Raw genomic sequence first — 57,671 nt, 5'->3', positions numbered from 1 at the left:
CCTTTGCGGGATTGAATATGAATAGCTGCTGTTTGCTGACCTGTGTTGTCTAGAAAGGGGACAAACATGGTCATTTGTGTGAACATGGCATTCTTGTCATTCGTCAGCATAAGCTGCTGCCCCGTTATTTGACTGACCGCTTGCTGTGCCGCTTCTTTCAGCGGCGCTGGTGTATCGTCAGATGCTGTGAGTTGAAGTAAAAGGCTTTTTAACGTTTCGGTGGCTGGCTTCGCGCTATCAACTTGTTGATCATCAAAAGTGTTGGTGTGAATTGGCGAAAAGGAGTTATCCGTCGCTTGTTGGCGCACTGGCACAGGATTGCCGCGCTCGTCCAGCTTGGCGGCCACATGTGATTCATGCTCAACGCCAACGGCTTTGAGCATCTTGCTGATCCAGTTGGTCTCTGGATCAGCCTTCGGCGTCTCTTGAGGCGCACTAACTTGCGCCTCTCTAGGGGCAAGCCCTCCCTCCTGCTTCGCAGGCGGGGCTTGCACGGGCGCTGGCGAACTCGCTTGCAGCGGTTCGCCTTGCCGTACAGGCTCAGCGCTGCGCGCCTGAGCCACGTGCACGTCGGCCGCCGGCTTCGCCGAGGCGGCCAATATCCCCGCGCCAGCAGCTCGCGGCGCGGAAGGGGCTTCGCCCGCTTCTGCCGCGGCGGGCGGGGCTGCAAGGGCAGTGGCCGTAGGCTCGCTGCCACGCGGCGCAGCCGCGGTAGTGCCACCAGCCTGCGCAGCAGCTGGTGCATTCGCCTGCGGAGGCGCAGCCGCAGGCGCGTCCGCAGCGGAGGCTGGCGCAGCCGGCTCCGCAGGCCTTACAGCTGCAGCGGTAGCACGCAGCTCCTTGAGCAGCGACACAACCTGCTTGGCGGTATCCGCCGCAGGGTGTGTCGGGTCTTGCTCAAGCAGCGCGTTCGCCTGCTGCTCGAGCTTCTCTAACACCTGGCCTGCCGGAGGGCCGGTTGTCACTTGCTTTAAGGCATCTACTGTCGCAGGTGTTAGCGGCAGCCCCCTTTTCGAGGCTAATACAGCCGCTTGCAGCCACTCTTCCTTACCCACCCCCTGTGGCATCTCACGTATCACAGACTCAAATGCCTTTACATTTTCCTTGGACACGGGAATGCCTTCTTGCTGGATCTGCTGAACCATTTGACGATTGCTTGCCGTATCTTTTATTTCAAAAGCCTTCAAAAGTTCACCAAGTGAATCATCCGCGATCAGCACGTCGGAAGCAACAAGCGGCTTCAAAATAATTTGACCGCCCTTAGATTCCGGTTGAACCTGCAGCATGGTAACATCCCCTTGCTTAAGAGGGGTTTCCAGCTTTGCACGTACTTGCGTGCCACCTATATTCACTAGCGCTTCTTGATCACTCAGGAGTTGAAGCACTACACCTTTGACAATTTGCCCTACCTTTAATTCGAGCGTTTTCGGATCAGCTGCCGTTAAATCCCCGACTAAGTTACGAATTAATCCACTAATATTTATACAGCTCACCTCAAATCTGATTACACGTATGTATAATATCGGCGTCTGATGCCATTTTCGTTACATCTTCATATTAAATGAGGTCGAATAAGAGCTGTTCCGTTTGCGAATCATTTTCTTGCGCTTCGAGCTGAGCCATAATTTTACGAATAAATAATTTCCTATGTAGCAACGTAGGTCCGTATCTCAATAGCATCTCTCGATGGTGCTTTGTTGCATATCCTTTATGTACCGCAATTCCGTATTCTGGATAGAGCTCGTCCCATTCCGCACACATACGATCTCTCGTCACTTTAGCGATGATGGAAGCAGCAGCAATAGACTGACTTAACGCATCCCCATGAATGATGGCTGATTGAGGAAGATCCATGTCCACATTTTCAGCATCAACGAGTAGATAATCTGGTACCTGATCTAGTTTCTCTACCGCTTGTTTCATCGCTAGTCTTGATGCTTGTTTGATATTTAATACTTCTATGTCATCCACGCTAACAATGCCAACACCAACCGATATAGCCTCATTCATTATCTGATCAAAAAGCAGTTCGCGCTTCTTTTCTGACAGCTTCTTAGAATCATTAACGCCTTCAAGCACATGTCCCCTCGGAAGAATAACCGCAGCAGCCACAACATCCCCAAATAAGCACCCGCGACCAACCTCATCAATACCTGCTATCGCCGTGAAACCTTGCTTCCATATGTCTTTTTCATGTTCTAGCACGTGGTATGCCCCTTTCCTATGCCTTCATTATATAGGATCGTCACTTCGTCAAGCCACACCCATTTTTTTCAACTTTATCTCCACAAAAAAAGAAAAACCCAAGGCTCAGCCCCAGGTTCTTCCTGATTCATCATCATTAAAATGGTCGTTCCAATGAAATACGGCCCATTTTCCCAGCCCTCAGATCACGAATAATAATGAGGGAAGCTTTGTCCAAATCGACTTTCCCCCCGCTCACAATAGCGCCGCGCTTACGCCCAATCGCTTCCATGACCTTCACCATTTCTTGAATGTTATCCATATCTTCCGGTAGTTCCTGAACACCAAAGCGTTCCTGGATACCAGCACCATAATGCTGAACCATATATTTAATGGTAAACAAAGCTACGTCATCTAAATGCAGAAGCTCTTCCTTGATGGCCCCAGTTGCAGCCAAACGCATGCCAACCATCTGGTCTTCAAATTTAGGCCACAAAATCCCCGGTGTATCCAGCAGATCCATCTCGGTGCCAACCTTGATCCATTGCTGACCTTTGGTCACACCTGGCTTATCGCCGGTCGCAGCAATCTTCTTACCTGCCAACTGATTAATAAGTGTGGACTTACCGACATTCGGAATCCCAACAATGAGCGCTCTAATCGCACGGGGATTAATCCCTTTACGCAGCATCGTTTCTATTTTATGAGCCCATAGCTGTTTGACGCGAGGCAGAATCTCCTTGACATGCGTTCCGTTCGCAGCGTCAATTGGCAAGGCGGGTAACCCTTGCTCTGCAAAATATTTCACCCATTCTGCCGTTACTTGTGGGTCAGCCAGATCGTTCTTGTTGAGCAATACGAGACGTGGCTTGCCTTTTAAAATCTCATCAACCATTGGGTTCCGGCTGGAAAGCGGGATTCGGGCATCCAAGAGCTCAATCACGACGTCAATTAGTTTAAGCTTTTCCTCGATCTGTCTGCGAGCTTTGGTCATGTGACCGGGAAACCATTGAATGGTCATTTCTCTTCACCTCAAAAATGTATGAAACTAATTTTCTTCACCGGCCAGAAAATCACTTCTGCACGGCCTACGATTTTATTGTAAGGCACAAAGCCAACACTTTTCGTACGACTATCTTTGGAATTCGGACGATTATCACCCATGGCAAAAATCTCGCCTTCCGGCACTTTCGTTTCCGGGAAATCCAGTAATGTATTGTAAGGATGGCCTTCTTTAACCGCTTGATCAATGGCAGCTTGAATAAAAGGTTGGGCCAGTTCTTCACCGTTAATGTACACCTTATCCCCAACTACCTTCACGGTTTCTCCAGGTAGGGCGATGACACGCTTAATATAATCTTTGCCTTCAGGTGCGTGGAAAACGATGACTTCGCCTCGCTTTGGATCACGAATATCGTACACAATTTTATTGACGATCAATCGCTCTCCCGTGAAGAAATTCGGATGCATTGAATCTCCATCAACAATAAATGGGGAGAAGAGGAACCAACGAATAATAATAACAAGCACACCTGCGATTACTAACGCTTTAATCCATTCCCACGTTTCACTTTTTGTTTGCACGGTCTTTGCTGGAGTAGCACTGATCGGCTGATTGGGTTGCATTTGATCGTTATGTTCCATCACTGACGGCCTCTCTTCCAGTTTTGGTATGATCTCTATTATGTCCTATTATGTACAGAAAAAATGAAAAGGAGACTTGACTGAACAAGCCCCCCATTTTACTATCGAATTTCTTTAATTCTTGCTGCTTTACCACGAAGACCACGCAGATAATAAAGTTTCGCACGACGAACTTTACCACGGCGAGCCACTTCAATCTTGTCAATCTTCGGAGAATGGAATGGGAAAGTTCTTTCCACACCCACACCGTAAGAAATTTTACGAACTGTAAACGTTTCGCTGATTCCACCGCCGTGGCGTTTAATAACAACACCTTCGAACAGCTGAATACGCTCACGTGTACCCTCGATAACTTTTACGTGTACTTTAAGTGTGTCTCCTGGACGGAAATTAGGAATATCCGTACGGAGTTGCTCTTTCGTAATCTCTTGAATAAGATTCATAGTTGACTCCCTCCTTCCACACAGGTGTTCATTCCGCTAATAGTTAGTAAAATCTAAGTTGTTATGCGTAGAGGACCACCAGACTCGAACTGTTGAAAAAATCACAACAGAATATATAATATCATAGTCCCAAGATTAATTCAATAGAGAAGATTCCGAGGACTATATATTTTGTTATTGTTATTGTTATTGCTTTTGCTTCTTCCATTCCGCCACCCATAGTTTTTCCTCTTTGGTCAATACTCTGCCCTCAAGTAAATCAGGCCGGCGTTCTAAAGTCCGGATGAGTGACTCTTTGTTCCGCCATTTTTTCACATTGGCATGATGCCCAGATAAAAGCATCTCAGGAACTTCCCAATCTCTGAATTTGGCAGGGCGTGTATAATGAGGATACTCCAGAAGTCCTGTCGAGAAAGAATCCGTCACAGCAGACATCTCATTCCCTAGCACCCCAGGTAGAAGCCTCACTACGCTGTCTATAATGACCATAGCGGGTATTTCACCACCGGTTAGTACATAATCACCAACAGACAGCTCGTCCGTCACCAGGTACTGCCTAATCCTTTCATCATATCCCTCGTAGTGACCACAAATAAACACAAGATGCTCTTCACCAGCTAGCTCTTCCGCTTTCTTTTGGGTGAAAGTCTCCCCTTGCGGACATAGCAGGATGACCCGCGGCTTTATAGCTACTCCTTCAGCTGTTTGATGCGTTGGCAAATCTTCGACAGCACCAAAAATCGGTTCTGGCTTCAGCACCATGCCCCCACCACCGCCATAAGGGTAATCGTCAACTGTATTATGCTTGTTCGTGGAATAATCCCGAAAATTAACCGTGCTGAGCGAAACGATTCCTTTATCACGCGCTTTCCCTAAAATACTGGAAGCGAACACGCCTTCAAACATTTCTGGGAATAAAGTTAAGACATCAACTCTCATTCCAATAACCCTTCCATCAGATGGATCCGAATTATTTTGTTCGGAATATCAACTTTTAGAATGACATCATCTATAACGGGAAGTAACAGCTGCTTGCCTTTAGGTAAAGAAACAACCCAGACATCATTTGCACCTGGTGTTAGTATTTCAGAGATCAGTCCCAGCTCTTGCTCATCTTCTGTAACGACTTTACAGCCGATGATTTCGTGATAATAATACTCTCCCTCTTCCAGCGGCTTTTGATCCTTAGCCTCAATCTTAAGCAGGGAGCCTTTAAATTTCTCAACTTCATTAATATTCGAGAATTGACTGAACAAGACAATGAATACGTTTTTATGTAAGCGGGACGTTTTCACTGTCACCGGCGTTTGCTTATTTTGAGAGTCTACAATGATTAATGAATTTCCCACATCGAACCGTTCTGGAAAATCTGTTTCAGGCACGATTTTTAACTCTCCACGTATCCCGTGGCTATTCACGACTTTACCAACCGTCACTAATTTCTCCGTCATATGTGCTTGCCCAACCTCCACATTAAATTACCTTCTTTTCATATGCGAAAAAAGGCTAGGAATTGAATCCTAACCTCATTTCTTATGAAACGATTTCTACGGCTACCCGCTTCGTTTCTTTCACAGCTGCCGACGTGACGACTGTACGGAGCGATTTCGCAATCTTGCCTTGCTTGCCAATCACTTTACCGACATCGTCGGGATGAACAGAAAGCCTGTACTCGATCTTGTCCTCTTTCTCCACCACAGCGACACGTACCTCTTCCGGATGATCGACAAGAGCCTTAGCAATAACGGTGATAAGATCCTTCATGAACCCACCCTCCGAAAGATAACAGATTACTTCTGTAATTTCAGCTCGTGAAACTTAGTCATCAAACCTGCTTTTGAGAACAGGCTGCGAACTGTATCGGACGGTTGAGCGCCAGTTTGAAGCCATTTAAGCGCTTTTTCCTCATCAAGAACCACAGCTGCTGGTTCAGCAATTGGATTATAAGTACCGATTTCTTCGATAAAACGACCATCACGCGGGGAACGGGAATCCGAAACCACGACACGGTAGAAAGGAGCTTTATGAGCGCCTACACGTTTAAGACGAATACGTACTGCCATTGAAAAATCACCTCCTACTTAGAATAAACACCATTATTTAAAAGGGAAATTTGAATCCCTTGCCTAACTTCTTCATGCCTTTGGCACCTTTCGGTCCCATCATACCTGAGAATTGCTTCATCATCTTACGCATATCATCGAACTGCTTGATGAAACGATTGACTTCCTGCACCGTATTCCCACTCCCTGCTGCAATCCGCTTACGACGATTTGCATTCAGCAGCTCAGGCTTACGCTTCTCTTCGGTTGTCATCGACTTCACAATAGCTTCAACGCGAGCCATTTGCTTCTCGTCAACCTTCATATCTTTCATGCCTTTAATCTTGTTCGCTCCAGGCAGCATATCAAGAATTTGGTCAAGTGGCCCCATCTTCTTCACTTGCTCCATCTGCTCAATGAAGTCCTCGAAGGTAAATTCGGCGTTGCGCATTTTGCGCTCCATCTCTTTCGCCTTATCCATATCGATACCAGCTTGCGCCTTCTCAATTAAGGAAAGCATATCGCCCATACCGAGAATTCTTGATGCCATTCGGTCAGGATAAAATGGTTCTAATGCATCCATTTTCTCGCCGCTCGCAACGAACTTAATCGGACAACCAGTTACTGCCTTGACGGATAACGCAGCACCACCTCGCGTATCTCCATCTAGTTTGGTTAACACCACACCGGATAATTCAAGCTGTTGATGGAAGCTTTCTGCAACATTGACCGCATCTTGCCCTGTCATCGCATCGACAACCAGCAAAATCTCATCTGGACTCGTAGCTTCACGTACATTTTTAAGCTCGTCCATGAGGTTTTCATCAATGTGCAAGCGACCTGCTGTATCGATAATCACGTAGTCATTACCGTTATCCCTCGCGTGTTGAAGACCCGCTTTGGCAATCTCGACAGGGCTCACTTTATCACCTAGTGAGAAAACCGGAACCTTCAGTTGTTCACCCAGTACTTCCAACTGCTTAATCGCCGCGGGACGATAAATGTCACACGCAACAAGAAGCGGTCTGTGATTCTGTTTCATCAACATTTTAGCCAATTTACCTGAGGTCGTTGTTTTACCAGCCCCTTGCAAACCAGCCATCATAATAACCGTCGGCGGTCGATTCGAACGCGCTAGCTTACTTTGTGTACCACCCATAAGGGCTGTAAGCTCTTTGTTTACGATATCGATAACCACCATGCCCGGCGTGAAAGATTTCAGAACTTCTTGTCCGATCGCTTGCTCTTTCACCTTCGCAATAAAGTCTTTCACAACTTTAAAGTTAACGTCCGCTTCAAGCAGTGCCAATCGTACCTCGCGAAGCGCTTCGCCCACATCTTCTTCCGTCAGCTTACCTTTGCTTCTCAGCTTGCCGAACACATTCTGCAATCGGTTTGCTAATCCTTCAAATGCCATGCGCTTCACCTCCTGCTTCTAACTAAGGTTTCAATCCATGCCTACTATTGTATCAAAAAGCTCTGTCACTTTCCTCTTTAGCGCCGGATCACACTCACTCAATCCAGTAACTAAATCTTGACGCAGCTTCATGCGTTGTTCGTGCTTATGTAACAACTTTAACTTACTCTCATATTCCTGCAGTGTCAATTCCGCACGTTTGATATGCTCATAGACCGCTTGGCGGCTGATCGTAAAGTTCTCAGCAATCTCCCCGAGGGAGTAATCATCATGGAAGTACAGTTCAAGAAATGTTCGCTGCTTATCGGTCAACAATGGCTCATAGAAATCAAACAGCAGGTTAATGCGATTCGTTTTCTCCAACATAGGATCGACAGTCATAATCTACCTCCGTAAAGGTTGCACACTTGACAGCAGCACAACAGAACCTATCATACTGAATTCCAAGATGATTGTCAAGCATTATACCTTGTCAGTATTTTCGCCTATCCATTTACCAAAAAGCGCATGCACGAACTGCTCGGAATCGAACGCTTGAAGATCATCCATTTTCTCACCAAGCCCTACAAATTTAACCGGCAGTGAGAGTTCTTGACGGATCGCCACGACGATTCCCCCCTTCGCCGTTCCATCTAATTTGGACAAAACCAAACCTGTCAGACCTGTTTTATCACCGAATAGCTTAGCTTGGCTAAGTGCATTTTGACCAGTCGTTGCATCCAGAACAAGAATAACTTCATGGGGAGCATCAGGCACTTCGCGTTGGATCACACGATAAATTTTGTTAAGCTCCTCCATCAAATTCACTTTGTTTTGCAAACGCCCCGCCGTATCGCATAAAAGAATGTCTACACCGCGTGTTTTGGCTGCTTGTACAGCATCGTACATAACCGCGGCAGGATCTGCACCAGATTGTTGCTTAATCACATCAACACCTACGCGCTCACCCCAGGTTTCAAGCTGCTCAATGGCGCCTGCACGGAACGTATCACCAGCGGCCATTAACACTTTCTTCCCTTGCGATTTGAACATGTGAGCCATTTTGCCAATCGTCGTCGTCTTACCTACACCATTAACGCCAACGAACAGGATTACTGTTAAGCCATTGGGATTAATGTTCAGCCCCGCATCCGCGTCCCCTTTTAGCAATTCAATCAGTTTTTCCGAAAGGATCGGTTGAAGTTCCGCTGGATCTTCAATTTTACGTTTTTTAACTTCAGCACGAAGCTCATCAATCAACTTCAGAACCGTATTCACACCAACGTCCGCGCCAATTAGAATTTCTTCCAGTTCTTCATAGAAATCTTCATCAATCTTCTTACGTCGACTAAATAAATCATCGACACGGTTCACGAACGCATCACGCGTTTTCGTTAAACCTTCCTTAAATTTATTGGTTACCGCCTCAGCCTTACCCGAAATACTTTCCTTCAATCGTTTAAAAAAACTCATAGTTCCTCCTAAATATATCCCCTATTTCTATTCTTATGACGCCGTCATCGTAGCTTCCTCGTCTTCTAGTCGAACCGATACAAGCTTAGAGACGCCGCCTTCTTGCATGGTGACGCCATATAACACATCTGCTTCTTCCATCGTTCCTTTACGGTGTGTAACAACGATAAATTGCGTCATTTCCGAAAACTCTCGTAAATACTCGGCAAAACGAGATACGTTCGCCTCGTCTAACGCGGCTTCTACCTCATCCAGTACACAGAATGGCACTGGTTTTACACGAATAATGGAGAACAAGAGCGCAATAGCAGTCAATGCACGCTCGCCACCTGATAGCAATTGTAGGTTTTGCAGCTTTTTGCCTGGCGGCTGAGCCACAATCTCAATGCCCGTGTCGAGCATGTTCTCAGGCTCCGACAGAATCAAATCTGCGCGACCACCGCCGAATAGCTTCGCAAATACGACTCCAAAATGGGATCGAATCGCATCGAATGTCGTTTTAAAGCGTTTAGACATCTCTAGATCCATTTCACGAATGACTTGATACAAGGTTGTTTTTGCTTCGATCAAATCATCTTTCTGCGAACTCAAGAACTCGAAGCGTTCAGATACACGCGCGTATTCTTCAATCGCACCGAGGTTCACATCACCTAGTGAAGCTATTTCCCGTTTCAACTCACGCACTTTACTCTGTGTACCCTGAATATCCTCAGGTACGGGGTAACGCATTTTCGCCAGCTCGTAGCTAAGTTCGTATTCTTCAGCAAGCTTTTTGAGCAAGTTCTCAAGCTCCACATCAAGACGCGTTACACGAACTTCGGTTTGATGGAGATTTTCTTCCACTTGCTTCAACTGGACACGCTGTGTACGCGTCTCATTTTCCCCATGCTCAAGCTTCTGTAACCAGTCCATACGCTCTGCACGCTTGAACTCGATACTTTCAGAACATTGCTGCTTCTTAAGCTTCAAATCATTTAAGAGCTCAATTTGTAGAACAGTTTCTTGTTCAAGTGTTGCCATATCGCTTTCTAACTGAGTTAATAGACCGCGATTGACTTCAATCTCACGTTCCACATCACTTAGATCCTGTTGCAAGCGCCTTTGTTGATCTTGAAGGGATTGCTTCTCTTGTGAAGTTGATGCCACTTTCACTTTCAAATCTGTCAATTGGCTTTGCAGCTCTTCTTTTTCTGATTCACTTGCTTTACGTGAGCTTTCGGCATCACGAATCGCTTGTTGAAGAGAAGCTTCCTCTTCTTGAAGCTGTGCGAGGGTAGCTTCACTTTCGACTTTTTTACGGCCGAAATCAGTTCGTTCACCCATTAGCGCGTTTCTGTCTTGGCTATCCAGCGTCAGCTGCTCTTCAACTGTGCGGCTTTCAGATTCCAACGGATTCAATTCCGCGCGAATTTGCTGCTCTGTTATGCGCTGCTGTTCACCCAATTGTCGAAGCTGTTCGACCTTCAGCATTTCATCGGTAATTTCTCGCTTCAATGAGCTGGATTGACTTCGAAGACCACTAAGCTGCCCCTCCGATGTTGCGATCTCAGCATCCAGTTCTTCGATTTGACGTTGACGCCCCAACAAATTCGTCGATTTCTTTTGCAAGCTTCCGCCCGTCATGGAACCACCTGGATTAACAACGTCTCCTTCGAGCGTCACGACACGGTAGCGATATTGCGCTTTGGCAGCGATATGATTGGCATCTTCTAGACTCTCAGCTACAACGACATTCCCTAATAAACTGGAGAATATATTCGTATACGTCGAATCGAAAGAAACGAGGTCAACCGCAATCCCGACAAAACCCTTCGACGCTTTCAACGTCTGACTCTCATGATCAGATATCGAGCGTCCACGAATGACATTCATCGGCAAGAAAGTAGCTCGTCCCATTTGACGACGCTTCAAGAAGGCAATTGCCTCACGACCATCTGCTTCTGTCTCTACGATAATATTTTGCAGCGCACCACCTAGTGCTGTTTCAATGGCAACTTCCACATTAGCAGGCACTTTGACAAGTTCAGCCACCGCACCTCGAATACCGCGCAGATCTTTGCGTGTTTTTGCTTTAAGTACTTCCTTAACACCTTGTTGGAAGCCATCATAATCATTGGCCATTTCTTTCATGGTGTCGCGGCGGGAAATTAACGCATCCAGTTTTTGCTCCCATTTCCGCACCATTGTCTGGGCTTCATCCAGCAACCCTTGCTTACTCTTCAAGGCTTGGGTAAATTGGACATAATCTTGCCTAGCTTTTTCTATGTCCCCTACTGTTTCTTGCAGTTTAGTTGAAAGCTCCTGCTTTCGACGCGATATACTCTCACGCTGATCTGCCCACTTCTGACGTTCTTCATCAAGTCTTTCCAACCGGCGCCCGATGCTTTCAATTTGCTGCTCGGCGTAGCGAATTTCATTGCGTGACTGTGCCATACGGTTGAGCGTTTCCAACAATTCACCCTTCAACTGATCTTCAGGCGATGAACTGATGCCTCCGCTTACCCCTTGTAAGCGCTGCTCTTCCGCGGTTAGTTTGGCTTGGAATTCGAAAAGTTGCGCACCGATTTGGATGATTTTATCACGTTGTTCGCTCAAATCTGCTTCTTTATCTAATTTACGTTGCTCTTGCATAGCGATTGTTGTGCTGAGTTGCTGATGATTCGTCACATAGTTCTTCTTCCGTTCTTTGAGAACCTCACCGTGACCCTCACACTTCTCGAATTCTTCACTCAATCCTAACAGACTCTCTTGTAGTGTTTCTAATTCCTCTTCCAGTCTGCGCGTTTCCCAACGATGCTTTTCCAAATGCGCATCATGTTGGTTCACAATTGTAGACAGCTCTGTTTGCTCTTTCGTTAACTTCTCCAGCAGCTGCGTAGCATCATTCCAAGCTACATAGATCTGATCGATCTGATGGACATACATCGAGATCTCACTGCTCTTGAGCGTTTCCTTCAATTCTTTAAAACGAATCGCTTTCTCAGCCTGATCACGAAGTGGCTCAACTTGATCCTCGAGCTCTGAAACTAAATCATGAATCCGCAGCAAATTCTGCTCGGTATCGTTTAATTTCTTCTCCGCTTCTCGCTTGCGTGATTTATATTTAACAATCCCCGAAGCTTCTTCAAAGATGCCTCGACGATCTTCAGATTTCGTACTCAAAATTTCTTCAATTCGCCCTTGTCCAATAATGGAATACGCTTCTTTCCCGATACCGGTGTCCATGAACAACTCCGTGATATCCTTCAAGCGACAAGGTTGTTTATTGATCAAATATTCACTATCGCCATTACGATGTACTCTACGCGTCACCGTCACTTCGTTAAAGTCCAGCGGAAGCGATTGCGAAGAATTATCCAGTGTGAGCGAGACTTCCCCATAATTCACTGCACGACGTGCATCACTGCCAGCGAAAATGACATCTTCCATTTTACCGCCACGCAAAGATTTCGCGCTCTGTTCTCCTAACACCCAACGGATCCCGTCCGAGATATTACTCTTCCCACTCCCGTTAGGACCTACAACCGCGGTTATGCCTCGTACAAATTCGAGTTCCGTCCGATCCGCGAATGATTTAAATCCGGATAATTCGATCCGTTTCAAAAACATGGTCTCACCTCAAAAAGTATTGTAACATATCGCCTATCAAAATAAGAGAAAAAAACAAAAAAGGCAGCAGCTGCCGCCTCTTCTGGATATTCCACTATCGTAGTACGGTTACGTTTAATTTGGACAGTGCACCAGCAGCAGCCTGCTGTTCCGCCTCTTTCTTAGAACGACCTGCACCGGTTCCCAGAAGCTCGCCATCCATGTGCACTTCTGCAACGAACTCTCGCTCATGTGCAGGCCCACGTTCATTCACAATCCGGTATTCCAAGGAACCCATATTATGATGTTGGGTATGCTCTTGCAATTGCGTCTTGTAGTCAATCACAAGCAGCTTGCCCTCACTTGAGATTTTGGCGAAAACATGCTTCTGTAGAAACACCTTAACCGTATCCAATCCTTGGTCTAGATATAAAGCGCCAACAAAGGATTCAAACACATCAGCCAACAAGGCAGGCCGAGAGCGTCCTCCCGTCAACTCTTCCCCTTTGCCTAGTAAGACAAAAGATCCAAAATCCAAATCTTCGGCAAATGTCACGAGCGATGGCTCGCAGACTATGGATGCCCTCAGCTTCGTTAATTCACCTTCTGAACGCCCAGGATAAGATTCATATAAAAATTCCGAAACTGTTAATTCTAGTACGGCATCTCCAAGAAACTCAAGCCGTTCGTTATCTTTATGTCCAGCAATCCGGTGCTCATTCACATAGGAAGAGTGTGTGAAAGCTTGTTTCAACAACTCCATTTTGCGAAAAGAAACACCTAACTGCTTCTGTAAATCTTTAATTTCACGGTTCACGTCGTACTTCACCACCCGGAGAGAATGATATTCCGTTATCTTTCGTCGCAGGCATGGTAATTATGCTTGAAATTTTTTCATGATGATCGTTGCATTATGACCACCGAAACCGAAGGAGTTCGACATCGCAATAGCTACGTCCGCTTCACGCGCTTTATTAGGCACATAATCCAGATCACATTCTGGATCTTGATTGTCTAAGTTGATTGTTGGAGCAATAAGGCTATTCGCAATTGTTAATCCACAAATAACAGCTTCCACACCACCAGCAGCGCCAAGTAAATGACCTGTCATGGACTTCGTCGAGCTAACTGCAACCTTGTAGGCATGCTCGCCTAGTGCTTTCTTGATGGCAATCGTCTCTGACTTATCTCCTACAGGTGTTGATGTACCGTGTGCGTTGATGTAAGAAATCGCATCAGGTGTAATCCCTGCGTCCTTAATTGCTTTCACCATACAACGTGCAGCGCCATCTGGATCTGGATCTGTCATATGATAAGCGTCGCCGCTCATGCCGTAGCCGATAACTTCTGCATAGATGCGTGCGCCACGCTTCTGAGCATGCTCGAGTGACTCCAGAATGAGTACACCAGCGCCTTCACCCATAACAAAGCCATCGCGACCTGTATCAAAAGGACGACTTGCCAAATGCGGCTCTTCATTGCGCGTTGACATTGCACGCAGTGCGCAGAAACCTGCTACACCAATCGGCGTAATCGTCGCTTCAGCACCACCACAAATCATCACGTCTGCATCGCCACGTTGTATCATTTTGAAAGAGTCACCAATGGAGTGCGTGCCGGTTGCACAAGCCGTTACAGCTGTGGAGTTCGGCCCTTTCGCACCCGTGACCATCGATACATGACCAGATGCCATGTTCGCAATCATCATCGGGATAAAGAATGGAGAAACACGTTTAGGACCCTTTTCTAACAAAATCCGATGCTGCTCTTCCCATGTATTCAAACCGCCAATGCCTGATCCAACTGAAACACCTACGCGCTCCGGATCCGTATCTTCCTTCACATTCAAATTCGCATCCTTGAGTGCATTTAAAGCACCTGCAACTGCGAATTGAACGAAACGGTCCATCCGGCGAGATTCCTTGCGATCCACATAGTTCTCAATATTGAAATCTTTGATCTCAGCGGCTATCTGTGTTGGGTATTCGCTTACATCAAAATTTTCAATCAAACCTACTCCAGATTTACCTGATGAGAGGTTTCCCCAGAATGTTTCTAGATCTTGACCAAGGGCAGTAACTACGCCCATACCTGTAATTACAACTCTGTTCATTTGTACCACCTTCTATGTAGTCATTCATATTTTTTTTAGTGAGAATGGAGAGAAGTCCCGTCTTTATTAGAAACGGGACTCTGTAGACTATTACGTATGAGATTTTATGTAATTCGTAACTTCTCCTACTGTCGTAATCTTCTCAGCATCTTCATCTGAAATTTCTAAATCGAACTCATCTTCTAATTCCATTACTAATTCAACTACATCGAGAGAATCAGCACCTAGGTCTTCTTTGAAAGATGCTTCGAGGGTGACTTCAGCTTCATCAACCCCTAGACGATCGACTACAATTCGTTTAACACGATCCAATACGTCGGACATCCGGTTCACCTCCTCATTTGGTATTATACGAGAATCTTTGACAGATTGCCAGTAGACAATTTTGAGATTCTCATTTTACAGAAACTTACATGTACATTCCGCCATCTACATGGAGCGTTTGCCCTGTCATGTAAGAGGCATCGTCAGAAGCTAAGAAGCGAACTACCTTCGCAATTTCCTCAGGCTGCCCTAGGCGTTCCAACGGAATTTGCTTCAGCATGTGTTCACGCATCTCAGTAGACAATTTGTCTGTCATATCGGTTTCAATAAAGCCTGGCGCAACGGCGTTCACGGTAATGCCACGCGAGGATAGCTCTCTCGCTGTAGCTTTCGTGAGTCCGATTACACCTGCTTTTGCTGCTACATAGTTGGCTTGACCGGGGTTACCGAGCACACCAACTACAGAAGATATATTGATAATTCGACCGAAACGCTGCTTCATCATCGGACGTGTAACAGCTTTGACACAGTTGAACACGCCTTTGAGATTAGTAGCGATCACTTGATCGAATTCTTCTTCTTTCATTCGCATGATTAAATTGTCTCTTGTTATACCCGCATTATTCACGAGAATATCAATTTTACCAAAAACTTCTAACGTTTGCTTCACAAGATCGTCAGATTCTTGATAGCTGCTCACGTCTGCGCGCAATTTAATTGCTTTGCGACCCATCGCTTCAATCGCAGCTACAACCTCACCAGCAGCGGCTTCACTACCTGCGTAGTTGACCACGACATCAGCCCCATGCTCGGCCAAATGCAAAGCTATTGCCCGCCCAATGCCACGTGAAGCTCCTGTGACTAGCGCCACTTTACCCGTTAACATGATTGAGCACCTCCTGCTTGTACTTGTCCAGCGCTTCCAGGCTGCCGATTGACACGGTTTTCACCGTTTTGTCGACTTTCTTGATTAAGCCGGCAAGCACTGTTCCCGAGCCTAGCTCGATGAACGTATCTACACCTTGGCTAATCAAGTACGTGATCGTGTCTTCCCAAAGTACAGGGGAATACACCTGCTCCACCAGCAAGCCGCGAATATCGCTCGGCTGGGTCACAGGACGAGCCGTTACGTTGGCCACAACGGGCACGGCTGCATCCTTCATCTCGATGGACGCGAGCACCTCTGCGAGGCGCTCTGAGGCTGGCTTCATGAGGGATGAGTGAAACGGCCCGCTCACTTCAAGCGGGATGGCACGCTTCGCGCCAGCTTCCTTGCAGCGCTCAACAACCGCTGCAACGCCTTCCTTACTGCCCGAGACGACAATCTGTCCCGGGCAGTTCACATTGGCGAGCTCCACGACGGAGCCGCCGCTTGTAATTGCCGTGCAAAGCTCCGACAGCGCTCCGCGCTCGGCTCCCAGCACGGCTGCCATGGCACCCAGGCCGCCAGGGACGGCCTGCTCCATGAACTCGCCGCGGGCCCGCACGGTGCGGACCGCGTCTTCGAACGCGAGCACGCCGGCTGCGACGAGCGCGCTGTACTCACCCAGACTATGTCCTGCGACATAGTCCGGGGTGATGCCAGCAGCCTTGAACGCTTCCAGACAAGCGATGCTTGTCGTGAGCAGCGCGGGCTGCGTGTGGTACGTGATCTTCAGCTGGTCCTCTGGACCTTGGAAGATCAGATCAGACAAAGAAAAACCTAGCGCTTCATTCGCGCGGTCGAAATAGTCCTTGGCTGCTGGCAACGCGCCATATAGGTCAGCTCCCATACCAACGGATTGTGAGCCTTGGCCAGGAAATACAAATGCTATTTTACCCATACGAGAAAAGGATCCCCTTCCACGATATATTCAGTCATTTTTTCACATTAAAATAAGTTCATCTAGCTACTTACCATACTAAAGCTGTCGCACCCCAAGTAAGTCCGCCGCCAAATCCAACTAAGATAAGTCGATCACCTTCGTTTAATCTGCCTTGTTCGGAAGCTTCTGCCAATGCAACTGGAATGGAAGCAGCTGACATATTACCGTACTTGTCCAAGTTAATCATACATTTGTCTTCGGACAATTCCAAGCGATTCAGTGAGGATTGAATAATTCTCATATTAGCTTGGTGAGGTACAAGCAGATCAATATCGGTTTTCTCCCAACCCGCTTTGCGAAGAGCTTCATCCGCAGCATTCCCCATAATGCGAACAGCAAACTTGAATACCTCAGCGCCCGCCATGTAGATGTAATGCAAACGTTGGTCAAGAGAGTTCTGTGAAGCCGGATTCCGGGAACCGCCGCCCTCAATTTTCAGAAGAGGACCTCCGGTACCGTCAGCGCCTAATTCGAAGGATTTGAAGCCTCTTTCTTCCGGCACTTCGCCTATGACAACTGCGCCCGCTCCATCTCCAAATAAAATACAAGTATTGCGGTCCGTGTAATCGGTAATTTTGGACAAACAATCTGCGCCAATAACAAGCGCGTATTTATATGTACCTGTAGCGATGAAATTAGCAGCATTCGCTAGTCCATAGACGAAACCTGAACAAGCTGCCGATAAGTCGAACGCCGCTGCTTTCTTCGCTCCCAGTTTCTCTTGAAGAATACATGCTGTTGATGGGAAAGACATATCTGGTGTAATCGTTGCTACAATGATCAAATCGAGTTGATCTGCAGTTATTCCTGCATTAGACAGCGCTACTTGGGAAGCTTCAAAGCAGAGATCAGACGTAGCTTGTCCTTCTGCTGCGATTCTTCTTTCACGGATGCCTGTCCGGGATACGATCCACTCATCATTCGTTTCCACCATGGTCTCTAGCTCTTGATTTGTTAAAATGCGTTCTGGTACATATTTACCCGTTCCGAGTACCCCAACTGGTATTAAGTTCATGTTGTTATATCTCGCTTCCCGCGGCTAATTTCGGCAGATATGGTGCCAACCAAATCATTTTGTAATGCGATTCTTGCTTGACGTACGGCATTCTTAATGGCATTTGCATCGGATGAACCATGACTTTTGAGGACTAGTCCATCAATACCTAGAAAAGGTGCAGCTCCATGCTCATTATAATCCAGCTTCTTACGGAATTGCGACAACCCTGGCTTTAGCACGGCTGCTGCAAGCTTGGTGAATATGGATTTCGTAAATTCCTGCTTTAAAGCTGAGAAAATGGTGGACGCAGCGCCCTCCAATGTTTTCAACATAATATTTCCAGCAAATCCATCGCAAACAATGACGTCACATTGCGCGCGCAGTACCTGCGAAGACTCGACATTACCTACAAAATAAATCGGAGCTTGTTCCAATAAAGGATATGCTGCTTTGGTTAATTCATTCCCTTTGGTCGATTCCGTCCCTACATTCAACAATCCTACACGTGGTTTGTCAACTCCATGTACTTTGGAACGATAAATGCTGCCCATAATCGCATATTGGATCAATTGTTCTGGGGTTGCATCCATATTCGCTCCTAAATCCAAGGCAAGCACGCCATGACCGTCCATCGTCGGGATCATTGGTGCTAATGCTGGTCGTTCAATACCAGGAATTCTTCCGACAACAAGCAATCCAGTTGTCATTAATGCGCCAGTATTGCCTGCAGAAATCATAGCTTCTGCTTCTTTCTCTCGAACTAGTCTTCCTGCCACAACCATGGAAGCGTCTTTCTTCCGACGAACCGCTTTAACCGGCTCATCTTCGGCTTCAATAACTTCTTCCGCGTGACGAATCGTTAGGTTATCCGGCCTCTCTGTGAGGTGAGCTTCTATCGCTGCGCTGTTACCGACTAGAATGATATGTACGTCCTTCCACTCTTTCGCCGCTGCGAGAGCACCCTCAACTACGATCTTAGGCGCATGATCTCCGCCCATTGCATCAATCGCGATCCGCATGGAGCTTGTCCTCCCTATCTAGATGTTGCTCTTTCTTCGAATGAAAGATGACAAAGTTGCCTCGAAACACCGTTTCTTCGCCCACATAAGTGAACACCTCCACACGTGCTTTCCCTTTGGAAACAGATCGCACATAGGCTTTGGCGACACACTTCTCTCCCAGCTTTACTGACCGAACAAATCGAATATCAGCCGAAGCTGTTAATGCGATCGGATCGTCGATGACAGCAACAGCCAATGAGTTGGCTTGTGAGAAAATGTGATGTCCTCTGGCAATTTTGGTTCTGGAAAAAATATGGTCTTCTTTAATTTCAAAAATCGAAATACCGCTCTGATCCAACTGTAAGTCAATGACTTCTCCAATAACTTCATCAATTGGAAGTGAACGTACAGGATCATACGTCTTGACTGCCATATGTTTCATACGTTCCCGTAATTCAGGAATACCGAGCTCTAATCGATCCAAGCGGACAGTTTGGATACTAACCCCAAACGTTCGCATCAATTCCTCATCCGTCATAAATGGGTTCGCTTCAATGGCCTGCAACAGTTGCTGCTGCCTTTGTCGTTTAGGAAGGCGTTCGATGGTAAGCACCACCTTATCTCGTGAGATCTCATCTTATTACCAGATACTAAACTGTAGTATATTAAATTTACAACCAAAAAGAAAGCAAAAAAAATAGCACCTCACCTAGGATGAAGTACTATGTCCAATCTTATGCTTTTACGATCTCTCTGCTTTTGTACGTTCCGCAAGACTTACACACGTGGTGTGCTAGCTTCAGTTCTGCACATTGTTCACATTTCACCATGCCTGGAACTTCCAATTTAAAGTGAGTACGGCGCTTGTCGCGACGAGTTTTGGACGTTCTTCTTTGAGGTACTGCCATCTTCAAAACACCTCCTTCTACGAATTTCGGCGTTGCCTTATTCTTTGTTAAAAAAGTCCGCGAGACCTGCAAGTCTAGGATCAATCTTGTCCTGCTTACAGCCGCAATCACGTTCATTGCGATTTTCTCCGCACACGGGACACAGACCTTTGCACGCTTCGTCACAAAGTGGTATGTACGGTAAACCGACCACTACATTCTCTACAACGTAAGGCTCCAAATCTACTTTATCCCCAACCACCAGATGAATATCCTCGTCTAGCTCTGGATCTTCTTCTTCCGGCTTTTGCATGAAAACTTCCTTGAATGGAAGCTTAATAGTTTGGTTAGTGTGCGTTAAGCATCGAGAACAGCTTAACTCCAAGTCTAGCGTTAACGAACCGTTAACTTTAACTACTCCATCTTCATACTTTGCATGAAGATTCGCATGAACAGGTCCATGGTTAAGTATGTCTTGACGACCTTCGAAAGGCTCCGTCAAATTCATAACTTCGCTCATAGGTACCGATTGCCCTTGCAGAGATAGCTCTCTAAAACGAATTTGCATGATATCACCCCAAACAAACAAAGATTATTATATCCATTATGCATACCTTTTGTCAATTTAAATAATATTATTTAAGCTAGTTATGACTTATTTTGGAGGCAAAGCTGCTAGATATTTCAAGGCATCTTCCATCGTGCCAATCTCGACGATTTTCATCTTCGTATTGATTTGCTTTGCTCTTTTGACCGCATCGGCATAATTCTCGATCTTGGTCCCGTCTTTATAGGTCATATTTTTGGGTGCAAAGAAAATTTCCGCCTTTTCCCGATCCGCAGCAATAATTTTATGTTGAATTCCACCAATCGGTCCTACGGTGCCATCTGCTTCAATTGTTCCCGTTCCTGCAATACGATACCCCTTCGTAATATCTTCAGGTACAAGCTGATTGAATATCTCTAATGAAAACATAAGGCCGGCTGACGGTCCTCCAATATCACCTGCCTTAATCGTCACCTGCTGATCTTCCAGATCGGCTTTTACCGATTGCATCCCCGCTGGAACGACACCAATCCCTGCCCGCTGTGCCGTTTCTCCCTCTTGAAGCGGCAGCGCCCCCAATGTCAGCGTCGTCTGCATTTCTGTTTTCTTCCTAGCATACGTAATGGAGATGGTGTCGCCTGCTTTTTTGCCTGCGAGAGAGTCTAGTAGATCCTGCGCTACTTTCACCTCTTTGTCCCCAGCCTTCAAAAGCACATCACCTGGTTTCAGTACCTTCTCACCCGATAAACCTGGGACTGTTTGAAGAACCATAACACCCTCATGTTCAATATGAAAAGGGATCTTAGCCTCCGTATATGCTGCTTGAATCGCACTGGCTTGTGAGGTTAACATGACGTATTCCTGACGCTGTGAATACTCTTGCTCGGACTCTCCTTGCTTGAGTACAGCCGTTTTGGGCTGGATTTCTTCATACGGATGAACGAGTCCTACCAAATAGTTCACTACATTAGCATCAGCTACGCGCACGGTCGTTAGCATGAGCTTCCCTTTTTCTGGACCAGTGCTCTTGGATATCGACACCATCGGCTTAATGTCTTCTGCAGTTCCCGGCATAAAAACAAAAAAAGGCAACCGCACAAAAAATAACAAATATACAATGATAATCCCTACGAGCGCAGAAACTAGGTAACGTCTCGTCGCCGAGCTTCTCGGATATCGATATGAATCATTCGACCACGTACGAATCGTGCTTTCTTCTTCCTTATCCATACAGGTTCCCCTTTCCTGTTGCTTTCACTTGTTGTTTGGCCTACCTATTCTCGATGAAAGCTTGGTCTAATCGCCTATCTACTTGCGTACAATGAAGCATGTTCGATGGACGAGGTGATGCTATGCCTAATGTAAGATTCCATGCCAAAATCACCACTTTGGTGTTGGGAGCCCTGGCTGGACTGGTCGTTATATCTGTCATTCTATTTCCCGACAAAGCTTTTCAGTCTTCTCTCGAAGGACTGACTATTTGGTGGAAGCTCGTCTTTCCCGCCTTGATGCCTTTCCTTATTATGACCGAGCTGTTGATTGGTTTCGGTGTCATTCAAGGTACAGGCGTGCTCCTAGAACCGCTAATGCGCGTCTTTTTCCGCCTTCCCGGCGTTAGTGGCTGGGCTTTGGCATCAGGCTTTGTTGTAGGATTTCCTGCGGGAGCTAGAATTACTGCATCGCTGCGCGAAAAAAAACTTCTCACACGTACGGAAACAGAGCGGTTAACGGCCCTCTCGCATTTGTGCAGTCCATTATTCCTAATCATGGTTATCGGGATTGGATTCCTTCATAACGCCAAGCTAGGGATCCTACTTGCCATTATTCATTATATTTCTGCTTTTGCAACCGGATTCTTGATGCGGCATAGCAAGCAAGCCATCGCCCCACTTGAAGCCAAAACATTAGTAACGAAACCGAAAGAAACAATTTCTATCGGGAGATCTGCCCTTATAGCCATGCGTCAAGCTTATTGGGAAGATGGGCGTACTTTCGGTAAGCTTCTCGGAGATGCAGTAACCTCCGCTGTACAAACGCTAATGTTGATTGGTGGATACATGATGATATTTTCCGTGCTCATCAACGTCATCTCTATCACTCATTTTGCCGATGCTCTTCGCCCCATCACGCAATTCCTTCTTAGCTTCATGGGTATTTTCACGGACACAACACCGCAATGGATCAAAGGATTAATGGAGATTCATCTTGGTGCCTATGCTTTTAGCCAATCAAAGGAACTCTCACTTCTGCCGCAAATGGCGCTGCTCAGTGCATTCCTCGGTTGGGGAGGTTTGTCCGCCCACGCACAGGTTGCTGGCTTCCATCAGAAAACTGACGCTAGATATGCGTTTTTCTTACAGTCCCGTGCGTTGCATGCTGTACTCGCCCTATTCACTACAATCCTGCTCTGGAAACCATTGCAATTGCTCTTCTTAGACTCAGAGCCCAGCTTTCTTCGATTAGACTTAGCGAGCAATTCAGACGCCGCGGTAGCGTTCCCCTTGAACGGCGAAACGGCATGGGGCCTATGGGGACCAATGCTGATGCAATTCCTTTTCATTTTCACCCTTATGCTGCTCTTTTCGATTGGTCTACGCTTGTTCCAGCGGAAAGTGGTGAATTAACCAAATCGCAACTTAAAATTCCTTTTGATCTAACTTCTAGGTCTGAGGGAATTTTTTGCGTAGTTCCTCTTCCACTTCTGCTGGTACCAAATCCTCGACAGGTCCATGGAATTTGGCGATCTCTTTCACGATGCTTGAACTCAAGTACGAAAACTGTGGTTTTGACGTCATAAAGAACGTTTCCACATCTGGGTTCAGCTTGTGATTGGTCGATGCCATTTGCAATTCATATTCAAAATCAGATACGGCCCGGAGTCCACGAACGATAAGTCTGACATTACGAGCTTTCATATAATTAACCATCAAATCCCGAAAACCATCGATCTCCACATTGGGAAGATCCGCGGTTACTTTGCGAAGCAGTTCCATGCGCTCTTCCAGCGTGAATAACGCATTTTTGGATGTATTGTTCAGCACCGCCACAATTAGTTTATCAAATACTTTTGCTGCTCTATGTATGATATCAAGATGACCGTAGGTAACTGGGTCAAAGCTACCTGGATATACCGCTACTGTAATGCCGTGTTCTTGCCTCATCATGCTGTTCATCTCCTTCAATTACTGAGTCCTATGGACGCGTTGTCGCGTTTAAATATGGTAACCGCCGTATCTCCATAGTCTGCTCTACGTAGCTGCTTGAAGCCACCTATCGTCTCTAGCAGTACATCCTTAGCATCGTGCTCGACTACGATCGTGGCGTCCGATTCCACAATGGCTTGTTCCTCCATCGTCGTCATCAGCTCGGCGATCCCTTTCATCCGGTAAGGTGGATCGAGAAATACAAGTTGGAACTTCTCCGCCCGCTTCGCCAGCACCTTCAACGCTCTCACCGCATCCGTACGGTAAATCTCCACCTGATCCTTCACTTTGGCGACTTCAACATTGTGCCCAATGGTGTCGATGCTTTTCTTCTCGATATCAATAAAAACCGCCTTATCCATCCCACGGCTCAGTGCCTCAATCCCTAGCCCGCCCGTGCCGGCGAACAGATCGAGCACCTGCCCTCCATCGAAATAAGGTCCGATCATACTGAAAATCGCTTCTTTCACTTTATCAGTTGTTGGTCGTGTACTAGTACCTGGTACAGCCTTTAACGACCTGCCTTTGGCCGTGCCTGAAATCACTCTCATCTGTGCGTTTCCCTTCCATGCTGGTTCATTCTTTTGCTATCGTACCACAAGCACTAATCTGACACAAAAAATTTATCCTTGCGATGTATAAATTTACCGTAAAGCGGTCATCCTTGAACTATCGACATCAGAGAATGTCGTAGACAACCGCGGAGAAGGCTTACGTTTCCCCATAAGCTCTTCATCCGGTTTCTCCTCTCCCATGAGACGGCCTTGAAAAAGGCCGTCGTTATTATTTTATAGGACAGTTTTCAGAAACCCTTATTTTATAAGGGTTTCTTCGACTATAACAGTAGCGAAATTACATATAGTACAGTGGTACAATTTTATCTTGGGGACGCTTTGGGGACGAAAATTTTCAAAGTATAAAATAATGCAACAAATGTATTCCTAACATTGCCTACTATAATCGGTTATTAAACTGTACTAAAAAGATCCTACAAATAAACAGGACCTCTTTGTTCAGTTAGTATGGATGAGAAAATACATCTCCTTAAATCCGCCTCTTCAACAAATTTCTTTAATCGAATCTGTTCAAAATCCTCTAAGTTCATCCCTTTGATTTCTCCGATCGCATAAATTTCTTCAATATATATCAGCTAATTCTTCAACATCATCATTCGATGATTATTCTCTTCTAACTCTTCTTGAAGCCCTTAAGCTTTCAATAACTCTTTCAATCAATCCACTTATCTCACCCTCACTTTTCTCTGGTTTTATTTTAGTGAATGAAATACCCAGTTTAAGGCCTTTTGGTAGGTCAACAAAAAAGGACTCCCGAAAATTCAGGAATCCTAAAAAATGGTTCTGATAGTCAATAATGTTGATTTCACCCAAAAGAAAAACTGACTCATGATAAAGCGATTATGAACCCACCCGCTTGAGGATTCAAACATAAAATTCAAATTTGGATCTTATGAGAAACTTACGGAATCCCAGTCAATCTCATCAAAGATTGAACCGACACTTTTGCTCATTTGCTTCATTTACTTCTCATAAGCTTGATTAATCTATCCCATTCCGACCGATCAATCTTTAAATCACGAACTGCCACCCTGAATCCATACTTATTAGCATATTTAACAAACATCTGATCTTCATTCAATATTTCATAGCCAATAATTCCGAATGGTTGTTTTGTCCAAGCTTCTTTTAATAGAACTTTATCCGCCACTCATATCACCAATTAACCCCTCAACGTTAACAAAAATTTTTTCAAACTTTTATATCTGAACCTCATTAATAAATATTTCAAATATGTTTGGGTTACATTGGATTAAAGAGCGACAAATAAATAAGCTCTTCAATGTGAGTGACTCTATTTCTCGTCTTTTACAATCTCAATCGGCCGTTTTACAGATTCAATGAACTTTTCAGCAAAGTCCGGATCTTCGGGGTTGAGGTTATCCATATAGGTCTCGTCAAATCCCCCAATCTCTTGCTCTTGATGTTTCGAAGTCTTCGCCATATAACCACCCCAATTCCTCAATAACGGCCAAAATAACGGCATGCGAAAAGTAAGCCTTTTGCTCTGATATCGACATTGTAGCATACTTAGATGAAGATTTTAACTGTCCGTTTATCTTTACTGCCATTGTTGCCATGACTTCATTAAATACGAGTCTATCAACCGTTTTACCCAACGTAGAAATACTACTAATACCACCATCGTGTCCTACAGCAACAGTATGGGACAGGGATGAGTAAAGTGCTAGGTTGCGCGCATCCTTAATATTGATTCTCGTCCCCTGAGGATGGTTGTGGGTCAAAATAATGGAGTCAGCTGGCGCTTCACGCAGCACAAGATCCATTTCCCGACTGAATTTAGCTTGATTGTCCCTGTTGCGCGACCTAACTTTCCAACGTATCCTCCGGAACCTTCTTAAGATCAATTTGAAAGCTCGCATTTGGGTTAAATCGGCGATTAGGAGTCCCAGGAGATTCCTCCACCTCTCCTACCTACGGCATTTTCGGCAGACTTACCGTAGGCTCAACATGCTTGCTCTCCCAGTCTTTATAAGTCATGTCACCAGGGAGATCATATGTCTTTCCTTGAGAATTGCGGGCTGCCCTCTCTTTTACGTTGTCCTCAAAGTGCGGGATATCGACTGTGCGACTTCTAGCATGAAACAGCGCGCAATTTAGCCCAGCCTGTGCTTCGGAAACTAAGAAGACACTTCCGTCCAAATGAATCGCTTCAATTGGGATGCCGCCTTCTCCAATCGTCATGCGCTTATGTTTTAAGACATCATGGTCTAATCCATAGTACTGCTCTCCAATTAGCATCAGATTCCTGAGCGGCTCTCTCTTCCAATCACTAATCTCCTGTTGAATGATTTCTTCAATCCCCATACCCACACCATTCACCCTATTGCCTATAAACATTAATCCTTCTCAGCAGGTGGTATGACCCGTCATACATCACTACATTCCCGTGTTGATTAACTGCAAAAACGTTAAATGATAGCATCCCTCCAAACGAAAACCCCATATTGGCAAAAGCACTGGCGTCGTACGTATTTGTTTTGGGGAGTTAGAGACCGGTGTTATACGCAGCAATATCTTTCAAACCAACATAAGGCTGGGTTTCACCAGTTGTCTTTACTTCCCAAATCTGTCGTTGCCCTTCGATATAGAAAGTTCCGTTATCCTCGTATACCCTCAGTATCTCTTCCTTTATGTCTATGGGAGCTACGAACCTCAGATTTCCGGATTCTTGCAGTTCAAAAATCGATTGTTTAGTTGCATCTAGAACATACATTTTGCCATCATTCTCAACGGCTGCCAGTTTCACATTGTCCTTATCAGGAGTAAAAGACATGAATACGTTTGCTTGCTGACCCGATTCGCCTGCATATATGTGAGCATGAAGAATATCGCTGAAGTAAAAATGCTGACCATCGGGAGTCACAATAAAGTTACCTGGATGATAAGTCGTTTTCCCGATTGTATATGTCATCATTCGAACATTGGGTGCAATCTCATATATGACGGTAGATACACTGGTATCAGAAGCAAAACTACTGGTAGCCATTAAATAAAGCTTTTCCAATTTAGAATCATATACAAGTTTGCGCGGCGAGAGAATACTGGCGTTAATATGCTGCTCTCCAAACTTCGGATCCATATAGTCAAAATTAAAGCTCTGATCGAAACCGCTGTACATCACTTTCATTTCACCTGTTACTTCATTATAAACACGAAGGATAAAACTCATCTCCGAAGCTGCATTTCGCTCTAAAATGTAGATCAGATCGTGATGATCGGAAGCCATACTGATCACATTCACATTAGGCCGTTCGACAAAAAAATTATTCGTAAAACCCATACTCGAAGCCGTAAGTAAGTTGTCGATACGAATCTCCGCCGCGCTCGGATGAGGCGTTGTAATCATAATGGATTTCGTTGAATCGTTGAAAGCAACTGTCTGATTCAAGTTTTCTGCAATAAAACGCAATGGCACTAGCGTCGTATTATTCATTATGACTGCTGGCTGCTCCAACGTCTTACTTTGATTATCTATACGAACAATTCTGTTATCAATGGACAGTTTTATCGAATGACCCGCATACTTGAGAGTGATTGACAGGTCTTCCGTATTCCATGTCAAATCTGCTTTCAAGGCATCTGCAATAAAACGAAGAGGAACCATTGTCGTATTATTTAACAACACAGGCGGTGTTGAAAGAGTCGTTTTCTGCCCATTTACTGCAGCCGTAACATCGTTTATGGTCAATTGAATCTTTACTCCGACCGAGCTTTTCCCATCATTGGCATAACTCGTTAGGGTATAACTATTAAGCAGTATAGCCGCAAATAACACGAATATCACACAGACCCGATACAACACATTTCTTCCCCCTATAGTCTAGGTACTTGTATTAGAAGATTTAACTTGTAAGAGTTCGTTATTCTTACGTTGCAGTTCATGGATGATGGCATTCGTGTTGTTCAAGTTTTTTTGTGCCGAACGCGTAGCGTTTAGCAGGCTAATCCCAAATTGTTTCTCAAATTCGGGCACGCTGTTTCCAGTAAGTTTAAACACGAGCAAACTCTTCGTTTGTTGAACATTGTTATATGCATCGCTCTCACTCTTAATGATGGATTTAAGATCATCTGAATGACTCACTGTTTCTAAAAGCTTTAGTGCCATTTGGATGGATTCATTATATTGTTTCATTAATTCTTCAAAATCCATATTTAATTGATTCACAAATTCATTACTATTCGTTAAATTGGCATACTGCTGAAGTTGTTGTGAGAAAGTTAGTAAGGCGGTATCCGTATCCTTTAGCCATTGATAGACATTTATCAAGTTTTCTAACTCTTGTTTGGCAGGATTTATTGGGTTGGCTGAGGCTAATTGAGGCATTGTCACGTTCACACTGTACGTAGTAGGATTCCACGTCACGAGAACCCCAAGTTGTCGTAACATGGACAAGGGTATAACGGTGTGATCTTTATATATCATTGCGGGTAGTTCATCGACTTTTAAACTTTGTCCAGCGGATGTTACTTGTACGATAGGATTTCCTTCGAAATCTCCATTTAAAGTGGCAGCTCCCGCTACGCCAACTGGGAGAGATAGTACTAGTAAAGATAGTATAAACCTTTTCATTGTGCACCTCGTTAGGAATTTGTTTGACTGCTACTTACATTCCACATTTACAACATGCTCTCCTTCTGCTAGGATTGATTCTCCCTTCCATTTTATGCTATAATCAAAAACAAGAACATACATTCTCTATATTTCACATTCATCCTACAGTCAGAAAAGAAGGGCAGCCATGAAAGATCAACCTGTATTTGAGAATCTACGTGACAAGTATGCCGATGAAGACCGCGCCAAGCTTGTGATGTTGCAGTTACGAACATTAATGGGACAGAAGCAGAAGAAGAAATGGTATCAGAAATGGAAAACGCCGACAAAGACGAAGCCAACGAATTGGAACAACTAGAACGCCCCTGCCAGCGTATAGATTGGGACAATAAAATAGAGACTCTCCTCCGTAGCTAGCTACGTGGAGAGCCTCTTCACTTTTATCGGTTTCTTTTGCGTGAATAATATAAGACTCCTAAGTAATGAGCCCCTGTGAACAAGGTGAGTATACCGAAGAACAATAAGAAACCGCCGTTACGATCACGGAAAAACAATTGCACAACGAACAACGCAAGGGAGATTTCGCTCCAGAGAAGTGTTCTTTTCTTAAGTTGTGTCAAATCGGCTGTGGATTTGCTTATTTTGCGAAGATTCATGTAAGTCAGGCCAGCGAGTACGATAACACCAATAACGATCACGAGAATATAACTTGAATTGCCTGACATGTGACTCCCCCTAATTCTAGTAGATATTATATCTAAGATACATGGATTAGGACGGAATGTCTATTTGAAAATGTCATTTCAAAGAACGAGATTAGCTTCTCCAGTTGAACAACCGTCTACTAAACTCAGCGAGGTGCCCATTTCATGTCTACTTTAACATTCAAGCCATTAGAGACGTCCGACATTCCTTTTCTGATGGATATTTACAATCATTTTGTTATTCATTCTACTTATTCTTTCCATACAGAGCCTGTTGCATTACCCGAGTTCACAGAAAGTGTCGTTCACACTAATCCCCGTTATCAAACGTATGTCATTCTGCAAAATGAGAAGCTGCAAGGTTATGTTCAAGTTATGCCCCATAAGAAAAAACAAGCCTATGATACAACTGGCGAAGTGACCATCTATCTTCATCCAACATGCGTCGGCAAAGGGATCGGATCTGCCTCTATTCAATATGTAGAAGAGATCGCGAAGGAGCGCGGCTTTCATTCCTTAATTGCAACTGTTTGTGCAGATAATTCAGCTAGCATCCATATGTTCACCCGAAATGGCTACAAACAATGCGCACACTACCGTGAGGTTGGCTTCAAATGGGGTCAATTTTTAGATATTGTTACGTTTCAAAAAATTATTTCTTAGTCCGCCCCACCTGTTATACGACTTATCTCTAGAACAATCTATTTCCGTTATTTGCACGGGATAATTTCGCATCCCCTTACAAAACCTAGAGCATAGTCATATTGCTCGGAGGGGATTGCCATGACCAAACGGCTTTGGTCCTTAAGCATCGTTTGTCTGCTTGTAACTAGCTGCGGTGCGCCTTTAACGAAGCCTTTTCAAGATCAGAGCTCAACCCAACATTCCACTCCACATGTTACTCAGACATCCCTGGAGGCTAGTAGGGACTTCGCGGAGTCCCCGTTCGTTACAGACGCTTCTGATTCCAAGCGATTGAGCATGTTGCCACCCGCGAGCACGCCCTCTGCTTCTGCTTGGCCAACAGCACCTACACGAGCTCCAAGCCCTACATTTGCGCCAAGTCCTACGTCGACGCCCAGCTTGAAGCCTAAGATCAGCCCGAAAAGGTCAGTATCACAATCTGAGGCCTCTAAGCGACCTTCTTTGCCCGTTCAAAAAAATCAAGGCCAAGTAAGAATTTCTCAGAAAAAACTTACACTCTCACAGCTCGTTGTTAAATACCCCGACACGTTCAAGCTCCGCGGCTCCAGCCAGGAGAAGAAAGTGGCCTTAACCTTTGATGATGGACCCGATACACGGTTTACGCCAAAAGTCCTTGATGCCTTAAAAGCAAATCAAGTGAAAGCAACATTTTTCGTACTTGGTGCTATGGCTAACACACATCCCGACGTCATCAAGCGAATCGCGAATGAAGGGCATGTCATCGGCAACCACTCATACAGCCATGAGAATCTACCGAAGCTCTCTGTGGATAAATTTCAAAACCAGATTGAGAGTACAGAAACTATTTTGCAGAACCTCATTGGCTACGCCCCTAGGTTAATCCGTCCTCCTTATGGCGCAATTAATGAAGAACAGGTCAAATGGATTGCGAATCATCACTATTTAATTGTGAACTGGAATGTCGATTCCCTCGACTGGAAATCACTGAATTCCGATCAAGTCCTTCACAATATCATGCAGCAAACGAAGCCGGGGTCCATTATTCTTCAACATTCTGGAGGCGCGGACAGCCAAGACCTGTCAGGCACTGTGCAAGCAATTGGACCGTTAATTGCTAAGCTTAAAGCAGCCGGCTACACGTTCGTCACAGTTCCTGAGCTGCTGCACGTAACCAAAAGCAAATAATGCAAAAAGCAGCCTTACCTGAACTGCACCCCAATTGTTAGACACCATCTAACAATTGGAGGTGCAGTTCACAGCAGACTGCTTTTTTCTTATGCGCATATAACGTCAATTACTCGCCCACCTGAGCGGTAGGCATAGCTGATTTACAATCGGCACAATAGCCAAATATTTCAAACCGATGGCTTTGAATCTCAAAGCTCTCCGGCAAATCCTTTACAAGCTTCATCGGACAGAACTCAAACGTCACAGTCTTCTCACAACTGACACAAATCATGTGATGATGATGATGGGACAAACAGCTCGCTTTGAACTTCAAGCCATCCGCCAAATGAAATTGCTCCAGAACACCCATCTCGCTCAACAATCGGAGATTACGATACACCGTATCGAAGCTTACGCCTGGATATTTCATTTTCATATGCTCATAAACATCCTTCGGCGATAAGTAACTGCCCGATTCTGCGAATAAGGTCGCTAAGCTTCTGCGTTGTTCTGTAATACGCCAGCCCTTCTGCGACATCGCTCTTAGCATCTCATCGATCGTATCCGTATGCGTACTCACTTGCATTACCCCTCTGTGTTGAAATGTTCTCCTATTATAGTGCAGCAAATAGGCCACTTGCGTCAAGTGTAGAACGATGACGGAAATTGTATGCACTGGATTTAGCCAAGAACTTGCCATTAAGCTGTTTATCTTCTATGCATCCGACATCGCTTCTAATTTCAGCAATTCTGTGCGAATGACATCCTTGGCAAAGTTCTCCCCAATGAAGACTGCTACGTCAGGCACATCGCCTTTTGGCGTTATTTTCACAAAATCCATTTCTCTATAGGCGTATTGGAATAAGAACCGACTCGATGTATCCGAGAAGCTAAGAATTCCTTTGGCACGATACACTTCCTGAGGAAGTTGGCTCACGAATTGTTCAAATGCGTTACTATCCACGGCCCGTTCAAAAAAATGGGTATATGCCATTACATGGTTATGCGAATGATGATGCTCGTGGCTATGCGGAGCTGCCTCTTCGTTCGATTCTACCGGCATAGACGACCCGTCAGAACCCTCTGTATGCATGTCTTCAATTAGCTTAATATCGATCTGACTGAACACAGTATAATGCAAATCCGCATAAGGATTCCATTCCCGTACGAGATCATGCACTTCTTGAAGCGCCGACTCCTGCAGCAAGTCCGTCTTATTAAGCAGGAGCAAGTTCGCACAACGAATTTGATCCCGCATAAGCCGGTAGGTTTTGCCGCGACTTGTTCGATTTAATTCAAGCAGCTGTGGGGCATCCACAACCGTGATAATGGCTGAAAGCTCTATTGGAAGTATGAGCGAAGCGTCCGTTATCTCATCAATAATTTCCATAGGGTTCGCAATCCCCGTCGATTCAACGAAAATTATATCTGGCTGCTCCCCTGTCACTAATTCGTTCAATGCTGTGGCAAGATCACCGCGACTCGAACAGCAAATGCATCCGCCAAGCAGTTCCGACATGGGGACTTCATTGGCGATTAACTGTCCATCCAAATTCACTTCGCCTATTTCATTCATGATCACAGCCGGCTTTCGGCCCGCTTCGGTGAAATAATCGATAGCTTTGGTAAGTAAAGTCGTTTTACCGCTCCCCAGAAATCCAGATAACACATAGACATGAACACGTTTGCTGACCATTCGTACTGCTCCCCCTTTGTCGTGAGGCTTATACGCCCACTACTCTGTCTTCACTTCAAATTTCGTAGCCAAGATAGGCCATTTCCCAACGATACCAGCTAAAAAAGGAAATAATTTCGCCCACAATAAACTTGTACTTGGATCTGCTGGTTTCAACGGAAGCTCTATGCGTTCGTACAGGATTTTCGCTGCTTCTTGGACAAGCTCAAGCGCCAAATCTGCTGGAGCCGCCCTGGCTATTGCCTCTAATCTAGGGAGATAATGCTCTACAATCGCTTCCGATAGTCGATGCTCCGCTAAGTTGTCTGAAGCCATCACTTCGCCCATACCCAAGCTGACTAGGCGTGCTGTTTCTTCCTCAAAAGCGTGCGGGATACAGTAAATCTCCAGCGCCAAAGCCGCTATGTAAATGTCTCTTAACAGTTCATCTTCTTTGGCCATCGTTAAGACAGGTTGTGGTAGATAGGCAATGATAGCAGGCTTCAACGTGTCCCAGCTATTTTCTATACTTTTCATCGTAAACTGCATCATCGCTGCCGCCAGCTCCACAGGTGTAATTTGTTTCTTCTCTAACTCTTGCATAGGTGTTACCCCTCTTCTCTATCATTACTTGTAAACTGGAGCGTCAGCTCAATAATTTCCGCTTGGCTGCCCAATCGTATCGGCGGTCCCCATGTACCGAAGCCCGAGGACACCAGCGCATGTAAATTCCCTTTGCGTAAATAGCCCCAATCTAGTTCAAAGATCCGTCTAGTGAACAAATGGTTCGGCGCTATTTGACCACGGTGTGTATGACCTGACAAATTCACATCAACGCCCGCGGCGGCCGCTACATCTAACTGGTACGGTTGATGGTCCATAACGATAATCGGCTGCGTAAGGTCTAGTCCCTCCATCAAGGAGACTAACGATTTACGTCCCCCAGCGGCATGTTCCGCTGATTTATCTTTACGCCCCACTATAAATAAGCGTTCTTGGACATGGATGACTTCATCCATCAGCACACGAATGCCGATTTGTTCCATTTGTTCCACGAAGGCTGGAATATGTCCGCCATAGTATTCATGGTTGCCAAGCACAGCATACACGCCTAACGGTGCCTGCAACTCTCGCATGGTCTGCCCCATTTGATAACGAATAAAAGGTTTAATATCATCATCAATGACATCACCCGGCAGCAGAATCAGATCAGGTTTCATCCCATTCACATGCTTGACAAGCTTGCGCAAATGGCGGTTGCCGACGACGGCACCTAAATGAATATCTGAAGCGACTGCGATCCGAAGCTGTTTCCAGTCCCCCGCTTGCTTAGGAATCGTAATCTCATATTTGCGGATAACCGGTGTTCGCGCCAGATAAGAGCCTGCTAGGAGGAGAATAAGTACAATGGCTATAACGATCCACCCCAGGATAGGCACATAACTAGCTGACGAAACAGACGCACCATTAAGCACACCAATCGCCACATCCGTGACCGGCAAAATAAGAACACCGAATTGGATGAGAGCCAACCAGTAGGAACCCATGATGTTAAGCAGTCGTGTTAACGTTGGAGGCAGCACCTTCGTTCCAAACCGTCCGATGACATAGGAGAACGCAACGATCCAAAACACAGGCCAATACAACCAGGGATGAAATGAAGCACCTAATAGATACGATAAAAAAACCTTCAAGTGCCAGCCTATATAGCCGTTGATCGCCGCTACAATAGCAAGTATAATCGTGACCCTAAGCAACATACCATTTCTCATGTTTCTTGACGCTCCTATTCTCTACTACCCTCTACCGTTTAAAGCAAAAGACTGATCGGCTCTATACATAGCTCATCATCATTCCGCACATTCCCCACGCGGCTAGACACCGGGTACGCCATCATAAGCTCCGAAGGATATGGCTGCAGAAGTGGACGAAGTTGATCCACATTCTTCCTACTGCGATCTAACCAAACAGCTTCCTTCTCCCGGGGCAAAATGACTGGCATACGCTCATGAATATCCTTCATCATCTCGTTCGATTCCGTTGTAATGACCGTACAAGTTGAGATACGCACACCTTCGGGCGATGTCCATGTATCGTAAAGCCCTGCCATACTGAACAGTTCCTTGCTGCGCAACATGATGCGCATGGGCTGCTTATGCTTGCCGCTTCCTTTCCAGTCATAGAAAGAATCTGCTGGGATCAGGCAGCGTTTACGTTCAAATGGCTTGCGGAAGGCAGGCTTGTCCGCCAAGGTTTCGGAGCGCGCATTAAGCATCTGATAGCCAATTTTCTCATCTTTGGCCCATTCTGGAATCAGCCCCCAGCGCAGTTCACCTAGCTTATTTCGCTGCCCGTCATGGACGATCGCCATCACCTGCTGTCCGGGCGCAACATTATATTTAGGGCTATATCTCGGCATAAAAGTATCGTACATATCGTAACGCAGCATCAATTCCTCTAACGTTACAGTGATCGTGTAGCGTCCGCACATAGGTTAACATCCTTCTCCTTCACACCGTTATCCCATTCCCCTTTCTCCATTATGGAAAAAAGATAGGCTTACGTCAATTCGTACAGCCCGAAGAACTGTTCTTCTTCATGCTGTACGAAGGGGCGCTAGCGATATATTCAGGCAGATTCACGATTTCTTCTTCGTTTCCTTCTCTAACACACTCACACGCGGATCCGTTCCATAAATGGTTGTAACCAGACTGTCGGCATATCGACCGATTCGCGCACCAATTTCCGCACGCATATAGTCCCTCGTCATCGTAAATCGATCTTCATGCTCACGGCACCGATACCGGTAACGGATCATCTGATCGTCTTTCTCCTCTTCCGCGACATGCATGTCATTCTCGAGCATATGACGCTTCACTTTGGCTAAATCGGCGTGCATATTCTTGGCCAGCACCTGGGCTACCTTTGAATAGAGTGTCCTTAGCATCTCGGAGGAACGCTCCACTTCACGCGCCCTTCGTACAATAATCGTATGCATGAGCGGCAGAAGCACAGATTCTCGTATAATATTAATGTCATCCGCTGTCGGGCGCTTCGTAGGAACCGGTTTGTCATGACGCTGGCTTTGAGCTGCTTCCCGGTGCTGGGGCAGCATCATGCGGCTTGACTCCCATAAACCGTTATTCTGCAATTTTTTGCTCATTTATAATGACCTCCGATTTTGAGCGAGCGAACCTTCGCTTGGCCAGCTGTCGTCAAGGAGGACGCGCGAACAATCGCCGCATTGCCGAACCGATCCTTAATGCTATCCGTTACCTTCTCCAATTCACGTGCCTTCACCTGATCTTCAAAAAGGGTGAGCTGATACGTTTTATCGTCCACAAACTGGCTTAACATAACACCTGCACGACGAACTGGCATCGTGTCCCAGAATTTATAGAAAAGCTGCTTCACAGCTTGGAAAACAGTGCCAGTATGATTCGTCGGGTCTGGCATCTTCATCTGGCGCGAGAAACCTGTCGGCGCATCAAAGGGACTGCACATACAGCTGACCGTCACGATAGAGGCCATATAGCCTTTGCGCCGGCAATCCCGGCACACCTCCTCCGTCAGCTCCATGAGTATCGTATTCACCTCTGACGATTCTGCATAGTCCCTCGGCAGCGTCATCATATGACCGATCGACTTCGGAGGCGTATCGAACGTGCCCGGCGTGACTGGACTGTCATCCAGTCCGTTTGCCGTTCGCCACATCACCTCGGCGTGAATGTCGGACTGCTTGCCGAAACGCGCGCGAAACTTCTGCTTCAGCTGCGGCAGTGGCGTTCGTGCCACGTCGCCGATCGTATACATGCCCAACTTGGCAAAATGGGCCGTCATCCGCGAACCCACACCGAACATTTTACTGACAGGTTCCTTCCACAAGTGCTCCTCGATAGCGGATGGCAGCAGTGTGAAAATGCCGGTTGCATTCTTTTTGGCCCAAATATCTGTCGCGATTTTCGCTAGGATTTTATTCGAGCTAATTCCCACACGGAGCTTAACCCCCGTTTGTTTGAGCACCTTATACTGCAGACTCATCGCAACCTTCTCCGCGTCTCCAAAGAGCGGCAGGCTCCCTGTGACATCTAAGAACTGCTCATCGATGCTGAAAATTTCAACGAGATCCGTAAATTCCTGATAAATGCTCGTAATCATCAGCGATACATCAATGTAATGCTGCATCCTCGGCCGCATAACAATTAACTCAGGGCACTTCTTGAGCGCTTCACCCAACCGTTCCGCCGTCGATACACCATATCCTTTGGCAACAGGGCAGGCAGCTAAAATAATACCTGATCTTAACGCAGGGTCTCCTGCTACGGCAACCGGCTTATTATCTAGACCTGGATGATCGGCCTTCTCTACACTTGCGTAGAAGCTCTGACAATCAGCCAGGAAGATCGTTCGTTCCCCACCCTTGTTCCCCTTACTCATCGCAATTCCCCCCGCATATTCATCAGCATAGTCATAAGCTCAGCCTTGACCAAACTACGCAGCATCGTGAAATGATGAATGTAACCACGAACTTTGTATTCGACTTGAATCCCTAAAGCATTCATTTCCGTGTGAATCACCTTAATCTCTCGCTGCTTCATCTTACTTTTCAACTGCTGTAATTCTGGATAAATCCCCATCTCAACCTCTCTGAGATAGAAAAGAATATGATTATAAACAATTTTATCTTTATAAACCTTAAGCTCCTCCATATCTCTTGCTAGCATATCAAGCAAAATCGGCAACAGTGTGTATTCCTTAATCATTTGAACATCCTCTTCTGTCTCTACTCTTGATGAACCACTCATGTTCTCACCACCATATGCGAACATATATTCGTTTTTCCATATTATATACCGAACACGTATTCGTTATGCAAGTGGTTTTTTGGATATTTTTTCACCAATAAAAGGATGAACTACAGTTAATTTCAATTACTCTACCTAATTTTTACCTATTTATTGAAATCTTCAGGCAGATGTCCAAGCGTTCAGTGTAAATGAATTTCAGCTTAATATGCTTGTACTCGTGTCTCCCCCCTGGATAAAATGTACCCATATGAAAAAGGACCTTACGGAGTTTACCCAAAAGCCCTTTCGCAGCTATTCGGTTAGATTGTGGTGAGCGTAGCCATTACACCAAATATCACAGCTTTATGCCACTCCCCGCTACGCCCACATCAGCATAGGAAAAACGCCACAAACAGAGCATCTCACGCTCCATATGTGGCGTTTTCATCATCCAGCTATCGAAATATAGACCATAATCGAATCAAGTGAAACGTGTTGTTCGGATCAATCTTTTGCGCGAGGATAAACGTTAAAATCTGATGCGTTTGGTTCCCACTTAGCTTCTCTCCAAAAATGCCCGCAGCGAGACCGATTAGGCGCGTAACCTTCGCCGTGTTTTGTAAATCTGCCTTCGTGACGCCTTGCAGGAGCATTTTGATGCGTTCCTTTACCTCAGGGTTTTTCATCTTGAACTTTACACGCTCCACGAGCGCAGGATCGATGCCATATTGCTGATAACTCATACCCGCACCTCCGATACCCGTCATGCTCCTATCTTATGAGTGAATGTAGGCAAACTTGACTGAGGCGGATGCATATAAGAAAAACCTATGAGGTTAGTTTTAAACGGTACAAGATATTTACAGCAAAATGATCGCTACTCGGGTGCTTTTCCTGCTGTACACGCAGCGCGCGAATCCGGGGCCGCGGTGAGGCACCTAAACATGGTGGCGGTGGTCATATAAAATGGAAAAGGTACAGTTAATTTCGAGCTATTTATCAAAAAATAACAATTAACTGGATTTCATACATGTATTCTGCTCAAATATACGAAGAACTTCTAAAATCATTGATTTTACCTACATAATATCCATCTAATCTTCAATTATGAAAGATTCTCGAGAAAATAGCTGGAGTTTTTCCCGTTAAATTGTTCAGGTGGAGGTGCACGGCAGGCCAGGCGGGGCTTGAGACTCCCGGAGGTTCGGGGATTAGCGGATCTGGGCTCTCGGTTCTGGGTTAACTCTCCCACCAAACATCAAAAAAAACAGCCACCGTTCCCGGCAGCTGTCCCCTTCACTTACATATACATGGCGATGAAAATAACGCAAATGCAATTTAACGCAATGAGCAGCGGAAAGCCCACAACAAACGAAGTATGCTTCGTTTTGTGACGCCACATGCGCATGCCGAGCCAACCGCCTATCCCACCGCCGAGAGCAGCGAGTAGGAACAGGCGTTTTTCCGGTACACGGCGTCCGCCTTTTTTGGCTTGTCCTTTGTCATGTCCCATCTCAATAAACGTAATGATATTCATCAATAATAAATAAATAAGAAAATAAGTCACGGCTGTACACCTTCATTCCCCTAAAATAGTGCAACTACTCCTATCTTAAAAGGGAACTCGCTAGGGGTCAACTTGTGTCGCAGTCCATAATCTACTAATCTAGCACTTCGCTGTCAAAAATATGAGCCCGCTCCAAATACGCCCTCAGCGGCATGAACGAAGCCCCCGTCCAGAAGGACGAGTCGCCGACCAACTCGGCTGCATCATCTCGCGCCTGCTCCATGATTTCGAAATCCGCCATCATATCGGCGATGCGGAACTCCGGCAGCCCGCTCTGCTTCGTGCCGAAGAAATCCCCCGGCCCGCGCAGCTCGAGATCGCGCCGGGCAATCTCGAAGCCGTCGGTAGTCTCCGTCATCGCCTTCATGCGCTCCTTGCCGACCTCCGTCTTCGGGTCGGCGATGAGCACACAGAAAGACTGGTGCTCGCCCCGCCCGACCCGGCCGCGCAGCTGGTGCAGCTGCGACAGCCCGAAGCGGTCAGCGTCGTAGATCACCATGAGCGTGGCGTTCGGCACGTCCACGCCTACCTCGATCACCGTGGTCGACACGAGCGCCTCCACGTTACCTTCCTTAAAGGCGCGCATGATCGCTTCCTTCTCCTGCGCGCTCATACGCCCATGCAGCAAGCCGATCCGCATCTGCGGAAAATGCTGCTGCAACTGAATATGGACGTCGATTGCATTCTGCACGTCCAGCTTGTCCGACTCCTCGATGAGCGGACAAATCACATAAGCTTGCCGGCCTGCGGCCACCTCTCGCTGAATAAAGCCGAGCACACGCTCCAGCATCGCATGCTGAACCGCGTACGTCTTGATCGGCTTACGTCCCTTCGGCAGCTCGCGCAGCGTTGAGACGTCCATGTCTCCGAACGCCGTAATGGCGAGCGTGCGCGGGATCGGCGTCGCCGTCATCGTCAACACGTCTGGATTCATCCCTTTGCGCCGCAGGATGCTGCGCTGGTTCACCCCAAAGCGATGCTGCTCGTCCGTCACAACTAGACCTAGCTGGCGGAAATACACATCCTCTTGAATCAGCGCATGCGTCCCGACCAACACATGGATCAAGCCCATCTGTAAAGAGGCCAGCAGATCCCGTCGCTGGCGGTCTGTTGAGCTTCCGGTCAGCAAAGCGACCTGCAGCCCATAAGGCTCGAACAACGTGCTGAGCGAGCGATTATGCTGCTCAGCGAGAATCTCCGTCGGCACCATCAACGCGCCTTGGTAGCCGGCCTTCACCGTCGCGTACAGCCCGATAGCCGCGACGATCGTCTTCCCCGCACCGACATCGCCCTGCAGCAGTCGGTTCATCGCGTAGGGCTCCTGCATGTCGTGCAGGAGCTCACCAACGACCTTCTTCTGCGACTCCGTCAGCTGGAAGGGGAGCGCGCGCACGAAGGCGCGTACAGCAGGCAGATCGACCTGCTGCTTCAACCCATCCGTGCGGCTGCGCGTCACGGCCCGGTAAGCCTGGAGCTTGAGCTGGAAGAGGAACAGCTCCTCATACACCATGCGCCTGCGCGCCTGCTTGCCCTCCTCCACGCCGCTCGGCGTGTGGATGACAGCCAGCGCCTTGCTGCGCGGCATAAACCCATACCTGCCGGTAATGACCGCCGGCAGCACTTCACTGATCAAAGCGCTGTACTGCGTCAGCGCCTGCCCAATCACTTTACGCATCCATTTCTGCGTAATCGAGCCCGCAACCGAATACACCGGCTGGATCGTGCCGCTATTCGAATCCCCTTGTCCGGGGAACTCCGAATCGGACACACTCATTTGCCGCCGTTTGGCGTCCCACTTGCCAGTCAGGAGTATCTCCTGTTGCGGCCGCAAGCGATCCTTCAGAAAATGGCGGTTAAACCACACCGCCGTCAGCAAGAAATCATCGACCATCACCTTGCAGGATAGGCGAGATTTGCCGCTGTAGCGCTGCAGGACCGGCTCGCCGATGATATAGCCTTTCACAGTGACACGATCGCCATCCTTAACACTAGCTAAATCGCGAACTGTGTAATCCTCGTAACGAAATGGCACATATTCGAGTAAATCCATAACTGTAAAAACGCCCATGGCGTTTAGCTCAAGTGCTTTTTGAGCGCCAACTCCATGGACTTCACGTACTTCAACTTGATTTAAATCCATCTCTTACACCGTACCTACGAAGGCTGCAATGGTACCTGGTCCAGCGTGTGCGCCAATAACAGGACCTAAAGTGATATATTCCACGTGCTCCACAGCGAACCGCTGCACGATGGCCCCTCGCAGCTGCTCCGCACCTTCCAAATTATTAGCATGAGCAATATGCAGCGTGCGGATCGTCTTGTCGGACAAATCCGCAGCTAACAACTCAAGAATGCGTGCAATCGCTTTTTTGTTACCACGAACTTTATCAATAACCGTCACTTCACCTGCATGATCTAAAGAAAGAATCGGCTTAATGTTTAATAAGGAACCGAACAAGGCCGAAGCCTTGCCAATTCTACCGCCTTTCTGAAGAAACTCAAGCGTGTCTACAAGGAAATAAATATAATATTGCGCTCTCATTGTCTCAATAAGCTTTAGGATCTCGTCCACACTTTTCCCAGCTCGAGCCGCTTCGGCAGCAGCTACAACAAGCGCACCTATCCCATACGAGGCCGAACAAGAATCAATGACGTGAACCCTGCCGACTTGATCTCCCTCAAGCATTGAAGCAGCCAATTCAGCCGTCCTGTACGTTCCACTCAACACGGAAGCCAAATGAATCGAGATCACCTCGGCATCAGGTTCCTCCAACAAGCTTTGATAGAAGTTCAGAAACTCACCAGGTGAAGGCGTTGACGTTGTTGGGAAGTGTGAGGATGACGTCAGCTTCGTATAGAAATCCTCAGATTGCAGCGTCACCGCGTCCAAATACTGTTCTTCGCCAAAATTAATTTTGAGCGGCACCATTTCGATGTTCAACGCTTCTCTGACAGCCAATGGAATATCGGCCGTGCTATCCGTTACAATACGAATATTTGTCACAGGGCTCACTCCAATCACGAATTTACACTACCTGCTTGTACGATCCTATTCAACGGAGAAAAGGTAAGCATACAAGGGTTGTCCACCTGGATGAAGCTCAATTTCCATATCCGGATACATCGTCTGGATAAAAGCTTCCAGCTCGCCCGTTCCTTCCTCCGTCGCATCTTCGCCCGTCAGGATCGTTACGATTTCGCTGCCTTCATCGATCATTTCCTCCAGCAGCTTCTTGCAAGCGTCCATCAGACTTGGCTGGGAAGAGACAATTCGCCCATCTTGAATACCGATGAAATGACCCTGTTTAATATCTATCCCATCCATGTTCGTATCACGCACCGCATACGTCACTTGACCGGATTTCACACGTCGCAGTGATTCATTCATCGCGTCCGTATTCGTCTGTGCATCCGCCTTCTCCTGGAAAGCCAGAATAGCTGCTAGTCCTTGCGGAATGGATTTCGATGGGATGACGATCAGTGTTTTGTTATCGACTAGATCAACCGCTTGCTGCGCGGCCAAAATAATATTCGAGTTGTTCGGAAGCACATAAATCGTATCCGCATCAATACTGTTCACTGCGTTCACGATATCCTCTGTACTTGGGTTCATCGTTTGTCCGCCAGACAGCACGACATCCACACCCACACTGGATAAAATGTCCGTAATCCCGTCACCCAGTGCAACTGCAACGAAGCCATACGGCTTATTTGGCACTGTGATTACTGCAACATTAGCAGGACTCACGACAGGAGCCTCGTACCCATGCGTCACGTCTTCTACTATATGTGAATGCTGATCACGCATATTTTCGATTTTGATCCGGCTGAGTGCGCCGTAATTCATCGCTTGATTCATAACCTCGCCTGGGTATTCCGCATGAATATGCACTTTCACGAGCTCTTCATCAGCAACAACAAGGAGCGAATCTCCTAGCTTGCTAAGCTGATCACGGAACGTACCTTCATCGAATGTAAAACCCTTGACCTTGCCTGGAGCAATCGTCAGCATAAATTCCGTGCAATAGCCGAATTCGATATCTTCCGTTGCTAAATGGGCCTGTGCTGGCATGTGAGCATGTACTTCTTTGGCCAAGTTCATGCCAGGAAGAAGCGATACCTCACCTAGATTCGTATCCATCGTTGCAAAGTCCTCGTCGACTTGTACCAAACCGCCGCTTAACGACGTAACGAAACCTTCGTAGACACAGACAAGACCTTGGCCTCCCGCATCAACAACGCCGACCTGTTTAAGAATCGCAAGTTGATCTGGTGTTTTGGCCAGTGCTTCCTTGGCTCTGCCCAAAACCTCGTTCATCAAATCCAATACATCACTGCTGCGGCGGAATTGCACGGCATGTTTAGCAGCTTCTTTGGATACCGTTAAAATTGTGCCCTCAACCGGTTTCACAACAGCCTTATACGCTGTTTCTACGCCTTGCTGCAAGGCAGCTGCGAATTGTTGGCCATTCACACTTTCTAATTCATGCACATATTTCGCGAAACCGCGGAACAATTGTGACAAAATCACACCGGAATTGCCTCTTGCACCCATCAGTAACCCTTTGGACAATGCATCAGCTGCTTTCCCAATATGAGAAGATGGCTTCTTTTTCAGTTCCTCACAGCCTGCTGTGAGTGTTAAATTCATGTTGGTGCCAGTATCTCCATCGGGTACAGGGAATACGTTCAATCCATTAACCTTATCTACATTCCTGCGAAGGTTATCCGCACCCGCCAAGACCATGGCAGTGAAGTCATTTCCATTTATTGAAATAAAGCGCTTACTCAAAGTGATTCCCCTTCCTGGTTATCGGGCTTTTATTTGGCCACTCGCACGCCTTGAACAAAGATGTTCACGTCGTCTACTTGCAGCCCTACAACTTCATTTAAAATATATTTGACTTTCGTTTGGACATTACCTGCCACTACGGATATTTTGGTTCCATAGCTGACAATAATATAAAGATCAATTTCAAGTCGGCCGTTCTCTTTACGAACTTCGACACCACGGCTCAAATTGTCTCGACCTAGCAGCTCAGCTATACCATCCTTCAATTGCTTTCGCGTTGCCATGCCTACAAGTCCATAGCAATCTAATGCAGCAGATCCGGCCAGAGTTGAAATCACTTCATTGGTAATATACACTTTTCCATACTCGGTTGTGAGTTCAATCGGCATTATGTAACAACTCCTTCAAGTTTCGCTTTACCAAGACTAATCTTCATTGTACTATAACATACTTCATAAATAAACGGCAAAAATGCGCTTAATTCGTTGACTAGGCTCCTTTTGCTATGCTATTATGTTTAAGTGTGTTTTTGCTGGTTACGTTCACGTATCACAAGTAAAAATTTGAGGAATACTGTCATGTCAAGCTTAGGCTTGCCACCCAGGCTTCTTTGTATACTGCCGAAGGAGGTGTCAAACATGTCCCGCAAATGTTTCATTACAGGTAAAAGTCCTAGTTCAGGAAATCACGTGTCCCACGCTAACAATAAAAACAAGCGTACTTGGGGAGTTAACGTTCAAAAGGTTCGCATCCTCGTTGATGGTAAACCGAAACGGGTTTACGTAAGTACTCGTGCGTTGAAATCCGGAAAAGTGGCCCGCGTTTAATTCGTAGCTACGGATACTTAACTTACTTATGTGAATGACAAAAAGCACCTTAATCGGTGCTTTTTTTGCATTCCTGGGGAGAATGACGTAAGTATGGGCAAACCCTAGTTTTTACTAAACGTATTAAGTACAGCTTTCACGAATCCTCCCAAAAATCTCGGCAGTTTGATTGTGTAGAATTTCATTCTCTACCCCTCCTTAGAGTTTTCGTCAGAAAACTGGCTTCGAAAGCATCAGCTTAGAATTGTCGTCAGCTCACTGACCTCGTTCAAGCATTCACTTCGCGGCCCGTCAGCCGCCTTATTCACAAGCTTCTGCTTGTTCTAGCGCCAGTTCACTGACCTTCTTGAGCAAACGTTTCACAACGTGCATGACTGCTCCTAAAACATCATTACAACAGTGTATGCCCAGAGCGTAGAAAAAGTGCCTTCTATTTTTACTTCCTCCCACAATTCAGTTGCTTCCAGAAAGCAAAAAAAGCTACAAGAGCGCATCACTCTTGTAACTATATGTATGCGGCTATGGAGCCGTTATGCCCACCTCATTGTACAATGCAACAATTAAACTAAATATGAAATAGAAGAATACCGAGATGACGATAAACCATACGCGGAAGCTGATTTGTTCAAATCGACGGAAGAACCGCATCCCTACGTAGAGAGCGCCAAGCGAGAAAATGTACTTCACAAAATCGTCTATGGTTGAAAAACAAGTCAATAATACCGCGCAAAGCAGACTGTACATCAGTAACCAGAGAAATCTCATTGTCCTTCGTCCCCTTTTAGCCGCGTATTCGTCTAATGGCCTCAGCACGGTCCTGTTGCCCGAATACGGCATTGCCGGCTACTAAGACGTCAGCCCCCGCCTCTATGACCTGACGAGCTGTTATCTCGTTGATACCGCCGTCTACTTCAATGTGAAGCCCCGTGAGCCCCTTCGCATTCGCCTGCTCACGCAGCGCGCGAATTTTTGTCAGCATCCCAGGGATGAACGCCTGCCCACCAAAGCCTGGATTCACCGTCATAATAAGCACGAGATCCAAGTGCTCATCAAGCACATACTCAATCAGCGAAATTGGTGTAGCAGGATTCAACACAACGCCAGCTTTAATACCGCTTTGTTTAATTAGATCGAGCGTCCGGTGCAGATGCGTACAGGCTTCTACATGCACAGAAATCAGATCCGCACCAGCCTTTACAAAATCAGGAATATAGCGGTCCGGCTTTTCGATCATCAAATGAACATCCAGAGGCAGCTTGGTGACTGGACGAATCGCGTCAACGACTAAGGGACCAATTGTAATATTGGGCACAAAATGCCCATCCATCACGTCGACATGAATCCAGTCCGCTCCGCCCTGCTCCACTGCCTTAATTTCATCGCCAAGCTTGGCAAAATCGGCAGATAAAATAGAAGGTGCTACATATACCATTACGCCTAATACCTCCTTTTCCGATCCTTGATTTCAGTTAAAAATAACAAGTAATGATCATAACGAGAAGCTGCGATCGTCCCACTGGCAACGCCGTCCCGCACTTTACAGTCCGGTTCATGCAAATGCAAGCAACCTCTGAATCGACATCCCTCAGCAACAGCCGCGAACTCTCTGAAGCAGCTGCTAAGCCCTTCCGCCTCGACCTCCATGAAGTCCAACTGGCTGAAGCCCGGTGTATCGGCAACAAGGCCCCCATTAGCAAGAGGCAACAACTCCACATGACGAGTTGTATGCTTTCCTCTCCCTAATCGTTGAGAGATCGCATTCGTCTCTAGATCAAGACCGCTAATCATTTTATTCAATAAAGAGGACTTGCCAACGCCGGATTGTCCAGCAAACACACTCACTTTGCCATCCAAATGCTGTAGAATCGCTTCTACGCCCTCTTCAAGTCTAGAACTCGTCGTAACGAAGGGATAACCTATTCCCTCATAGAGGGTCGTAATCCGCTTAAATTCCGTCGAAGTCATTTCTTTGGCATGAGAGGCATTGTCATCCGTCTCCGTCAGCAAATCGCTTTTGGTGAAGCATAACAGCACATCAATCCCCGTATTCTCGATATGCACCAGAAACTTGTCCAATAGCTGTGTATTCAGAACAGGCTCTGTCACCGAAAAAACAAGCACAACCACGTTCACATTCGCGATCGGCGGACGAATAAGCTCCGAAGAGCGAGGAAGGATTTCCGTAACGGTTCCCTCCCCGTTCTCTGTGGCTTCGTACACGACACGATCTCCAACAAGCGGCGTTATATTTCTATTTTTGAACACGCCTCTTCCACGACAAGTAACCGTATTCCCCTCTAGAAGAGCAGCTCCTTCAGGCAATACATAATAATAACCGCTAAGCGCTTTGACAATGAGTCCTTGCGGCATTAATTGGCCCCTCCAGCAGGTGGTTTGGAAGCTGTTCCACCGGTTTGTCCTTGCCCATTTCCAGTGCCGCCCACAGGAATAGCAGGTCCTGTATTTTGCGTCTTCGGAGTCGGGGATGGACTAGGCGATACGTTTTTCCCATTTTTTTGATCCAAATAATCTTGATAGGTGCGTGTGATTGAATTAACCAAGCTATCTCCTTCTTTGATCAAGATTACGGCTTTTTTGTCCGGTGAAACAATGACTTTGACATCCAAGTTTTGCGGCTTCGAGACTTTTTCCGTCAAGTATTCGAAGTTCTCATATTGGGCGTCGCTTACAATAATTTTGAACACAGAGTCCTTGCCTTCTGTTGTCGGCTTCACAGGTACGCTAACCGTGAGTTGACCAGCTTCCTCTGGCAAACCATCACTAATGACGAGTGAAATCTCCCCGCCAATGGAGGCTTCCTCATCTTTTTTATAAGGAAACTGGGCGATTACTTTCCCTTTAGCTACTTTGTAGCTCTTCTCACGTGTAATGCCATTGACGGGGAGCTTCAGACCCAGCTTCGTAATTTGTGCCTTCGCCTCTGCTTCCGCCAAGCCAACTAAGTCTGGCATTTTAACCGTTTCCTTCGCTTTGCTCACCGTTAAGGTAATTGCGGCTTTTTCCAGTTCAAACTCCTCACCAGGAGGGGGTGACTGCCTGAGAATCAGATCCGGCGCATTGTCGGAGGTTTCAGGTTTGATCGTAATTTGGTCATCCTTAATACCGAGTCCCTGCAGCTTTAATTTAACATCGTTTAGGGTTTGCCCCGCATAGTTGTCCATTTTAACTTTGGGTATGCCTTTACTCACGTAAAGAATGACCTTAGTACCAACATTCAGCCTTAACCCGCTTGGATCTTGACGAATGACCGTATCCTTGGGCAATTTGCTATCCGCGTCGTATTCGACCGTCCAGCCTAATTTGGCAACCGTTAGTTCAGCTTGCGCTTGTGTCAGTATCTTGTTCTCGACATTCGGGACCTCAACGGTCTCAATGGCGAACATCCCTTTCACATAACCAACCATGTACCACATGGCGCCCAGCACAATTAACAAAACAGCAATCCAGATGAGCGGCTTAATCCAGCCTTTCCCCTTTGAAGGAGCTGGCTCTTCTCGCCAAGCTGGCTTGTCTGGTTCATCATCGTCGTCGTCATCGAATTGAGCTAGCTGATCAGCGCGAATGGCTGGCATAACCAGCGTGCGCTCTTCATCCATGCCATAAGCATCCCAGAAAGCGACCTTCGCTTCATTCCGACGATCTGGAGCCAAGCACGTATCGAGATCGGCCATCATCAGCTTCGCAGATTGATACCGTTCTTCCGGCTTTTTGCGCATCGCCTTGAGTATAATGTTCTCTACACTTTGTGGAATCAGCGGATTCACCTTACGCGGCTCTTCCACATCTTCCTGCAAATGCTTCAAGGCGACGGAAATCGGACTTTCCCCTAGAAAAGGAAGTCGACCGGTCAGCATTTGATACATCACAATGCCAAGCGAATACAGATCGGATTTCTCCCCCGTATTCGTGCCTTTCGCGTGCTCAGGCGAGAAATAGTGAACAGAACCGACGACAGACCCCGTTTGTGTAATCGTAGATGATGTCGCAGCTCTAGCAATACCGAAATCCGTCACCTTCACACGGCCGTTCTTGCCAATTAGAATATTGTGCGGCTTGATATCACGGTGAATAATTTCATTATGATGGGCGTGATCAAGTGCATCTGCAATTTGACTTGCATAATGAACCGCGTCTTCCACCTGTAATGGTGCCTTTTCCTTAATCAAATCATTAAGCGTCTTGCCTTCGATATATTCCATCACGATGTAATGGACATCCTCTTCTTGCCCAACGTCATAAATACTGACAACATTAGGATGAGATAGGGAAGCGGCTGCTTGTGCTTCTCTGCGGAAACGACGAATGAATTCTTCATCGTGCACATACTGTGAACGCAGCACTTTGACAGCTACTTTACGATTCAAAAGCAAATCATGCCCTTTGTAGACTAAAGCCATGCCGCCTCCGCCAATACGTTCTAAGATCTCATAGCGGCCTCCAAGCTTTCTACCGATCAATTCCCATCACCCCTTTTTCCGTCCGAATCCTGATCATGTGCAAATAAAAGGACCGTTACATTATCATCTCCGCCTTCGCGAAGCGCGCTCTGAATTAACGCATCTGCCGCATCTTCCAACTGCTCGGTTTCCCGAACAATTCGCAAAATATCCGCATCATCGACCAATCCGCTCAAACCATCCGAACAAATGAGAATAACATCGTCTGGACGCCACGTGTACTCATACAGATCCACTTCCACACTAGGCTCAGTGCCTAGTGCACGTGTAATCCAATTACGTCTTGGATGATGGTCAGCCTCTTCCATCGTCAGCTGCCCATTCTTAACAAGCTCGTAAACTAAGGAATGATCCTCCGTCAGTTGTTGGATAGATTCCCCAGTCAGTTTATACGCACGGCTATCCCCGATATGTCCAATAATGAGAAGCTCCTGTGAAGCAATAATGGCAACGACAGTCGTTCCCATGCCATGGTACTTTTCTTGATCCGACGCAAAAGCATAAATCTCCTCATTCGCCTTCTCAATCGCTTCCCTCAGTATTTGCTTACAGGACTCCACCGACATTCCCCAATGGATGGATTGCAATTGCGCTCCAATCGTGTCAATGGCCATTTGACTGGCAATATCACCAGCTTGATGCCCCCCCATTCCATCCGCAACAATAGCCAAAGATAGACCATTGAGTTGATGGTAGATAGCGGCACGGTCCTCATTGACTTGACGGACCTTCCCTATATCGGTACGACTTACCATCTTCATCCGGCTCTCACCTCATTTACTGCTCTCCATATGCTTAGCTCGCAATTGTCCGCAGGCAGCAGCAATATCACTACCTTGTTCACGGCGTATGGTGGCATTAATTTTGCCCTTCTCCAGAATACGTTGGAAGGTAAAAATATCATCTCGGGGTGTACGCTTGAAATCACGTTCAGCCACAAAATTGACAGGAATCAGATTCACATGGCTGAGCGGCATATCTTTCAAGACAAGCGCCAACTCTTCCGCATGTTCAGGCTGGTCATTCACTTCGCCCATGAGGGCATATTCAAACGTAATCCGTCTGCCCGTTTTAGCAATGTAGTACTTACAAGCTTCGATGAGATCTACGAAAGGGAACCTGCGATTAACCGGCATTAGCTTCGATCGCAGTGCATCATTCGGCGCATGGATCGAAATCGCCAAATTTACTTGCAAATTCTCATCCGCGAACTTATAAATGTTCGGTACGATTCCACTCGTGGATACCGTGATGTGACGCTGTCCGATATTCAACCCTTTCGGGTGAATCATGACACGCAGGAAATTCATGGTCGCTTCATAATTTTCGAAAGGCTCACCAATCCCCATGATCACGATGGAAGAGATACGCTCTCCCGTCTCATCAAGCAATTTCTGCGCTTTCACAACCTGAGCGACAATCTCACCTGGTCGTAGATCCCGCTTCAACCCGCCCAAAGTGGACGCACAGAACGTACAGCCGACTCGACAGCCGACTTGGGTCGTCACGCAAATACTGTTGCCGTAATTATGCTTCATCACGACGGTTTCAATAGCGTTCTTATCTTCAAGTTCAAACAAGAACTTGACCGTGCCATCCTGGGATTGATATTTCGTAATCTCGGACAGGGTAACGAACTCAAACTGATCCTTCAACTTGTCGCGAAGTGTTTTCGGCAAATTCGACATTTCGTCGAAGTTGAAAACGCGCTTAATGTATAACCAATCAAAAATTTGACCGGCACGAAACGCAGACTCCCCATTTTCTTTGACCCAGCTTTGCCACTCATCCCAATTCAAATCATATACAAACGGTTTCTCTTTCTCATACGGCTTAATACCCACATTTATCACAACCTGTTGTTATTTCGTCTATTTTAAAATATTTTAACACAAAGCAGGAACGAACACACGTCCCTGTCTGTTACACGTCACGCTTACGCAGGCGAGCGATAAAAAAACCGTCCGAATGGAACTGCTGCGGCAAAATTTGCACCATACCAGACGTAGCCGCCTTCGGGTCAATCTCCGTGAAAACATCCGCTGGCAGCGGAGCTAGCTCGAACTCGCTGTGTTCAGCAAGAAAGCGCTCGATCATGCCCTCATTCTCAGCCTGTTCAATCGTGCACGTGCTATACACCAGCACGCCGCCTGGCTTGAGCAGACGGTGCACACGACTCAGAATCGCATACTGCGTTTCACTGATCGCTTCGATCTCCGCCTCCTGTTTCGCCCACTTGAGATCCGGCTTGCGGCGAATAACCCCAAAGCCAGAGCAAGGTGCATCAAGCAGGATGCGGTCGAACGACTCCGCCGCAAAATGCTCATCCAGCTTCGCAGCATCCATCACGAGCGTCTGAATCGACGATAGTCCCAGACGCTCCGCTTGATCTGCGATTAATTTCTGCTTGTGTTCATGCAGATCACAAGCCCAAATCTGACCCACATCGTCCATCTTCTCCGCGATGTGGGCGGTCTTGCCGCCAGGGGCGGCGCAGCAGTCCAGCACCTTCATGCCTGGACGCGGGTCAAGAGCCTCGGCGACGAGCATCGAGCTCTCGTCTTGAATCGAGAAGTCCCCTTGCTGGAAGCCGGGGACTAACGCCATGTTCCCGGCCCCCTGCACAAGGATGCCGGCCGGGGCCAGCTCTGACGCTTCCGCGCTGAGGCCGCTAGCTTGGAGCTGCTCCAGCAGCTCCAAGCGGCTGCGCCGCCTCGCGTTCGCGCGAATGCTCACGTGCGGCGGCTCGTTGTTCGCCGCACAGATCTGTTCCGTCAGCTCAGGGCCGAGCTGACGGATCCACCGGCGCACGAGCCATTCCGGATGGGAATGGCTCAGTGCGATGCGCTTCACGTCGCCGAGCGCAGCCGGCAGCGTGAGCTCGTCCTTGCTGCGGATGATCGCGCGCAGCACACCGTTGACCATGCCCGAGATGCCTTGGTGGCCTCGGCGCTTCGCAATATTGACCGCTTCGCTCACGACCGCATGGTCAGGGATGCGGTCCAAATAATGCAGCTGATAGAAGCTCAGCCTCAGCAAGCACCTCACCCAAGGCTCCAGCTTCGCAAGACCCTTGCTGACGAAACGCTCCAAGAAGAAGTCAATCGTATTCTGGCGCCCAATCGTACCGTACACAAGCTCCGTTGCCAGTCCAGCATCTGCACGCTCAAGGGCATGCTTCTGTAACACTTGATTCAACAGAAGATTGCTGTAGGACTGATTCTCTTCAACCCGAATAAGTACATCCAGTGCCGCATCACGGGCAGAACGCTTAACAGCGCTGCTCTTCGCAGCGCCCGAGGATGATTTTGGCGCAGAGGGCTTACCCGATCTCTGCGAATTCGTATGTCCATGTTGCGGACCAGTTGGTTTAGTCGTAGACAAAATCAAATACCTCATTTTTTTCGTGGCATTGTAAATTGATTTTCATCAATCTCAAAAATTATTCTTACATGAGCCCAATCGGCCCCAGCGTGCGCAATATTTCGATTTTACCTTTACGCGTTCCCCAGTACCGTACCCGCAGGAATTTGCGCTCCGCGGATGAATTCAGATACCGGCATTGCCTTTTTGCCAGCAGGTTGAATCTCCGTTAGCCACAAGGCACCTGCTCCCGTCATGACTTCAATCCCTTGCTCGCTGCAGCTAAGCACAGTTCCTGGCACTATGCCAGTTCGATCTTGACCTGATTGCTTCGGCTTCAAGCTCGCCCATACCTTCAGCACATCTCCATTCCAGAACGTGTAAGCGCCAGGATATGCGTTTAATCCTCGAATGTGATTCCACAGCTCCGTTGCAGAGCGTGACCAATCCAAAAGCTCATCTTCCCTGCGAATATTAGGGGAATAGATCGCATCAGCGTCATTCTGAGGAACAGCCTCAATCCGACCAGCCAATAAATCTGGCAGCGTCCGCTTCAGCAAATCAGCCCCAGCTATACTCAGCTTCTCAAACAACATCCCTGTCGTATCCGTATCCTCAATCGGAAGTGCAACACGCGAGATCATGTCTCCGGTATCCAATCCAACCGCCATATACATAATGGTTACGCCGGTTTCAGCCTCACCTCGCATGACAGCATGATGAATCGGCGCTCCCCCCCGATATTTTGGAAGCAGAGATGCGTGAATATTAATGCAGCCATACTTAGGCAAATCTAACACCGATTTCGGTAAAATTTGGCCATAAGCCGCTGTTACGATTAAATCTGGTGCAAGCTGGCGAATCAGCTCAACGGAATCTGCTTCACGCAGCTTCACGGGTTGAAGCACCGGAATCCCATGCTTCTCCGCCTCTACCTTCACTGGGGTCGGCGTAAGGACGCGTTTGCGTCCCTTCGGCCGATCCGGCTGCGTGACAACCGTTGTCACGTTATAGCCTTCCTCCAAGAGTGCTTGCAAGGAGGGTACTGCGAATTCTGGTGTACCCATGAAAATGATATTCACGCTTCTTCTTCCTCTTCTTCATCGGCCGTATACGTTTTGACCGCAAGATCCGTAAACAATACGCCATTTAAGTGATCAATCTCATGGAAAATACAACGAGCTAGCAGTTCAGTTCCTGTCACTTCAATCGGATTCCCATCGCGATCTTGCCCTTTCGCCGTTACGTTCAACGCACGAAGTACATCACCACGAAGCCCAGGAATACTCAAGCAGCCTTCAGGTCCCATTTGTTCCCCGCTGGAAACAACAATCTCAGGATTCACCATTTCGATTAACCCGCCATGCTCCTCGCCGCAATCCATCACGATTACACGCTTCAGAATACCGATTTGTGGAGCAGCAAGACCTACGCCTTCCGCCTCATACATCGTATCTGCCATATCATCAAGCAATTTATGCAGATTGGAATTAAATTTCGTAACTGTGATCGCTTTCTCACGCAGCACAGGATCTGGATCTTTAACAATAATACGAATAGCCATGAATGTGCACCTACCTTTAAGTCTTCTCGATTAGGGGGTATTACATCAAATATTGCGGGTCAACATCCACGCTTATTAGCAGCTTTTCTTTGGCTGAGCGTTCCTCAAACCAAGCTACTGTCTTCCCAACGATCTCTGCAGCTAAATCTTCCCCACGATATTTTACCACGCATTGGAATCGATATCTATCTTTGATTCGGGAAATAGGCGACGCAACAGGTCCTAACACATCAAAATGAAAGGATGAATCCATCGATACGGCTTCCGAAAACAAATCTACCTGCTGTCTCGTATAAGGGAGAGCGATCTCTTTCAACCGTGTAACAAAGGCTTCCGCCATGCGCACCAAGAGCGGTACTTGCTCGTGTGAGAACGTAATTAAAATCAATCTTTGATAAGGCGGATAACCTAAATTAGCACGAATATCCATCTCATGGTTGGCAAACGCAATATAATCATGATGACTCGCATATTGCACACTGTAATGCTCAGGGGTATACGTTTGTACAAACACTTCTCCTTGCTTCTCATGCCGTCCCGCTCGACCTGCAACTTGCGTTAAGAGCTGGAACGTTCTCTCAGCGGAGCGAAAATCAGGTATATTTAGCACGGTATCCGCCGCGATGACCCCAACTAAGGTAACATCAGGGAAATCCAACCCTTTTGCCACCATCTGCGTCCCCAGAAGAACATCCGCCTGCTTCTCGCGAAACATCGTCAACCATTTCTCATGAGAGCCCTTTTCAGTCGTTGTATCCACATCCATACGGATGACCCTAATGCCAGGAAATATCTTACTGAGCTCTTCCTCAACACGCTGCGTCCCGGTCCCAAAATGGCGAATATGCTCGGACTGACAGCTCGGACACTCCTTCACTTCACGCTCTGCATAACCGCAATAATGACAACGCAGCGCATGTGAGCTTTGGTGATACGTTAATGAAATGTCACAATGCGGACACTGTGAAACGAAACCGCACGTCCGGCACATCACGAAAGTCGCGTAACCGCGTCGATTCAGCAGCAATACGGTCTGTTCTTTCTTGTGTAACCGTTCTTCGATCGCTTTATACAAAGATCTGCTAAACATCGACCGATTGCCGGTTTTCAGCTCCTCACGCATATCCACAATCGTCACGGGCGGCATAGGTCTGCTAGCAACGCGCTCCTTCATGGTCAGCAATGTAAAAGGAGGTTTAGGTCGATCCCGCCTGCGTCTCGTTTTCTCCATACTTTCCAGAGATGGCGTAGCGGAGCCGAGTACCACAACAGCATCTTGCTGCTTTGCCCTTTGAACAGCCACATCACGGGTATGATATTTCGGACTCTCTTCTTGTTTATACGAGGATTCATGCTCTTCATCTATAATGATCAAGCCAATGTTCGTAAAAGGGGCAAAAATCGCCGAACGTGCACCGATTACGACCTTTACCTGCTTGCGTGTAATTTTACGCCACTCGTCATATCGCTCGCCATTGGACAGTCGGCTATGCAGAACAGCAACAAGGTCGCCGAATCTCCCTTTAAAGCGCTCCACCATCTGCGGCGTCAATGAAATTTCCGGAACAAGAACAATGGCTTCCTTATCCATATCCAAGCATTGCTGGATGGATTGTAGGTATACCTCCGTCTTTCCGCTTCCCGTCACGCCATGCAGCAGAAACACCTCATGTCGATCTTCGGCCACCGCTTCGCGAATAGGGGTAAACACGCCGCTCTGTTCCTCCGTCAGAGTAAGCGGCTTCGTCCGTTCAAAAGCACGCCCCATATACGGGTCGCGCATCACTTCCACCTCGCGCAGCTCAATCCAGCCGCGATCCGCCAAGCTTTTGACCGTGCTTGCTCCGACCTCAATCGTTTCCATCAGCTCCGTCAATCGAATGGCATGCGGATGCTCGATCAAATATCGCAGTACATCCTTCTGCTTATTCGCTCTGGCCGGAAGTTCAGCAAGACCCTCTTCCAAGCCACGACCATCTGCTGGAGGAAACACGGTTAGCGCCTTTTTGGTATTCATCCGGTCCTTCACTAGCTGTACTTCCGTCAGCCTACCCGATGACAGCAGCTCTTTGATCAGAGCGCCTTCCTTCGAAAAACGCTCCAACAGCACGTCCATGGAAACCGATTCCTTACTCTTCACAAAGCTAATAATAGCTTCAATATCTGGCATATCGAGAAAGGATTGATCCTCAGATTCATCCCCTACGATAATTACACGCTCATATTTCGCTTTCAAAGCCGCAGGAAGCATCGCCTGCAGAGCCGTTACTTCATGACACATATACATACGACTGATCCAGCGTCCAAGACTGACAAGCTCACTCGTCAAGGGTGGGACCAGATCCAACACATTTTGAATCGGCTTGATGCGCTTCGCATCGACTTGCGTTTCCTCTTGCAGTTCAACCACAAAGCCTTGCAGAACACGTGGTCCAAACGGTACACCCACTCGGCTGCCGACTTCGACCCACTTACTCAGAGATGAAGGCACTTCATAGTCGAACGCCCGATTGGTTTGCTTGGCTGGGACATCGACAATGACTTTGGCGTACATCAGGATTCCCCCGCCGCGACAGCCATTCGCTCTGCAGCGAGTTCGAGCAGTTTGCGCGCAACATCCCATTTACTTTGTATAGGCAGTGCTTGTACAAGCCCGTTCTGATCATAGAAGCGAACCACATTCGTATCCCCGCCAAAGCCAGCACCCTCTTGTGACACATCGTTCCCTACGATGAGATCACAGTTTTTGCGCTTTAGCTTGTCCATCGCATGTTCATCCAACGCTTCCGTTTCCGCTGCAAACCCGATGACGAACTGTTTCTTCGTCTTCAGCGTTCCGATCTCCTGCAAAATATCGGGATTCTTAATGAGCTCAAGCGTCAGCGAGTCCGCTTTCTTCTTGATTTTTTGCTCAGCAACCACAGCAGGACGATAGTCGGCCACAGCAGCCGCTTTAATGATGAGCTGGCTTTCTCCGAGCCTGCTTAACACCGCTTCGCGCATATCCAGCGCAGACTGCACAGGAACAAGCTGAACACCTTCAGGTACGGCTAGAGCCGATGGTCCTGAAACCAACGTTACCTTCGCCCCCATCCGCACAGCTTCTTCTGCAATGGCATAACCCATTTTGCCTGAAGAGTCATTGGTCAAATAACGAACAGGATCTAGACGTTCTACCGTGCCTCCGGCCGTCACTAACACACGTTTACCTGCTAAGCGTCCAGGCTCCCCTTGAAAATGCCGCTCAACCGCGGCAAAAATCTCCTCCGGCTCAGCAAGACGC

62 protein-coding genes and 1 pseudogene (2 of these 63 only partly in view) are annotated in these 57,671 nt (G+C 46.9%); 5 read left to right on the top strand and 58 right to left on the bottom strand.

The window, feature by feature from the left end:
• From ACSQ8O_RS18150 to ACSQ8O_RS18035, 24 genes are all read right to left on the bottom strand, one after another.
• Positions 1–1,493, bottom strand: the 5' portion of a protein-coding gene (locus ACSQ8O_RS18150; protein ID WP_436242776.1) for a hypothetical protein. The gene continues 355 nt to the left of window position 1, outside the view; only the first 1,493 of its 1,848 coding nucleotides appear in the window; the start codon lies at positions 1,491–1,493; its stop codon lies beyond the left edge, outside the window.
• Between the two features lie 64 nt (positions 1,494–1,557).
• On the bottom strand, positions 1,558–2,205 hold the full coding sequence (locus ACSQ8O_RS18145; protein WP_436242775.1) for a ribonuclease HII: 648 nt from the start codon (positions 2,203–2,205) through the stop codon (positions 1,558–1,560).
• Positions 2,206–2,341: 136 nt separating this feature from the next.
• Complete coding sequence (gene ylqF, locus ACSQ8O_RS18140) at positions 2,342–3,205, bottom strand: ribosome biogenesis GTPase YlqF (RefSeq protein WP_436242774.1); 864 nt, start codon at positions 3,203–3,205, stop codon at positions 2,342–2,344.
• A gap of 11 nt (positions 3,206–3,216) precedes the next feature.
• Positions 3,217–3,828: a signal peptidase I gene (gene lepB, locus ACSQ8O_RS18135; protein WP_056624856.1), complete on the bottom strand. Its 612-nt coding sequence runs from the start codon at positions 3,826–3,828 to the stop codon at positions 3,217–3,219.
• Between the two features lie 101 nt (positions 3,829–3,929).
• Positions 3,930–4,271: a 50S ribosomal protein L19 gene (gene rplS, locus ACSQ8O_RS18130; RefSeq protein WP_028558249.1), complete on the bottom strand. Its 342-nt coding sequence runs from the start codon at positions 4,269–4,271 to the stop codon at positions 3,930–3,932.
• Between the two features lie 186 nt (positions 4,272–4,457).
• Positions 4,458–5,210 (bottom strand): tRNA (guanosine(37)-N1)-methyltransferase TrmD, encoded by a 753-nt coding sequence (trmD, locus tag ACSQ8O_RS18125; RefSeq protein WP_436242773.1) that lies wholly within the window; start codon positions 5,208–5,210, stop codon positions 4,458–4,460.
• On the bottom strand, positions 5,207–5,722 hold the full coding sequence (gene rimM, locus ACSQ8O_RS18120) for a ribosome maturation factor RimM (RefSeq protein ID WP_436242772.1): 516 nt from the start codon (positions 5,720–5,722) through the stop codon (positions 5,207–5,209). Before rimM ends, trmD begins: the two co-directional genes overlap by 4 nt.
• An 82-nt stretch (positions 5,723–5,804) precedes the next feature.
• Positions 5,805–6,035, bottom strand: a complete 231-nt coding sequence (locus tag ACSQ8O_RS18115) for a KH domain-containing protein (protein ID WP_028558246.1) — start codon at positions 6,033–6,035, stop codon at positions 5,805–5,807.
• A 26-nt stretch (positions 6,036–6,061) separates the two neighbouring features.
• Positions 6,062–6,334 carry a 30S ribosomal protein S16 gene (gene rpsP, locus ACSQ8O_RS18110; protein ID WP_028558245.1) on the bottom strand — a complete coding sequence of 91 codons (273 nt, stop codon included), beginning with the start codon at positions 6,332–6,334 and terminating at the stop codon, positions 6,062–6,064.
• A 37-nt stretch (positions 6,335–6,371) separates the two neighbouring features.
• Complete coding sequence (gene ffh, locus ACSQ8O_RS18105; RefSeq protein ID WP_436242771.1) at positions 6,372–7,730, bottom strand: signal recognition particle protein; 1,359 nt, start codon at positions 7,728–7,730, stop codon at positions 6,372–6,374.
• A gap of 30 nt (positions 7,731–7,760) precedes the next feature.
• The gene (locus tag ACSQ8O_RS18100) at positions 7,761–8,111 is read right to left on the bottom strand and encodes a putative DNA-binding protein (RefSeq protein ID WP_436242770.1); all 351 of its coding nucleotides are present in this window, start codon (positions 8,109–8,111) and stop codon (positions 7,761–7,763) included.
• Between the two features lie 81 nt (positions 8,112–8,192).
• Positions 8,193–9,182 (bottom strand): signal recognition particle-docking protein FtsY, encoded by a 990-nt coding sequence (gene ftsY / locus ACSQ8O_RS18095; RefSeq protein WP_057315728.1) that lies wholly within the window; start codon positions 9,180–9,182, stop codon positions 8,193–8,195.
• A gap of 33 nt (positions 9,183–9,215) precedes the next feature.
• Entirely contained in the window at positions 9,216–12,791 is a 3,576-nt protein-coding gene (smc, locus tag ACSQ8O_RS18090; RefSeq protein ID WP_436242769.1) for a chromosome segregation protein SMC, read from the bottom strand.
• A gap of 94 nt (positions 12,792–12,885) precedes the next feature.
• The gene (gene rnc / locus ACSQ8O_RS18085) at positions 12,886–13,587 is read right to left on the bottom strand and encodes a ribonuclease III (protein WP_056624838.1); all 702 of its coding nucleotides are present in this window, start codon (positions 13,585–13,587) and stop codon (positions 12,886–12,888) included.
• Between the two features lie 60 nt (positions 13,588–13,647).
• Positions 13,648–14,883: a beta-ketoacyl-ACP synthase II gene (gene fabF / locus ACSQ8O_RS18080; RefSeq protein WP_056624832.1), complete on the bottom strand. Its 1,236-nt coding sequence runs from the start codon at positions 14,881–14,883 to the stop codon at positions 13,648–13,650.
• Positions 14,884–14,973: 90 nt separating this feature from the next.
• Positions 14,974–15,207 carry an acyl carrier protein gene (gene acpP, locus ACSQ8O_RS18075; protein ID WP_028558238.1) on the bottom strand — a complete coding sequence of 78 codons (234 nt, stop codon included), beginning with the start codon at positions 15,205–15,207 and terminating at the stop codon, positions 14,974–14,976.
• A gap of 85 nt (positions 15,208–15,292) precedes the next feature.
• Positions 15,293–16,033, bottom strand: a complete 741-nt coding sequence (gene fabG / locus ACSQ8O_RS18070; protein WP_436242768.1) for a 3-oxoacyl-[acyl-carrier-protein] reductase — start codon at positions 16,031–16,033, stop codon at positions 15,293–15,295.
• Positions 16,020–16,970 carry an ACP S-malonyltransferase gene (gene fabD / locus ACSQ8O_RS18065; protein ID WP_436242767.1) on the bottom strand — a complete coding sequence of 317 codons (951 nt, stop codon included), beginning with the start codon at positions 16,968–16,970 and terminating at the stop codon, positions 16,020–16,022. Before fabD ends, fabG begins: the two co-directional genes overlap by 14 nt.
• Positions 16,971–17,040: 70 nt before the next feature.
• A complete protein-coding gene (locus ACSQ8O_RS18060; RefSeq protein ID WP_276574840.1) occupies positions 17,041–18,027 on the bottom strand; it encodes a beta-ketoacyl-ACP synthase III in 987 nt (328 codons plus the stop codon).
• Positions 18,024–19,028 (bottom strand): phosphate acyltransferase PlsX, encoded by a 1,005-nt coding sequence (gene plsX, locus ACSQ8O_RS18055; protein WP_436242766.1) that lies wholly within the window; start codon positions 19,026–19,028, stop codon positions 18,024–18,026. The genes ACSQ8O_RS18060 and plsX overlap by 4 nt, the downstream gene beginning before the upstream one ends.
• Positions 19,012–19,626 (bottom strand): transcription factor FapR, encoded by a 615-nt coding sequence (fapR, locus tag ACSQ8O_RS18050; protein ID WP_164483581.1) that lies wholly within the window; start codon positions 19,624–19,626, stop codon positions 19,012–19,014. The genes plsX and fapR overlap by 17 nt, the downstream gene beginning before the upstream one ends.
• Before the next feature lie 118 nt (positions 19,627–19,744).
• Positions 19,745–19,918, bottom strand: coding sequence for a 50S ribosomal protein L32 (gene rpmF, locus ACSQ8O_RS18045; protein WP_056624823.1), 174 nt, complete (start codon positions 19,916–19,918; stop codon positions 19,745–19,747).
• A gap of 37 nt (positions 19,919–19,955) precedes the next feature.
• Positions 19,956–20,465, bottom strand: coding sequence for a YceD family protein (locus tag ACSQ8O_RS18040; protein WP_236287073.1), 510 nt, complete (start codon positions 20,463–20,465; stop codon positions 19,956–19,958).
• Between the two features lie 87 nt (positions 20,466–20,552).
• Complete coding sequence (locus ACSQ8O_RS18035; protein WP_436242765.1) at positions 20,553–21,674, bottom strand: SepM family pheromone-processing serine protease; 1,122 nt, start codon at positions 21,672–21,674, stop codon at positions 20,553–20,555.
• A gap of 122 nt (positions 21,675–21,796) precedes the next feature.
• On the opposite strand from ACSQ8O_RS18035, the gene ACSQ8O_RS18030 reads away from it, so the two are divergent.
• Positions 21,797–23,068 carry a nucleoside recognition domain-containing protein gene (locus ACSQ8O_RS18030; protein ID WP_436242764.1) on the top strand — a complete coding sequence of 424 codons (1,272 nt, stop codon included), beginning with the start codon at positions 21,797–21,799 and terminating at the stop codon, positions 23,066–23,068.
• Between the two features lie 36 nt (positions 23,069–23,104).
• Here ACSQ8O_RS18030 and coaD read toward each other — a convergent pair whose 3' ends face one another.
• The 7 genes and pseudogenes from coaD to ACSQ8O_RS17995 all read right to left on the bottom strand — a co-directional run bounded on the left by coaD (position 23,105) and on the right by ACSQ8O_RS17995 (position 28,816).
• The gene (gene coaD, locus ACSQ8O_RS18025) at positions 23,105–23,617 is read right to left on the bottom strand and encodes a pantetheine-phosphate adenylyltransferase (RefSeq protein WP_414813329.1); all 513 of its coding nucleotides are present in this window, start codon (positions 23,615–23,617) and stop codon (positions 23,105–23,107) included.
• A 5-nt stretch (positions 23,618–23,622) separates the two neighbouring features.
• Positions 23,623–24,204: pseudogene (gene rsmD, locus ACSQ8O_RS18020) on the bottom strand (16S rRNA (guanine(966)-N(2))-methyltransferase RsmD); the annotation flags it as partial.
• A gap of 976 nt (positions 24,205–25,180) precedes the next feature.
• Positions 25,181–25,372 (bottom strand): hypothetical protein, encoded by a 192-nt coding sequence (locus tag ACSQ8O_RS18015; protein WP_436242763.1) that lies wholly within the window; start codon positions 25,370–25,372, stop codon positions 25,181–25,183.
• 247 nt (positions 25,373–25,619) lie between these two features.
• Positions 25,620–26,009, bottom strand: a complete 390-nt coding sequence (locus tag ACSQ8O_RS18010) for a hypothetical protein (RefSeq protein WP_436242762.1) — start codon at positions 26,007–26,009, stop codon at positions 25,620–25,622.
• 148 nt (positions 26,010–26,157) lie between these two features.
• On the bottom strand, positions 26,158–26,583 hold the full coding sequence (locus tag ACSQ8O_RS18005; protein ID WP_436242761.1) for a hypothetical protein: 426 nt from the start codon (positions 26,581–26,583) through the stop codon (positions 26,158–26,160).
• Between the two features lie 148 nt (positions 26,584–26,731).
• Positions 26,732–28,048, bottom strand: coding sequence for a copper amine oxidase N-terminal domain-containing protein (locus ACSQ8O_RS18000; RefSeq protein WP_436242760.1), 1,317 nt, complete (start codon positions 28,046–28,048; stop codon positions 26,732–26,734).
• An 18-nt stretch (positions 28,049–28,066) separates the two neighbouring features.
• Positions 28,067–28,816 (bottom strand): hypothetical protein, encoded by a 750-nt coding sequence (locus ACSQ8O_RS17995; protein WP_436242759.1) that lies wholly within the window; start codon positions 28,814–28,816, stop codon positions 28,067–28,069.
• Between the two features lie 169 nt (positions 28,817–28,985).
• Between ACSQ8O_RS17995 and ACSQ8O_RS17990 the strand changes: the two genes are divergently transcribed.
• Positions 28,986–29,156 (top strand): hypothetical protein, encoded by a 171-nt coding sequence (locus ACSQ8O_RS17990; protein ID WP_436242758.1) that lies wholly within the window; start codon positions 28,986–28,988, stop codon positions 29,154–29,156.
• Positions 29,157–29,238: 82 nt separating this feature from the next.
• Here ACSQ8O_RS17990 and ACSQ8O_RS17985 read toward each other — a convergent pair whose 3' ends face one another.
• The gene (locus ACSQ8O_RS17985) at positions 29,239–29,523 is read right to left on the bottom strand and encodes a hypothetical protein (protein ID WP_056624777.1); all 285 of its coding nucleotides are present in this window, start codon (positions 29,521–29,523) and stop codon (positions 29,239–29,241) included.
• A 144-nt stretch (positions 29,524–29,667) separates the two neighbouring features.
• Between ACSQ8O_RS17985 and ACSQ8O_RS17980 the strand changes: the two genes are divergently transcribed.
• Both ACSQ8O_RS17980 and ACSQ8O_RS17975 read left to right on the top strand, forming a co-directional pair.
• Entirely contained in the window at positions 29,668–30,165 is a 498-nt protein-coding gene (locus tag ACSQ8O_RS17980; RefSeq protein ID WP_436242757.1) for an N-acetyltransferase family protein, read from the top strand.
• Between the two features lie 120 nt (positions 30,166–30,285).
• Entirely contained in the window at positions 30,286–31,353 is a 1,068-nt protein-coding gene (locus ACSQ8O_RS17975; RefSeq protein ID WP_436242756.1) for a polysaccharide deacetylase family protein, read from the top strand.
• A 109-nt stretch (positions 31,354–31,462) separates the two neighbouring features.
• Here the strand turns inward: ACSQ8O_RS17975 and ACSQ8O_RS17970 are convergent, their stop codons facing one another.
• The 14 genes from ACSQ8O_RS17970 to ACSQ8O_RS17905 all read right to left on the bottom strand — a co-directional run bounded on the left by ACSQ8O_RS17970 (position 31,463) and on the right by ACSQ8O_RS17905 (position 44,545).
• Positions 31,463–31,921, bottom strand: coding sequence for a Fur family transcriptional regulator (locus ACSQ8O_RS17970; protein WP_056612313.1), 459 nt, complete (start codon positions 31,919–31,921; stop codon positions 31,463–31,465).
• Between the two features lie 129 nt (positions 31,922–32,050).
• Positions 32,051–33,031 carry a CobW family GTP-binding protein gene (locus ACSQ8O_RS17965; protein WP_436242755.1) on the bottom strand — a complete coding sequence of 327 codons (981 nt, stop codon included), beginning with the start codon at positions 33,029–33,031 and terminating at the stop codon, positions 32,051–32,053.
• A gap of 39 nt (positions 33,032–33,070) precedes the next feature.
• On the bottom strand, positions 33,071–33,613 hold the full coding sequence (locus ACSQ8O_RS17960) for a hypothetical protein (RefSeq protein WP_436242754.1): 543 nt from the start codon (positions 33,611–33,613) through the stop codon (positions 33,071–33,073).
• 5 nt (positions 33,614–33,618) lie between these two features.
• Complete coding sequence (locus ACSQ8O_RS17955; RefSeq protein ID WP_436242753.1) at positions 33,619–34,782, bottom strand: metallophosphoesterase; 1,164 nt, start codon at positions 34,780–34,782, stop codon at positions 33,619–33,621.
• Positions 34,783–34,820: 38 nt separating this feature from the next.
• Positions 34,821–35,501 (bottom strand): SOS response-associated peptidase, encoded by a 681-nt coding sequence (locus ACSQ8O_RS17950; protein WP_436242752.1) that lies wholly within the window; start codon positions 35,499–35,501, stop codon positions 34,821–34,823.
• A 147-nt stretch (positions 35,502–35,648) separates the two neighbouring features.
• Entirely contained in the window at positions 35,649–36,173 is a 525-nt protein-coding gene (locus ACSQ8O_RS17945) for a hypothetical protein (RefSeq protein WP_216626293.1), read from the bottom strand.
• On the bottom strand, positions 36,170–37,447 hold the full coding sequence (locus ACSQ8O_RS17940; RefSeq protein ID WP_436242751.1) for a DNA polymerase IV: 1,278 nt from the start codon (positions 37,445–37,447) through the stop codon (positions 36,170–36,172). The genes ACSQ8O_RS17945 and ACSQ8O_RS17940 overlap by 4 nt, the downstream gene beginning before the upstream one ends.
• A complete protein-coding gene (locus ACSQ8O_RS17935; protein ID WP_063795520.1) occupies positions 37,444–37,815 on the bottom strand; it encodes a hypothetical protein in 372 nt (123 codons plus the stop codon). Before ACSQ8O_RS17935 ends, ACSQ8O_RS17940 begins: the two co-directional genes overlap by 4 nt.
• Positions 37,816–38,252: 437 nt before the next feature.
• Positions 38,253–38,540 (bottom strand): stage VI sporulation protein F, encoded by a 288-nt coding sequence (locus ACSQ8O_RS17930; RefSeq protein ID WP_171635563.1) that lies wholly within the window; start codon positions 38,538–38,540, stop codon positions 38,253–38,255.
• Between the two features lie 557 nt (positions 38,541–39,097).
• Positions 39,098–39,364 (bottom strand): DUF1294 domain-containing protein, encoded by a 267-nt coding sequence (locus tag ACSQ8O_RS17925; protein WP_236287748.1) that lies wholly within the window; start codon positions 39,362–39,364, stop codon positions 39,098–39,100.
• 94 nt (positions 39,365–39,458) lie between these two features.
• Positions 39,459–41,504 carry an ATP-dependent DNA helicase RecG gene (gene recG, locus ACSQ8O_RS17920; RefSeq protein ID WP_436242750.1) on the bottom strand — a complete coding sequence of 682 codons (2,046 nt, stop codon included), beginning with the start codon at positions 41,502–41,504 and terminating at the stop codon, positions 39,459–39,461.
• A gap of 3 nt (positions 41,505–41,507) precedes the next feature.
• Complete coding sequence (locus ACSQ8O_RS17915; protein WP_436242749.1) at positions 41,508–42,368, bottom strand: DegV family protein; 861 nt, start codon at positions 42,366–42,368, stop codon at positions 41,508–41,510.
• 45 nt (positions 42,369–42,413) lie between these two features.
• Complete coding sequence (locus ACSQ8O_RS17910) at positions 42,414–44,156, bottom strand: DAK2 domain-containing protein (protein WP_436242748.1); 1,743 nt, start codon at positions 44,154–44,156, stop codon at positions 42,414–42,416.
• 29 nt (positions 44,157–44,185) lie between these two features.
• Positions 44,186–44,545, bottom strand: a complete 360-nt coding sequence (locus ACSQ8O_RS17905; protein ID WP_057313255.1) for an Asp23/Gls24 family envelope stress response protein — start codon at positions 44,543–44,545, stop codon at positions 44,186–44,188.
• Between the two features lie 249 nt (positions 44,546–44,794).
• On the opposite strand from ACSQ8O_RS17905, the gene rpmB reads away from it, so the two are divergent.
• Positions 44,795–44,983: a 50S ribosomal protein L28 gene (gene rpmB, locus ACSQ8O_RS17900; RefSeq protein WP_029197753.1), complete on the top strand. Its 189-nt coding sequence runs from the start codon at positions 44,795–44,797 to the stop codon at positions 44,981–44,983.
• Positions 44,984–45,087: 104 nt separating this feature from the next.
• Here the strand turns inward: rpmB and spoVM are convergent, their stop codons facing one another.
• The 12 genes from spoVM to coaBC form a co-directional block, all read right to left on the bottom strand.
• Positions 45,088–45,168, bottom strand: coding sequence for a stage V sporulation protein SpoVM (gene spoVM / locus ACSQ8O_RS17895; RefSeq protein WP_036634233.1), 81 nt, complete (start codon positions 45,166–45,168; stop codon positions 45,088–45,090).
• A gap of 334 nt (positions 45,169–45,502) precedes the next feature.
• Positions 45,503–45,748: a hypothetical protein gene (locus ACSQ8O_RS17890; RefSeq protein ID WP_171635556.1), complete on the bottom strand. Its 246-nt coding sequence runs from the start codon at positions 45,746–45,748 to the stop codon at positions 45,503–45,505.
• A 16-nt stretch (positions 45,749–45,764) separates the two neighbouring features.
• Complete coding sequence (gene rpe / locus ACSQ8O_RS17885) at positions 45,765–46,415, bottom strand: ribulose-phosphate 3-epimerase (RefSeq protein ID WP_436242747.1); 651 nt, start codon at positions 46,413–46,415, stop codon at positions 45,765–45,767.
• A 5-nt stretch (positions 46,416–46,420) separates the two neighbouring features.
• The gene (gene rsgA, locus ACSQ8O_RS17880; RefSeq protein ID WP_056612345.1) at positions 46,421–47,353 is read right to left on the bottom strand and encodes a ribosome small subunit-dependent GTPase A; all 933 of its coding nucleotides are present in this window, start codon (positions 47,351–47,353) and stop codon (positions 46,421–46,423) included.
• On the bottom strand, positions 47,353–49,461 hold the full coding sequence (gene pknB, locus ACSQ8O_RS17875) for a Stk1 family PASTA domain-containing Ser/Thr kinase (protein ID WP_436242746.1): 2,109 nt from the start codon (positions 49,459–49,461) through the stop codon (positions 47,353–47,355). Before pknB ends, rsgA begins: the two co-directional genes overlap by 1 nt.
• A complete protein-coding gene (locus tag ACSQ8O_RS17870; RefSeq protein ID WP_236287734.1) occupies positions 49,458–50,222 on the bottom strand; it encodes a Stp1/IreP family PP2C-type Ser/Thr phosphatase in 765 nt (254 codons plus the stop codon). The genes pknB and ACSQ8O_RS17870 overlap by 4 nt, the downstream gene beginning before the upstream one ends.
• A 12-nt stretch (positions 50,223–50,234) precedes the next feature.
• Complete coding sequence (rlmN, locus tag ACSQ8O_RS17865) at positions 50,235–51,305, bottom strand: 23S rRNA (adenine(2503)-C(2))-methyltransferase RlmN (RefSeq protein WP_436242745.1); 1,071 nt, start codon at positions 51,303–51,305, stop codon at positions 50,235–50,237.
• A gap of 79 nt (positions 51,306–51,384) precedes the next feature.
• Positions 51,385–52,845, bottom strand: coding sequence for a 16S rRNA (cytosine(967)-C(5))-methyltransferase RsmB (gene rsmB, locus ACSQ8O_RS17860; RefSeq protein WP_436242744.1), 1,461 nt, complete (start codon positions 52,843–52,845; stop codon positions 51,385–51,387).
• Positions 52,846–52,958: 113 nt separating this feature from the next.
• Positions 52,959–53,906 (bottom strand): methionyl-tRNA formyltransferase, encoded by a 948-nt coding sequence (fmt, locus tag ACSQ8O_RS17855; protein WP_436242743.1) that lies wholly within the window; start codon positions 53,904–53,906, stop codon positions 52,959–52,961.
• A complete protein-coding gene (gene def, locus ACSQ8O_RS17850) occupies positions 53,903–54,388 on the bottom strand; it encodes a peptide deformylase (protein WP_057313262.1) in 486 nt (161 codons plus the stop codon). The genes fmt and def overlap by 4 nt, the downstream gene beginning before the upstream one ends.
• A 40-nt stretch (positions 54,389–54,428) precedes the next feature.
• The gene (gene priA / locus ACSQ8O_RS17845; RefSeq protein WP_436242742.1) at positions 54,429–56,942 is read right to left on the bottom strand and encodes a primosomal protein N'; all 2,514 of its coding nucleotides are present in this window, start codon (positions 56,940–56,942) and stop codon (positions 54,429–54,431) included.
• On the bottom strand, positions 56,942–57,671 hold the 3' portion of the coding sequence (gene coaBC, locus ACSQ8O_RS17840) for a bifunctional phosphopantothenoylcysteine decarboxylase/phosphopantothenate--cysteine ligase CoaBC (protein WP_436242741.1). The gene runs 494 nt beyond the window's last position; only the last 730 of its 1,224 coding nucleotides appear in the window; its start codon lies beyond the right edge, outside the window; its stop codon occupies positions 56,942–56,944. Before coaBC ends, priA begins: the two co-directional genes overlap by 1 nt.

The sequence above is a fragment of the Paenibacillus sp. LjRoot56 genome (assembly GCF_964253335.1).
GTDB lineage: Bacteria > Bacillota > Bacilli > Paenibacillales > NBRC-103111 > Paenibacillus_E > Paenibacillus_E allorhizoplanae.
Note: the sequence above shows the minus strand (reverse complement) of the source record. Positions and strands in the feature narration are given on the sequence as shown.

Coding starts and splice junctions, on each gene's coding strand:
- ffh (WP_436242771.1), bottom strand. CDS start 7,730: ATGGCATTTGAAGGATTAGCAAACCGATTGCAGAATGTGTTCGGCAAG.
- rpmF (WP_056624823.1), bottom strand. CDS start 19,918: ATGGCAGTACCTCAAAGAAGAACGTCCAAAACTCGTCGCGACAAGCGC.
- priA (WP_436242742.1), bottom strand. CDS start 56,942: ATGTACGCCAAAGTCATTGTCGATGTCCCAGCCAAGCAAACCAATCGG.
- ACSQ8O_RS17990 (WP_436242758.1), top strand. CDS start 28,986: ATGAAAGATCAACCTGTATTTGAGAATCTACGTGACAAGTATGCCGAT.
- ACSQ8O_RS17965 (WP_436242755.1), bottom strand. CDS start 33,031: ATGGTCAGCAAACGTGTTCATGTCTATGTGTTATCTGGATTTCTGGGG.
- spoVM (WP_036634233.1), bottom strand. CDS start 45,168: ATGAAATTCTACACAATCAAACTGCCGAGATTTTTGGGAGGATTCGTG.
- ftsY (WP_057315728.1), bottom strand. CDS start 9,182: ATGAGTTTTTTTAAACGATTGAAGGAAAGTATTTCGGGTAAGGCTGAG.
- lepB (WP_056624856.1), bottom strand. CDS start 3,828: ATGGAACATAACGATCAAATGCAACCCAATCAGCCGATCAGTGCTACT.
- def (WP_057313262.1), bottom strand. CDS start 54,388: ATGGCTATTCGTATTATTGTTAAAGATCCAGATCCTGTGCTGCGTGAG.
- ACSQ8O_RS18115 (WP_028558246.1), bottom strand. CDS start 6,035: ATGAAGGATCTTATCACCGTTATTGCTAAGGCTCTTGTCGATCATCCG.
- ACSQ8O_RS18035 (WP_436242765.1), bottom strand. CDS start 21,674: ATGGATAAGGAAGAAGAAAGCACGATTCGTACGTGGTCGAATGATTCA.
- ACSQ8O_RS17945 (WP_216626293.1), bottom strand. CDS start 36,173: ATGAGCAAAAAATTGCAGAATAACGGTTTATGGGAGTCAAGCCGCATG.
- ACSQ8O_RS17995 (WP_436242759.1), bottom strand. CDS start 28,816: ATGAAAAGGTTTATACTATCTTTACTAGTACTATCTCTCCCAGTTGGC.
- ACSQ8O_RS18030 (WP_436242764.1), top strand. CDS start 21,797: ATGCCTAATGTAAGATTCCATGCCAAAATCACCACTTTGGTGTTGGGA.
- ACSQ8O_RS17940 (WP_436242751.1), bottom strand. CDS start 37,447: ATGAGTAAGGGGAACAAGGGTGGGGAACGAACGATCTTCCTGGCTGAT.
- plsX (WP_436242766.1), bottom strand. CDS start 19,028: ATGCGGATCGCGATTGATGCAATGGGCGGAGATCATGCGCCTAAGATC.
- fabD (WP_436242767.1), bottom strand. CDS start 16,970: ATGGGTAAAATAGCATTTGTATTTCCTGGCCAAGGCTCACAATCCGTT.
- rpmB (WP_029197753.1), top strand. CDS start 44,795: ATGTCCCGCAAATGTTTCATTACAGGTAAAAGTCCTAGTTCAGGAAAT.
- ACSQ8O_RS17955 (WP_436242753.1), bottom strand. CDS start 34,782: ATGAGAAATGGTATGTTGCTTAGGGTCACGATTATACTTGCTATTGTA.
- ACSQ8O_RS18040 (WP_236287073.1), bottom strand. CDS start 20,465: ATGCAAATTCGTTTTAGAGAGCTATCTCTGCAAGGGCAATCGGTACCT.
- ACSQ8O_RS17930 (WP_171635563.1), bottom strand. CDS start 38,540: ATGAGTTATCAGCAATATGGCATCGATCCTGCGCTCGTGGAGCGTGTA.
- ACSQ8O_RS17970 (WP_056612313.1), bottom strand. CDS start 31,921: ATGCAAGTGAGTACGCATACGGATACGATCGATGAGATGCTAAGAGCG.
- rpe (WP_436242747.1), bottom strand. CDS start 46,415: ATGGTATATGTAGCACCTTCTATTTTATCTGCCGATTTTGCCAAGCTT.
- ACSQ8O_RS18005 (WP_436242761.1), bottom strand. CDS start 26,583: ATGTTTATAGGCAATAGGGTGAATGGTGTGGGTATGGGGATTGAAGAA.
- ACSQ8O_RS17870 (WP_236287734.1), bottom strand. CDS start 50,222: ATGAAGATGGTAAGTCGTACCGATATAGGGAAGGTCCGTCAAGTCAAT.
- smc (WP_436242769.1), bottom strand. CDS start 12,791: ATGTTTTTGAAACGGATCGAATTATCCGGATTTAAATCATTCGCGGAT.
- rsgA (WP_056612345.1), bottom strand. CDS start 47,353: ATGCCGCAAGGACTCATTGTCAAAGCGCTTAGCGGTTATTATTATGTA.
- ACSQ8O_RS17975 (WP_436242756.1), top strand. CDS start 30,286: ATGACCAAACGGCTTTGGTCCTTAAGCATCGTTTGTCTGCTTGTAACT.
- acpP (WP_028558238.1), bottom strand. CDS start 15,207: ATGTCCGACGTATTGGATCGTGTTAAACGAATTGTAGTCGATCGTCTA.
- fabG (WP_436242768.1), bottom strand. CDS start 16,033: ATGTTAACGGGTAAAGTGGCGCTAGTCACAGGAGCTTCACGTGGCATT.
- ACSQ8O_RS17890 (WP_171635556.1), bottom strand. CDS start 45,748: ATGAGATTTCTCTGGTTACTGATGTACAGTCTGCTTTGCGCGGTATTA.
- coaD (WP_414813329.1), bottom strand. CDS start 23,617: ATGAACAGCATGATGAGGCAAGAACACGGCATTACAGTAGCGGTATAT.
- ACSQ8O_RS17905 (WP_057313255.1), bottom strand. CDS start 44,545: ATGCCGATTGAACTCACAACCGAGTATGGAAAAGTGTATATTACCAAT.
- ACSQ8O_RS17985 (WP_056624777.1), bottom strand. CDS start 29,523: ATGTCAGGCAATTCAAGTTATATTCTCGTGATCGTTATTGGTGTTATC.
- rimM (WP_436242772.1), bottom strand. CDS start 5,722: ATGACGGAGAAATTAGTGACGGTTGGTAAAGTCGTGAATAGCCACGGG.
- recG (WP_436242750.1), bottom strand. CDS start 41,504: ATGGATTTAAATCAAGTTGAAGTACGTGAAGTCCATGGAGTTGGCGCT.
- ylqF (WP_436242774.1), bottom strand. CDS start 3,205: ATGACCATTCAATGGTTTCCCGGTCACATGACCAAAGCTCGCAGACAG.
- ACSQ8O_RS18100 (WP_436242770.1), bottom strand. CDS start 8,111: ATGACTGTCGATCCTATGTTGGAGAAAACGAATCGCATTAACCTGCTG.
- ACSQ8O_RS18010 (WP_436242762.1), bottom strand. CDS start 26,009: ATGGATCTTGTGCTGCGTGAAGCGCCAGCTGACTCCATTATTTTGACC.
- ACSQ8O_RS18060 (WP_276574840.1), bottom strand. CDS start 18,027: ATGAACTTAATACCAGTTGGGGTACTCGGAACGGGTAAATATGTACCA.
- ACSQ8O_RS17950 (WP_436242752.1), bottom strand. CDS start 35,501: ATGTGCGGACGCTACACGATCACTGTAACGTTAGAGGAATTGATGCTG.
- rplS (WP_028558249.1), bottom strand. CDS start 4,271: ATGAATCTTATTCAAGAGATTACGAAAGAGCAACTCCGTACGGATATT.
- fabF (WP_056624832.1), bottom strand. CDS start 14,883: ATGAACAGAGTTGTAATTACAGGTATGGGCGTAGTTACTGCCCTTGGT.
- ACSQ8O_RS17980 (WP_436242757.1), top strand. CDS start 29,668: ATGTCTACTTTAACATTCAAGCCATTAGAGACGTCCGACATTCCTTTT.
- ACSQ8O_RS17935 (WP_063795520.1), bottom strand. CDS start 37,815: ATGAGTGGTTCATCAAGAGTAGAGACAGAAGAGGATGTTCAAATGATT.
- ACSQ8O_RS17960 (WP_436242754.1), bottom strand. CDS start 33,613: ATGCAAGAGTTAGAGAAGAAACAAATTACACCTGTGGAGCTGGCGGCA.
- trmD (WP_436242773.1), bottom strand. CDS start 5,210: ATGAGAGTTGATGTCTTAACTTTATTCCCAGAAATGTTTGAAGGCGTG.
- rpsP (WP_028558245.1), bottom strand. CDS start 6,334: ATGGCAGTACGTATTCGTCTTAAACGTGTAGGCGCTCATAAAGCTCCT.